This window comes from Sodalis glossinidius str. 'morsitans' (assembly GCF_000010085.1).
GTDB lineage: Bacteria > Pseudomonadota > Gammaproteobacteria > Enterobacterales > Enterobacteriaceae > Sodalis > Sodalis glossinidius.
In genome coordinates this window covers 230,687-288,357 of the sequence record NC_007712.1, presented here as the reverse complement: position 1 = coordinate 288,357, position 57,671 = coordinate 230,687, and the positions used below count along the sequence as shown (strand labels likewise).

The window sequence follows — 57,671 nt, the reverse complement described above, 5'->3', positions numbered from 1 at the left end:
CGCTGAGCTGGCCGTTGACGTCCGGCGCAATGGCCACCACATCGGCGGTGAATTTGGCGTCCCGCGTCCAGGGCGATTCGGTATAAAAGGACCAGGCACGGAAAATAGCGATAGCGGCAATCAGCACCAGAGTGACAGGAAATCAAATAAAAAACACAGCAATACAGCGCGGTATTGAATAAGGCCGGGTGCCAGACAAAATCATAGATTCCGCTGGGCAACAAAAACCTGCGCAGCGCAAAAAACAACGCCAGCGAGAGAATCATCTCGAATAATACCGGTGGAAAGGACAGGCCGAAAATCACCATGACCGGAAGCAAACTCATACGTTTTCCTTTGACTGTAACCGTGCAGGTTCCTAAGTGCCCTGCGCCGCCCTGGCATAATTTTCACGGCAAAAGACCGTCATCCCCCGGTCGCGCTCAGGATGAGTATAGAACCCCGTCGGGGGAAATGAAGACGCTTTCCGGAAGAGGCGGCGGTAAGCCGATCGTGTCCAGTCCGTTTAAATTGTTACTATTTATTAAAAGCTAATAAACTAATGGATAATTACAGGCTGATAGGCGCAATACACTGAACCAACGCTGCTATATTATCCTGTACATTCCAGCGGTTTCAACATAACGTGATATAAATCCCTTTTAAGCCAGAGTGAATAATGGAGAGACTAAAACGCATGCTAATCTTCGCCCGGTGGTGGAGGCCAATTCGTTTACCAGCGCCGCCCGCCGACTGCAAATGAGCATCTCATCCGTCAGTCAGACCGTGGCGAAACTGGAAAATGAATTGCAGGTTAAGCTGCTCAACCACAGTACCCGCAGCATCGGTCTTACCGAAGCCGGCAAGATTTACTATCAGGGTTGTCGGCGGATGTTGCAGGAATTCAAAGAGGTGTACGAGCAATTGTTCGCCTTTAACAATACTCCTATCGGTACTTTGCGCATCGGTAGCTCGTCGATGCTGGCCCATAATGTCCTGGCCTCGATAACCGCCACAATGCTGAAGGAGTATCCCGGCCTGTCGGTCAATCTGGTGACCGGCATTCCGGCGCCGGACCTTATCGCCGACGGCCTGGATCTGGTGGTCCGGGTGGACACGCTGCAGGATTCCGGACTGTTTTCGCGCCGGGTGGGAATTATGCCGATGGTGGTGTGCGCCGCCAAAAGCTATCTGGCACAGTGGTGCACGCCGGAAAAACCCGGCGATATAGCCAATTTCTCTTGGCTGGAGTATGACGTGCGTCCCGACAGCGAGTTTGAGCTTATGACGCCGGAAGGGAGTACGCTGCATCTGTCACCGGCCGATCGCTTTGTCACCAACGACTCCCAGACTCTGATTCGCTGGCTTATCGCCGGCGCAGGCATTTGTTATGTGCCAATCATGTGGGTTTTGGACGAGATAAGACGCGGCAATGTCGAGATATTATTCAGCCGTTATCACTCCGATCCACGGCCTGTCTACGCAGTCTATACGACGCGTGATAAGTTGCCGCTCAAAGTACAAGTGTGCATTAACTATTTGACCGACTATTTCAACAGGGTGACGGAAATGTACCAGACCTTCCGTCAGGACAGCGGAGGGTAAAACCCGGCAAGCACGGTGGCGTGAGACGCTTGAGAGGCCTGCCGCGCAAGCTAAGTATCTTGCGGCGCTAGCGCAGCAGCTCAGGCGGTACCACCCACGGTGATTTTATCCAGCTTCAGCGTCGGCTGGCCCACACCCACCGGCAGGCTTTGGCCCTCTTTACCGCAAAGCCGACCCCCTTGTCCAGCGCCAGATCGTTACCCACCATCGAGATTTGCTGCATCGCCTCAATGCCGGACCCGATAAGCGTCGCCCCCTTCACCGGCGTGGTAACGCGTCCATTCTCAATCAAATAGGCTTCCGAGGTAGAGAAAACGAACTTGCCGGAGGTAATATCGACCTGTCCACCGCCAAAGTTGGGCGCGTAAATGCCCCGCTCCACGCTGGCGATAATCTCCTCCGGCGTCGATTGACCTGCCAGCATGTAAGTATTGGTCATACGCGGCATCGGCAAGTGCACATAAGACTCGCGCCGGCCGTTGCCGGGTAGGCGCAACCCCCATCAGCCGGGCATTGAGTTTGTCCTGCATATACCCTTTCAGCCGGCCGTTTTCGATCAGGACATTATATTGTCCCGGCACGCCTTCATCATCGATCTCCAGCGAGCCGCGCAGGCCGGCGAGCGTGCCATCGTCAACCACCGTGCAGAGTTCAGAAACCACCAGCTTGCCCATCTGGCCACTGGACACCGAGCTGCCGCGGCGGTTAAAATCGCCATCCAGGCCATGTCCCACCGCTTCCCGCGCCCAGCTGTCGGCCCGCACCTCACCGTCAACGTCTTCGAGGAAGAAATCGTAGCCAAAACGGCTGCCGCTGGCGCCGCGTTCGCGTTTACCGTCCTGCTCCACCTGCACGCTGATGGACAGACGTACCAACGGGCGCACATCCGCTACCAGCGTGCCGTCCGTCGCGGCGACCAGGATCTGCTCATAAACCCCCGACAGACTGGCCGTGACCTCCTGGACGCGCGCATCGGCAGCGCGCGCCGCCTTATCAACCGGATGCAGCAGCGCGATTTTCTCCTCGCGCGGCAGGCTGCTGAGCGGATCCAGTGGCGGGTACAGGGGGCGGTAGACCACCGCGCCCAAGGTTTGCACTCGGCCGTTGCCCGCTTCGCTGACGATACTGCGCGCGGCCATCACGCTTTGATTCAATGCCGCGAGAGTGATTTGGTCGGCATAGGCGAAACCGGTTTTTTCGCCTCTTATCGCCCGCACGCCCACGCCCTGGTCGATGTTATACGACCCTTCTTTGATAATGCCGTCTTCAATGACCCAGGCTTCGTGATAACTTGACTGGAAATAAAGATCGGCATAGTCCAGACGCCGTGCGCTCATCTGCTCCAGCAATGAGAAAAGATGCTCATGCTGCAGACGATTAGCAGAAAGTAAATGATCACTGACTAACGTCAGGCTCATAGGTTCTCGCTCTCAAATAAATGAATTTGACCCGCCACGGCTCGAATACAAGCTTGCGTCATTTTTATAGACTGCGGCAATTCCCTGTCGGCGTCAAATAACCGGCTTTTATTTCGACTTGGCCTCCGACGCCCGCGGCTGACGTAAAACTTCCTGTATTCTCGGCTCTTCCAGGCTGCCGCTAATGTGGTAGCGAATAAGCGATAGCTTACTCCATAAGGGCGCCAGCACCTTGCTGGCGGCAAAGACCGCGGCCCCCACCACTGGGTTAATCACGAATGCCGTCGCCACCCCAACCGTTGCCGAAATTTCAGGCGCGATCACGGCTTCCATGTCGATGCGCTGGCGATTCAAATCAACATCGCCGGTCATGGCGATATCCGCTTCCAGGCCGTCAATCAGCAGGTCGTTGGTATGTAAGGTACCTTCTTTTAACCAGGCGGTACCTTTGATCGAGTCAAAATAAAATCCCTTGCCGAAAGTGTCGCTAAAATCAAACTGCAATTTACGTAGCAGTGCATCAAAGCTGATCAACCGCAGGAGGCGCCCGGCGCTGCCGCTGCTGATGTTGTCGATTTTGCCTTTGCCCAATTGGCTGTGCAGCACCCCGTTCAGACTGGCGATATCGGGCTGCCAGGGCGCCTCGCGCCAGTGTAAATCATAATTGAGGTGAAAGGGCGCCTCGCGCAGCGGCAAATCCATGCCGATGTAATCGGCCGCGGCGCCGATATCTTTCCCCGCCAGCGTGCCTTTCAGCGAGGTCCGGTTCTCGCGGCGGTTGTGCAGCCAGCTACCCTCGGCGGTCAGCCGCGCGTTGCCAGTATCGATAACTCCGCCGGTGAGCATCAGTGTGTCCTGCTGCGGTTGGATAGTGGCGCTGATCTGCCCCAGATTCTGCCCTTTAATCCAGCACTGGCGGCAGGTGAAAGACAGCGCGGGCCAGCCGGCGAAGGTATCGCTGTCGCTTAAAAGCTGTTTCGTGGGGGATGCGCCATCATCCCCGCCGGCGGTAGCAAATGTCGGGTTGTAGTAGAGATAGGCCAGATCAGCGCGCCAGGGCGCGTTCGCGGCCATGGTCAGCGTGCCCTTAATCTCTTTTCCCTTCACAGCCACCTTACTGCCGCCGGCAACATTACTGCGGGTCAGCGCCAGTTGATGCCAGACCTGGCCGCCCAGGGTCAGGACCGGGGTATGCAGCGTCAGCGAATCGGGATAACGAAAACGCGCAGCCGATAGCGGATCCCCCGGTGGGGTCGGCGATTTGAGCAGCGCCAGCCATTTTTCACCGTCGAGCGCCGGCAGCGACAGCGTCAGTCTGCGGTCCGCCGGCAACGGTGGTATCTTGCCGCCGTCCGCCCAGGCGCCGCGCGCCAGCGTGACCTGGCGCCCCAGCAGCCATTGGCTATTGAAACTGTTGCCGCCGCCGGCGTGACCGCTTAACAGGAAGGAACGCAGGTCGCCGGTAGCATTTACCGCAAGCATAAACGGCCGGCCTCCGGGTTTATCCAGCGGAGGAGGCAAGTGACTGCTTACATTTTTCAGATCGCTCTTCACTGCGACCTGATAGCGTGTGTCCCCTTTCAGCGGTAAAGCGACGGCGATATCGCTCTGCCAGGCGGCGCGGCCGTTGACCGATGTCTTCAGCGCGTCCGGCAACCCGGGCAGTTGGTTAAGCGCCCAGTCCCCATTCAGGCCGACGTTCACATCAAAGCCGGTGGGCTTCTCCCTGGTTGTGAAATTCACCGAGACCGGTTGGCCGAACCACTGCGCATCAAGCGGCGCACTGTCCAAATCCCCGTTACTGTAATGGAAATTACCGTTTAGCCGCTGTAGCGTCGTGCCGAGCGGTTTGATAAACAGTGAATTATTCTGTAGCGCTACATTGCCGGCAGCGGTCACCAGCTGACCGTCAAGGGGAATATCCAAATGCAGATTGCCGTGCACTTCTCCTCCAACCTGCAACTCATTAAGCGTTTTACCGAGAGACGCTTTGAGGGGTGTTTGCAGGAAATAGTCGCGGATAGCATCGCCGGTGCCGCTGAGGCCGACGTCGATCAAGAGCTTTTCTTTGGAATAATCGGGAATACTGGCGGCGATATTGCTGCCCTTAGCCTCGCCGAGCGCGGTTTGCGGCGCATGCATAAACAGGCCGTCGTTGACAAAATCCAGGTCGATATCCAGCTGCGTCAGCGGCGGCCAACCGGGTTCAAACTCATATTCCGCCTGCTTGAGCGGCACCCACACCTCGAACTGCCCGTCGTTATGTTTGAACGGAAACCGGCTGGGGCTGCCGGCAAACACCAAGGTGGCATTATCGACCTGACCGCCCTTAAGCGCGCCGGTCATATAGTCCACCAAACGGGTCCCCATCAGCGGCTCCGGAAAATAACGCCAGGCGTCGGCGGCATTGTCCAGGCGCAGACCGGCAAGGATATCCAGCCAGGGCTCGCCTTTTACCGGCTTATGGAAATAGAAATCGCCGTTGGCCCATAGCGATCGCGCCTGCGCATCGATATTACGGCCCCACAGCACCAGCCCTTCCTGCGGGTTATGACGCCAGTCAAAGGTTGCACGGGCGCGGGACAACGCCAGCGGCGCGCGGAACATGCTCGGATAGGGGAGCGTGCTGTTGTCCAGCGCGAGCTGCAACCGGCCGGTGGCCAGCGAGCCTTCTGCCGAGCCAGAGACATGCTCCGCCCCCGGCAGCAACTCCCAGGTCTGCCAACTGAGGCTGCGCCAGCGCGCCTGAAAACGCGTGGAGCCGGGGTCGTTAAGCGGAATGTCCAGCGCCAGCGCGGACAGTTCGCCGCGCGGTTGCAAATCATGCCAACGGGCGCGTAGCGTCGGCGTCACCGCCGAAATAAGCGGCAGCAGCGGGCTGAATAGCTCCAAATCAAGCCTGCTGGCGCGCAGGCGGATCTCGCCTTCCCGATCGGGGAAAAAGAGATGCCGTTTCGCCGGCAACCAGAGTAAGGACAGCGCCGCGGGCGCCCAGGATTGGCCGTCGGTGGCAATATTCAGCGTCGGAACTTCCATCTGCCAGGCGTTCTGCCGCTTGCTGAGATGGAGCGCCATCCGATCGACGTCGAGCCGATGCGTCTGGTCGCCGTCCTGCCAGAGCGCCGCGCCACGGCTGAGCAGCACGTCCGCACCGGCGATCTCCCCCTTTTCGAGGGTTAGCCAGGCCGCTAGACTGAAATCGGCGCTTTGCAGGCCGGTATTGCTCTGCAGCAGTTGGCTGAACCACGGCTTGAGATCGACATCACGGGCCTGCAGATACACCTTGCCGTTATCGAGCAGCCCCTGCTGATCGTGCAGATCCATGCGCACGTCGATAGCCCCCTGCTGCACCTCGGTACTCGATAGGCTGATCTTGCCTTCTACACGGTGACGGTTGAGGGTATTAAGCCAGGTGAGCTGCGGTACGGAAAGCCGGGTCCGCTCTCCCGAAGGGGTCAAAAAGGTGATCTGGCTTCCGCGCAGGATAAAATGATCGAACTGACGCAGGAAAAGATTGGAAAAGCGATCGGAACTGATAGGGCTACCGCGGTGATCCCGTCCCATCAACGTGGTATTAAGATCCAATTGCAGGCGGTAAAAGGTGACATCGCGGAACTGCCAGCGCCAGTGCAACAAAGATTGCCACACGTCCAGCGCCAGCGTGACGCGCTGCACGTGCAGCCGCTCGTCGGCGGTAGCGGCATCAATGCCGCCAATGTCCAGTGTGGGTCCAAAGGATTGCCAGCTACTCTTTAACTGTCGCAACTGAATATCGGCATCGAAAGCGCGATTCAATACGGAAACAATTTGTGGACGGAAGCGATCCAGGTGAGGCAACGCCAGACGCAGCGCGCTAACCGTCAACGCCACCAGGACGATCAGGGTGACGCCAATTGCCATCAGTATCCCCGGTAGTCGCTTCACGCCTGTTTCCTTGCTTGCTGTTGCGCAGCCGTCACGTCCGACGTGACGGCTTTTACTGGTTACGGATCTGCATGAGGGCAACGGCTTACATCATCACCACATCAAACTGCTCCTGGCTGTAGAGCGGCTCGATTTGCACCTTCACCTGCTTGCCGACGAAAATTTCCACCTCCGCCAACGCGTGAGATTCATCGCTTTTGAGTGCCTCACCCACCGCAGCCGAGGCATAGACCAGAAAACGATCGGAGTCATAGGCATGGTGGACGCGCACGATTTCGCGCATGATTTCATAGCACACCGATTCGATGGTTTTCACCGTTCCGCGGCCGTGACAGGTAGGACACTCGCTACACAGCACACGTTCAATACTTTCACGTGTGCGTTTACGTGTCATCTCCACCAGTCCCAATTGCGAGAAACCGTTGATACCGGTTTTCACCCGATCTTTACTCAGCGCCTGCTCAAGGGAATGCAGCACCCGCCGACGGTGCTCCTCATTGCTCATATCGATAAAATCAATAATGATGATCCCGCCGAGATTACGCAGCCGCAGCTGGCGCGCAATGGCCTGCGTCGCTTCGATATTGGTATTGAAGATCGTTTCATCAAGATTGCGGTGGCCGACGAAGGCGCCCGTATTGATATCGATAGTGGTCATCGCCTCGGTTTGATCGATGATCAGATAGCCGCCGGATTTCAACTCCACCTTACGTTCCAGCAAGCGCTGGATTTCATTTTCCACATCGTAGAGATCGAAAATCGGTTGTTTGCCGCTGTAATATTCCAGCTTGGCGGTCATCTCGGGAATATATTCGGCGGTAAATTCCAGCAGTAATTCGTGCGTCAGTCGTGAATCGACGCGGATTCGGTCCAGCGCCGCACCGGCGAAGTCCCGCAGAATACGCTGGGCGAGGGCTAACTCCCCGTACAGCCTATAACGGGTCTGATTGCGGCGCTTGCGCTCCATGACCTTGGTCCAGAGCCGTTTGAGAAAGGCGGCATCCTGAGACAGCTCTTCACTGCCGATACCTTCAGCCGCGGTACGGATGATAAATCCGCCCTGCTCGTCGCAATACTGAGCCACTATTTGTTTCAATCGCTCGCGTTCCGCCTCGCTATCAATACGCTGCGATACACCCACATGGGCGGCGCCGGGCATAAAGACCAGATAACGCGATGGCAGCGTGATATCGGTGGTCAGTCGCGCCCCTTTCGTTCCGAGGGGATCCTTCACCACCTTAACCATAATATCCTGCCCCTGGCGCACCAGCTCGGCGATATCCCGTACCTGAAAATTCTTTTGTTCTTCGCCGGCCACGCATTCGGTATGGGGCATAATATCCGAAGCGTGCAGAAAGGCGGCTTTATCCAGGCCGATATCGACAAACGCCGCCTGCATACCCGGCAGCACGCGGCTGACCCGCCCTTTATAAATATTACCGACAATACCGCGCCGCGCTTCCCGCTCGATATGGATTTCCTGCAGGATGCCGCCATCGATATAGGCAACCCGAGTTTCGGAGGGCGTGATATTGACCAGTAATTCAGCTGTCATAGATTCCTCTTGCTCATATCTGAGCGTTGAATTCACCGAGCAGTTCCCAGGTTTCCACCAGCGGCAAGCCCACCACGGCATGATAACTGCCGCGTATCGACCGCACGGCTCATTACCCGCTCGGTATCAGCCAGCGCCACCGCGGTTATCACCTGATGGCGCTGGCCGGAAAGCTGCGCCAGCATTTGCCGGGTATGTCCACAGTCCTGAGGCTTTTCCAACACCTGTTGCTTGAGCACCACTATGGTGTCGGCGCCCAACACTGGCCGGGATTCCGGCGCGCAGGCCACGCCGGCATACGCTTTCTCGCACGCCAGCCACTGCACGTAGTCTAGCGCGCTTTCGCCGGACCTGCGCCGCTCTTCCACCGGGCGGCAATCACCGCAAAAGGGACATCCAGCAGCGCCAGTAATTCCCTGCGCCGGGGCGAGGCAGACGCCAGATATATCGCAGTCATTGCGGTTTCCTTCTATCGCTACTGCACGGCAAATTGACGGCGTATTTTGCGCATCAGCAGAAACAGCCAGGGCCACAATACGCCATCCACCACGCTGCTCCAGAATATTTCCGGGCGGAATGAAATATTAATCACTAAAAATTCCGCCCAGAATACGATCACCTGGGTTGTTAATGACAGCAGTATCACAATCAGCGCCTGTTGCCAAAAGGCCATGTTGCGAAATAACTGAAATTTGAATACTACCAGATAGGCGAGAATACTGAGCGCCAGGGCGCGCACGCCCAGCGTTGAGCCGAGGATCAGATCCATTATCAGCCCGAGGATAAACCCGGTGCCTACATTAACCCGATGCGGCAACGCCATCACCCAGTAAATGAGCAGCAGGTTGAGCCAGGAGGGACGAAAAAGATACAGCTGGGGCGGCCAGGGCATGATTTGCAGAACAATCGCGATAAGGAATGAGAGCCAAATGATCCAGCCGCCGTGGCGGTGATACCGGTTCATTGCCGCTCTCCCGCGCCGCTGAACAACGGCCGCCGCGGCGGCGGACCCATGGCATCAGGCGGCGGCAGCACCTGCGGCATCATCTGCATCAGGCGCTCATTGGCCACCCTGTGGACCTCATCGGGCGGCAGCGGCACTTCGCCGCGCGGGTCGGCGCCCCATAGCAATAGCAGATAGCGCAAACGCTGCAAACCAGCGGTGGGTCGAGCCTGAATGACAGTGTAGGCACGCTGGGTATCGACTTTTACCGAAGACACAACCGCCACCGGATACCCTTCCGGGAAGCGGCCGTCCAAACCGGAGGTCACCAGCACATCGCCGACGCGGATATCGGTATTGCCCGGCAAATGCTCCAGCTGTAAATCCTCGGTGCAACCGTTGCCGGCAACGATCACTCGGATATCGTTGCGAAGTACCTGAATCGGCAGCGCATGGGAAGAGTCGCAAATCAGCAGCACGCGGCTGGTCAGCTTGCTGGTGGCAATCACCTGGCCCACCACGCCTTTGTCGCTGATGACCGGCTGACCTACATAAACGCTATTATCCAGCCCCTTGTCGATCACTACCTGGTCGCTATAGGGATCGGTACTGGTGGAGATCACCTGGGTGACCATTTTCTGTTCATCCTGGCGCAGCGGCGAGCCCAGCAGCTCGCGCAGCCGGGCGTTTTCCTGCTTATACTGGCCCAGCAGCAGCAGCTCGCTGTTCTTTAACAGCAACTCCTGGCGTAGCGCCCGGTTTTCCAGCGCCAGCTGGGCGCGGGTCGCCAGCGTCTGCGACACATTATCCAGCATCTGACGCGGGCCATTCGCCAGGAAGTAGAAGGGACTGACGGCCGTATCCATATAGGTACGGATTTTCACGAACGTCCCCAGCCGGCTGTCGGCGATAATGGCGGCAATAGCCACCATGACCGCCAGAAAAAGTCGCAGTTGCAGAGAAGGGCCTCTGCTGAAAATCGGCTTCATAAACTATGCGTTTTCCTCAACAAAAAAGGAGGGCGCCGTCCGGGACTGCCCATTGCCGCATTCACCCGGACGGTTCCCCCCTTTTCGAGGCAGGTTATTCTTCGCTGAACAAATCACCGCCGTGCATATCGATCATCTCCAGTGCCTTGCCCCCGCCGCGGGCGACGCAGGTGAGCGGATCTTCCGCTACCACAACCGGGATTCCGGTTTCTTCCATCAGCAGGCGATCGAGATTACGCAGCAAAGCACCACCGCCGGTAAGCACCATACCGCGCTCGGATATATCGGAGGCCAGCTCTGGCGGGCACTGCTCCAACGCCACCATCACCGCGCTCACGATACCGGTTAACGGCTCCTGCAGCGCTTCCAGAATCTCATTCGAGTTCAGGGTGAAACCGCGCGGCACGCCCTCGGCCAGATTGCGGCCGCGCACTTCAATCTCGCGCACCTCGTCATCCGGATAGGCGGAACCGATACCGTGTTTGATCCGCTCCGCTGTGGCCTCGCCGATCAGCGAGCCGTAATTGCGGCGCACATAGTTAATAATAGCTTCATCGAAGCGATCGCCGCCAATGCGCACGGAAGAAGAGTACACCACGCCATTAAGCGAAATAACCGCGACCTCGGTGGTGCCGCCGCCGATATCCACCACCATCGATCCCGTCGCTTCAGAGACCGGCAGGCCGGCGCCGATGGCGGCAGCCATGGGTTCTTCAATCAAAAACACTTCGCGCGCGCCCGCGCCCTGCGCGGATTCGCGAATCGCTCGGCGCTCTACCTGGGTCGCCCCCACCGGAACGCAGACCAGCACGCGCGGGCTGGGCCGCATGAAGCTGTTGCTGTGGACCTGTTTGATAAAGTGCTGCAGCATTTTCTCGGTGACGAAGAAATCGGCGATAACTCCATCCTTCATCGGCCGGATGGCCGCGATGTTGCCGGGCGTACGCCCCAGCATCTGCTTCGCTTCATGGCCGACGGCCGCAACGCTTTTCGGTGAGCCGGCGCGGTCCTGACGAATGGCAACGACGGAAGGTTCGTTCAAGACAATGCCCTGTCCTTTTACATAAATGAGGGTATTGGCGGTACCCAGGTCGATGGACAAGTCATTGGAAAACATGCCACGAAATTTTTTAAACATAACTGAAGGATAATCCTGCAAGCTGGAGCGAAAAATTAAATCCGCCTACTTTACCAACCACGAGAAGCAGCGACAAGGCGTAAAAACGCGCGACTTCTATGAAAAATACGTCCCCGTTAACATTCACACTTACCGAAGAAATTTCCTCTGCAGATTATTAGCCAGGCGAAGTGCGAGATTATCACTTTTTCTGACGTTCAATATGACGAATATAAGGGTCAGAATCTGGTAAATTCCTTTATTCGTGCATTGTGAGCGCCCACTAACGTGTGAGGCTGTTGAGGCGTATTGTACGTTAATTTTGCACGGACCTTTATACTAATCTCGGATCAAATCGTGAATATTTTTTTAGCAACTCTCCTAACGGCGCGATCGGTGCGAAAAAATCCCCCTCGCCCCCCGCCACGGCATTATCCAGCAAGGTTTGCCACTCGCGCACGCTGCGCACGCCGGTCGCAAAAACCCGCGTCCGGGTGCCCAGGCAAGCTTCCGGCAAACTTTGCACGAACAGCTGATTCTCCTGACGCTGGTCGATATCGCGCACCAAACCGGGATGCAGTTTGATGACCGAAATCGGTACCAGACTGATATAACCGGTACTGACCAGGGTCATCCCCGCCCGGTTGACCGTTAGCAGGCAACCGAGTCCGGCCAACAGGCGCAGCGCCGGACGTAACGGCTCCAAGTGTTGACAGAGATCAGCCTCAACAAGTTCAAACATAATTTGGCTACGCATCAATTTACCGCACTGCATAAGGGTATCGCGCAACCAGCGGCGGAAATCGCGCTGTAAGAGTGAGTCTACACTTACCGCGATAGATAACACTACACCGGGCAATTGGGACAACAGCGCGATCAGGCGTAATAGTTGCTGGCGTTCATAACGCTGCACCAGGCCAAGTTGACGCATTACCGGCAGGAATTCAGCGGCCGTCAAGGTATCTCCGCCATCATGGATACGATTGATAACCACGTAATGATCGAGCGCGCCGTCACGGCCGAAAGCGGGACGGATGAGCAATTGCGGGCCACCGCCGGCCAGCGTGTTCTCCAGCAGGGTGCGCCATTTGACATTACCCCGCGCCTGCTGCGGCACGCGGTTATCGTAGACCGACCAGCCGTTGCCCCCCTGCAGTCCTGCCTCACGGGCGGCATGTTCGGCGCTCTCCATCACCTCCACCGCCGTCTGGCCGGGGCGGTAGGCGCTTACGCCGATATGCAGCAGATCATCGCGACAGGTGGCGGGTATATCCGGTAGGATGGCCAGCGCGCCCAGCAGTTGTTGGGTCAGCGATTCCGCCTCTTTTAACGAGCGATGCGGTAGCAGAACCGCCAGATCGTCGCGGAAATAGTGCGCCAGCAACGCGTCCGGATAGCGTTTGAGTGATACCGACACTAGATTGATCAGGGCGCCGTCAATCGCCGCGGCATGGGTCGGCCCCAGCCGCTCCACCAGCCGCTCCGGGTCCGGTCGCATAATCAACAGCACCACGCCGTGGGCGCCGACATCCTGATTATCCTCAAGCTGCAGCGCCAGTTGGCTCTCGAACGACAGCCGGTTGGTCAAACCGGTACGCGCGTCCTGGGCGGCGAAAGCACGGATTAAGATATCGACCCGACTACGCTGCTCGCGCGCCTGCGCCAAATCGCGCAGCAGCCGATCAATCGCACTGCCGGTCAGAGTGGGCATTTCATCCGGCTGTTCACCTACGTTGTCCCGCTCGCCGTAGATAATGCGTCTGGCGCGTGTTTCCAGCGACTCTTGCGGCTGTATTTGCCGTCGCAGCCAGCGCAGAGCGAGGAACAAAAACACGATGATTAACCCCAGCGCCACGCTGACCGGCGCGGTTGCGCGCAGGGAATGTACATCGCTGGCCAGCGTGTCGGTGTAGGAGATAACCAACCGGTAATCAGGATGGCGCGGCAAGGGCAATTCCCGCTGCCGCTGGGTGTCGGATAACGGGTCGCCGCGCCCGTTGCCTGGCGGCAGCGCCAGGCGGTAAACCGTTTCCCCTTGGCGTTGCAGCGTCAGTTGGGTGATACCGGCGCTATCCATCGCCAGTGGCAGCCAGGGCGTCATGGAAGACAGCGGCTCGGTCAACATCAGGCGATCAAAACTGTCGGCCATTGCCGTCAACTGCCTGTCCAGGCGTTGCTGGTGTAACCTGAAATAACTCAATGCGCTGCCCGCCAGCATCAGCAGCGTCACCAGTGCACAAAACATGGCCGTCATGGCCGAGAGTCGGACGTTGAGTCGCATCCCTGAACTCCATAACAAAAGAAGGTTACCGGTATTCGTTCACGGGCTGCATTAAAAATAGCCGTTTCCGTCAGCGAATAAAAACGCAATTTATACGTCATACTGAAACCGGCACTAAAATTTTTCCGCTGGAGTCCGCCATGAAACCTTTGCCCCCTTACGCGAGGCCGACGTCACCGCCGAGGACGTGTTTTTCCAGCGCCACAAGGTATTGAAAGCGCTAGGCATTACCGCGGCTACCCTCAGCCTGTCTCCCTCGGCGCGTGCCGATCTGCTGTCATTTTTCAGTCGGGATAAGGCGGTAGAGCCGCCGCTGGGCAAGCCGCTGGACTTTACCCAACCGGCGGCGTGGCACCTGAAAACGCCGCTGACCCCAGTAGACAAGGTCACCGGTTACAATAATTTTTACGAATTCGGACTGGATAAGGCGGACCCCACCGCACACGCCGGCGGGTTAAAAACCGAGGGGTGGCAGATCCGCATCGACGGCGAGGGCGAGGGCGAGGGCGAGGGCGAGGGCGAGGGCGAGGGCGAGGGCGAGGGCGAAACCGATGACGCTGGACATGGCCGATATTTTCAAGCGGTTCGCGCTGGAAGAACGTATTTACCTCCCGCCCGAAACAGGCCATTAAAAGATATCTTCGCAGATACCGCCAGTAATTTGCTGCGAAAATCCGCGATATCATTATAATGCCTGACCCCGATGGCAAATCAGCACCGAAATGTCAGCAAAAAGATGACAAATCGTTTACCGTTGGTTATTTTCTACGTGGTAACGTAAATTGAAGGGAGATCGCCGCACAATGGCCGATAAGTTCCACATTTTGCTTCTCAATGGGCCGAACCTGAATTTGCTCGGCACCCGCGAACCGGACAAGTATGGTCATACCACGCTTGCCGACATTACCGCGGACCTGAGCGCGCTGGCCGGCAGCTTGGGGGCAGAATTCAGCCATTTTCAATCCAATGCGGAGCATGCGCTGATCGACCGTATCCATCAGGCCCGGGGCAATACCGATTTTATCGTTATCAACCCCGCGGCGTTTACCCATACCAGCGTCGCCCTGCGCGATGCGCTGTTAGCGGTAAACATCCCGTTCATTGAGATTCACCTCTCCAATGTCCATGCGCGGGAACCTTTCCGTCATCACTCCTATCTGTCCGATATTGCGATTGGCGTTATATGCGGCCTCGGCGCCGATGGGTATCACTTTGCTTTACAGACGGCGGTCAAACGCCTGTCCACATCCAATTAATTAGAGTATGGAACCCCACTCATGGATATTCGTAAGATCAAGAAACTGATTGAACTGGTTGAAGAATCCGGCATTTCCGAGCTGGAAATTTCTGAAGGTGAAGAATCGGTTCGTATCAGTCGTGCTACGGCTCAACCGGCCTATCCGATGATGCAACAGGCTTATATCCCTGCGGTGCAGCAACAGTCCGCGGCCCCGGCCGCCGTGCCCGCGACCATGAGCGGTCACATGGTGCGCTCGCCGATGGTGGGGACGTTCTACAGCACCCCTAGCCCGGATGCGAAACCTTTCGTCGAGGTCGGTCAGAAGGTCAACGTTGGCGACACCCTTTGTATCGTTGAAGCGATGAAAATGATGAACCAGATTGAATCGGACAAAGCCGGCGTGGTGAAAGCTATCCTGCTGGACAACGGTCAACCGGTTGAATTCGACGAGCCGCTGGTCGTCATCGAATAACGAGGCGCCAAATGCTAGATAAAATCGTCATCGCAAACCGCGGTGAAATTGCATTGCGTATTCTGCGCGCGTGCAAAGAACTGGGTATCAAAACCGTGGCGGTACACTCCACCGCCGACCGTGACCTGAAACATGTGCTGCTGGCCGATGAGACTATCTGCATCGGCCCACCGCCTTCGGTAAAAAGTTACCTCAATATCCCTGCAATTATCTCTGCGGCAGAAATTACCGGCTCGGTGGCTATCCACCCGGGTTACGGTTTTCTGTCCGAGAACGCCGATTTCGCCGAGCAGGTGGAACGTTCTGGCTTTATCTTTATCGGCCCGCACGCGGAAACCATTAGGCTGATGGGTGATAAAGTTTCCGCCATCAACGCGATGAAAAAAGCCGACGTCCCCTGCGTCCCCGGTTCTGACGGACCGGTCGGGGAGGATATGGATAAAAACCGCGCCATCGCTAACCGCATCGGCTATCCGGTAATCATCAAGGCTTCCGGCGGCGGCGGCGGGCGCGGGATGCGCGTGGTGCGCAGCAACAAAGAGCTGGAAGCCTCAATCCGTATGACCCGCGCCGAAGCGAAGGCCGCGTTCAATAACGATATGGTCTACATGGAGAAGTACCTGGAGAATCCGCGCCATATCGAGATCCAGGTGCTGGCGGACGGTCAGGGCAATGCGCTTTATCTCGCTGAACGCGACTGCTCCATGCAGCGCCGTCACCAGAAAGTGGTAGAAGAAGCGCCGGCCCCGACCATCACCGAGGAACTGCGCCATTTTATCGGCGAGCGCTGCGCCAAAGCCTGCGTGGAAATCGGCTATCGCGGCGCCGGTACTTTTGAATTCCTCTACGAGAACGGTGAATTTTTCTTTATCGAGATGAATACCCGTATTCAGGTAGAACATCCGGTTACCGAGATGATCACCGGGGTGGATCTTATCAAGGAGCAGTTGCGCATCGCCGCTGGACAGCCTCTCTCGTTGAAGCAGGACGAGGTGAAAGTATCCGGTCACGCGGTGGAGTGCCGTATCAATGCAGAGGATCCCACAAGCTTCCTGCCGAGTCCGGGCAAAATCACCCGCTTCCACGCGCCGGGCGGCTTGGGCGTACGTTGGGAATCGCATATTTATGCCGGTTACTCAGTACCGCCTTATTACGACTCGATGATAGGCAAGCTTATCTGCTTTGGTGAAACTCGGGACGTGGCTATCGCCCGCATGAAAAATGCGCTGGCGGAGCTGATTATCGACGGCATCAAAACCAATATCGATCTTCAGTTGAAGATTATGAACGACGAGCATTTCCAGCAGGGTGGAACCAACATCCATTATCTGGAGAAGAAGCTCGGGCTGCAGGAAACCTAAGCGCCAGGGCAATAGCCCTTACGCTTGCGCACGATACGTCAAGGCCGGTTAAACACCGGCCTTTTGCTATAACGGCGATGAACGCCCGGCAAAGCGTCCACGTGCCGTAAACGCGTGCGTTTTGCGGCAAGCGTTAACTTTTTTACGGCGAAGATCATTATGGATAAACGATTCCTTCAGGCTCATCGTGAAGCGCGATGGGCCTTCGGCCTGACCCTGGCCTATCTGGCAGCCTGGATTTTGGCGGCTTACCTGCCGGATAATGGCCCAGGTATCACTGGCCTGCCTCACTGGTTCGAGATGGCCTGTCTGTGGGTGCCGTTGCTGTTTATCGGCCTGTGCTGACTGATGGTGCGGATAATCTATCGCGATATTTCGCTGGAGGACAGCGATGCGCAGTGACGTGATAGTGCCGCTTGTAGCCTACCTTACCTGGCGCTGGTGTTCCTGCTCTCGTTGTATGCCTTCCGTCAGCGCGCACAGGGCAATTTTCTACAGGAATACTTTCTCGGCAACCGTTCAATGGGCGGTTTTGTTCTGGCGATGACCATTACCGCCACCTATATCAGCGCCAACTCTTTCATCGGCGGGCCGGGCGCCGCCTATAAATACGGTCTCGGCTGGGTGCTGTTATCGATTATTCAATTGCCGGCGGTGTGGTTATCTCTGGGCGTCTTGGGCAAAAAATTCGCCATTCTTGCCAGGAGTTATAACAAGGTCACCCTTAACGATATGCTGTTGGCCCGTTTTGGTAGCCGCTGCTGGTATGGCTTGCCAGCATCAGTCTGCTGGTGGCGTTTATCGGCGCCATGACGGTACAATTTGTCGGCGGCGCCCGCCTGCTGGAAACCGCTGCCGGCATCCCCTACGATACCGGCCTGCTGATTTTCGGCATCAGCATCGCGCTCTATACCGCCTTCGGCGGCTTTCGCGCCAGCGTGCTCAATGACGCCTTTCAAGGGCTGGTCATGCTCTTGGGCACCACCATCCTGCTGGTGGCGGTAGTGCACGCCGCCTGAAGCGCATATCGAGATTGGTCACCTTGGTATTGGGCCTGCTGCTGTTGCTGGCCGCCTGGCGTCCACCGGAAATGATTAACTGGCTAAACTTGCTGGCGTTCGGCGGAATGGAAGCGGTATTCCTCTGGCCGCTGGTACTGGGGCTTTATTGGGAATGGGCCAACGCCGCCAGCGCCATAAGCAGCATGATAATCGGCGGGGGAAGCTATGCCGCGTTGGCCGGTTTCCATCTGCAACTGGGCGGCTTTCACCCGATCGTATTGGCGCTGGCACTGAGCCTGCTGGCGGCGTTTCTGGCGGGCAACCGCTTCGAGCGCCCCGCCGCTGCCGCCGTTTAACCGTAATAATGAGAACCGCTATGCCTTGGATACAACTCAAAATCACCACCACCGGCCAACAGGCGGATACCCTAAGCGACGCGCTGACGGAAAGCGGGGCGGTGTCGGTGACCTTTCAAGATACCCACGATGTCCCCGTATATGAGCCTCTACCGGGCGAGACGCGCCTGTGGGGCGATACCGATGTCATCGGCCTGTATGACGCCGCAACTGATATAGCGACGGTTTTGGACGTACTAAAGACCCATCCGCTGCTTGGCGCCGATTTCACTTACAAAATCGAGCAGCTAGAGGATAAAGACTGGGAGCGGGAATGGATGGACAATTTTCATCCCATGCGCTTCGGCGAACGGCTGTGGATTTGCCCCAGCTGGCGCCCGGTGCCGGACCCACAGGCGGTGAATGTGATGCTCGATCCTGGCCTGGCTTTCGGTACCGGCACGCACCCGACCACCGCGCTATGCCTGCAATGGCTGGACGGTCTCGATCTGCGCGGCAAGACGGTTATCGATTTCGGCTGTGGTTCCGGCATTCTGGCCATCGCCGCCTTGAAGTTGGGCGCTGCGCACGCTGTCGGTATTGATATCGACCCGCAGGCGATTCTGGCCAGCCGCGACAACGCTCAGCGTAACGGTGTAGCGGAACTTTTGACGCTGTATCTGCCGCAACAGCAGCCGCAAGACCTGCATGCCAACGTGGTGGTGGCGAACATCCTTGCCGGGCCTCTACGCGAGCTGGCACCGCTTATCATTGATTTGCCGCTGCCGGGCGGCTATCTGGGTCTGTCGGGCATCCTGGCCAGCCAGGCCGAAAGCGTGGCACAGGCCTATGCCGCAGCCTTCTCCCTCGATCCGGTGGCCGAAAAAGAGGAGTGGTGCCGGATTACCGGCACGCGACGCTGAAAACGAATCGCACTGCTGCGGGGAGCGCGCACAACGTTAAAGACGTAATGCACCACGGCGCGAATAGTGCACGCGGCGACGGGACCCGCTTCATCTTCCGGCCCACCCTCATCGGCGGGCTGAGGAAAAAATGATAATCATACAAAATGGACTATTTTTGTTAACTTAATGTATTTATTGAGAAAAGATTAATCATTGCGGAAAAAAGACTGAAATCATTGATCGCCGGCACATAATTGTTCAAAGTTTGGCCTTTCATCTGATGAAAAAAATGCGTAATATACGCGCCCTTGCGGACACAGTATGGTCTCTCTTTTTGTCCATGCGTATTGGACACCTCCAGCTCGCTAATTGCCTGATTGCGGCTCCGATGGCCGGTGGACAGATCGCCCGTTCAGAGCCTTATGTCACGCAATGGGGGCGGGAATGACGGTTTCGGAGATGCTCTCCTCTAACCCTGAGTTGTGGCGGACCGATAAGTCGCGTTTGCGCATGGTACATAGTGATAAACCCGGTATCCAGGCGGTGAAAATCGCCGGTTGCGATCCTGCTGATATGGCCGCCGCCGCCGTCATCAACGTGGCGAACGGCGCGCAGCTGATTGATATCAACATGGGTTGCCCAGCCAAGAAAGTGAACCGTAAACTGGCGGGCTCGGCATTACTGCAATATCCGGATCTCATCAAGCAGATCCTGATCGCGGTAATGGGCGCCGGATCACCGAAATTGTGTACAAATTGCCCAATTGGCCGAAGATTGTGGTATACAGGCCATCACGATTCATGGCCGCACCCGCGCCTGCCTGTTCAACGGCAACGCGGAGTACGACAGTATTCGGGCAGTTAAGCAGTGTGTTTCCATTCCGGTTATCGCCAATGGAGACATTACTGACCCGCAGAAAGCCAGAGCGGTGCTGGATTACACAGGGGCGGACGCCCTGATGATAGGCCGCGCCGCTCAAGGAAGACCCTGGATCTTCCGGGAAATCCAGCATTATCTGGATACGGGGGAACTGCTGCTGCCGCTGCCGTTAGGCGAGGTGAAGCATTTGTTGATGGAGCATGTTAGGAAATTGCACGACTTTTATGGTCCAGGCAAGGGATTCTGCATCGCTCGTAAGCACGTGGCCTGGTCTTTACAGGCGCATGCCCCTGACAACCAGTTTAGGCGCACATTCAACGCCATAGAGGATGCCAGCGAACAGCTGGAGGCGTTGGAGGCATACTTTGCAAATCTTGCGTAATAGAAAAAAGAGCAGACAGAACTATGTTCGAACAACGCGTAAATTCTGACGTACTGACCGTTTCCACCGTTAACTCTCAGGATCAGGTAACGCAAAAACCCCTGCGTGACTCGGTAAAGCAAGCACTGAAGAACTATTTTGCTCAACTGAACGGTCAGGACGTCAACGACCTCTATGAGCTGGTACTGGCTGAAGTAGAACAGCCTTTGTTGGACATGGTCATGCAATACACCCGCGGCAATCAGACCCGCGCGGCGCAGATGATGGGCATCAACCGCGGCACCCTGCGTAAGAAATTGAAAAAATACGGCATGAACTGATAGTTTCAATATAAAAAATTGTTTTAAAGGCGTTTTATCCTCTGGTGAAGCGCCTTTTTTTATTGATGTTTATACAATGGTTGATACCTGTCCTGTTTAACGATACTGCAAGCATGAGAACAACTCGCGGCTTTTGATGGTTGTGCTGTTTTTGCTGTACCCCTGTATCAAATTGGACTCAGGCAAGCACTGACGCGGGCTGTAACGGGTACAGATAGGAGCGTACAGCTACTATCTGAAAGGTGATACAGCGCTACATCTTGCCGGCTCTCATTCGTCATCTGCCGTGCCAGAGGTCTTGACTTGAAATTCTGGTTTCCATCCCTGGCTGAATTCGTCACCCCCTTCACGCGGCAGCATCTCTTCCCGTTCACGGGCTTCATACGGGCACATCACACCCGACTTGAACCCTTTCTCATAGGCTGCGAAACGGTCGGTAGGCGTGGCGCGGAGGAGGTCAGCAGGTGGTTTTTTTCGATTTCTGTAAAGGTTACGGAAAAATTACCTGGAAAATCTGTGACGGCAACGTGCAATTTACCGACTCATGGAACGAGCGGATAACGGCATGATTGAGATTACACCGGATATGCCGATGGCGACAGCAGGCCCCAGACTTTATAAAATTGTCGTCAATAAGCAAAACAGACAGCGGCCAAATTTTCACGCGCTCCCTTTGCACATGAATATCTGGTTTCCTGTCTATGAAATCACGACAAAACTCAGGTCGCACACTTTCTGGCACAATCCTGCTGTGAAACGGCTTATTTTCTTTCCTTGACGGAGATCCCAAAACACGGCGGCCAAGAATATGAGCCAGGCACAAATGCCGGTCATAATGTCGGGAATAAATATCCTGGCGATGGTCCTAAGTTCATTGGCAGGGGGATATTACACCTGACAGGACGCGAAAATTACGATAAACACAGAAAAGAATTCATCAAGATTTGATAAATCATTCAGAGTCAGTAGCAACCAATCTTTCGTTGGCGGTGAGAACATCCTGTATCTTTTGGCAGAATCGTAAACTAAACTCCATGCAGAATGTAATAATTTTAATTAAGTTTCCCACCAGATTAACGGTGGGAATGCAAATGGAAAAGACACCCGGTTTAAGGCCCTGGGACGCGCAAAAAAATACTAGGGATGATAAACGCAGCGATGTAAAGCCCTTTCAATAAGGAGAACCAAAATCGATAGTGTGCCCATCTATTGTTTCTGAAATGATATAAATGTGCTCCAGATCATTAGCACAGGATTCCCCTTCCTTTAAGCCGACAGGCCATTTTCCGTGCAAGAATAATGAGTAATACTCCGCTATCGCTTCAAATCCTTGACTCGATTTTATCAGATAATATTGTCTGTAAAAGTCCACATCAATAAGATACTGATTTTCCAGGGCTGTATCCTTAATTTCAGATTCCTTAATTCCATTCATTTTTGCACGGCGTAACATCAGGCGTTTTGCTTCAGCCTTACTGATTTTTTCAGAAGAAAACCGGGTGATTTTCTTTGTAATCCCCCTACCGATCAACTTGTCAAAGTATTGCATGTGCTTCTCATTCACCGGGTGATCAAGCTGGAGGCTGTCAGTAATACCGCCAACAATCCTCCCATCTCTCTTAGCAGAGCAATCCGGCCCGGTATAGGGAGCCTTTAATGCCGCATGAGCAACACCTGAGCCGATGAGGGTTAAAAACAACGGTAGCAGAACGCTTTTCACCATGGGGCATTTTAAAGGTCAGAATGATGATGATAGATACAGATTCAACAGAAGCTAAAAATCATCATGGTTCAAACACTTTTTTAACGTCACGTGTTTTTATTCTTCTGTGCTGCGCTTATGATAAAGGTGAGTCAATGCCCTGTCCCATACTTAAAGCCCCATATGATGCAGATTACAGGCAATGTGGAAGTGTTATTGACCCGCCATTGGAACTCAAACCGTCGGAAATGCACGGGTTTCACCCGTCAGGATGTTGTGACGCAGCTTGTTGTTGGAGACTTTCTTGCCGTATATTGGTTCAACAGGCTGATTGCGCTTTTCATCGGTCAGCGCTTCCAGACGGGAGAGTAGCTTTTAGCGAGTTAACTTTGGCGCACAGTTCGTCGAACTGTTTGGCCTCGTCGGCGGTCAAGTTGCGTTTATCCTTAATGGCTTTATCCAGGATGATGCGCATCTGGATGTTGAGGGCGGTTATTTCTAGGCAGAGTTCAAGCCATTTTTGATGTCGTGGTTTCTCGTTAAAGTCAGTGTTGAAACGGCTTTGTTGAATAAATCAGAACTTGTGACTACGCCCCCCTAGCAGATCGATTGTTATGCGATCCGGATGCTGTTCGGCATTCCTAACAGCGTCATTTTGTTAAGCGCTTTGACCATCGCCATTGCCTCACCTACCTGCGCATCATAGTCACGCAGACTTAGATGATCGCCCATAAGCGTTTTGAACCGGAATATAGCTGTTTCAGCCACTGAGCGTCGATGATAGCCCACTTGCTTTTTCCATACATCGTTACTGCTGCTTAGACGCTGATTCGCAACGGCGTAGTTACGCTCATGGTATCGGTCTGGCCAATATTGCGCCCCACCTCGTGGAGAAATAAGAGGCCTTATTTTCTTCCTCAGCAGAGCATCATGACAGTAGCGGGTATCGTAAGCGCCATCAGCCGACGCTTCCCTGATTTTCCGCTGGGTCTGGTTTATCAGAGCGGGTAGGGCCTGAGTATCCGTCGTACCGCCGAGCGATAAGTCAGCACAGATAATCTCATGCGTTACACTGTCTGCGGCCATATGCAGCTTACGCCACACCCTCCGTCTGTCGGCACCATGCTGTCGGACTTTCCATTCGGTTCCGTCAATGACTAGAGGTGAGATTTCACCACGGGTCGGCGTTTTTATGCTGATCTTAACTGTCTTTGCTCGCTTGCTGATCAGCGAGTAGTCTGGGTATCTTAGCGGCAGTACCATCAATTTAAAAATGGCGTCAACGAAGCCCTGTAAAGCCCTTAACGAAAGGCCAAACCGCGTTTCATCATCAGAACAGTGGTGATAGCCATATCTGCGTAGTGAAGCGGCCGGCCACGCCGTTCAGGCGTTGTTCTTTCCGTCCATCAACAATTGCCGACTCATCCAGCCATATCGTCAGAGCCCCGCGCTGCTTGAGAGCTTTGTTGTAAGTGGACCAGTTGGTTATTTTAAACTTTTGCTTTGCCATGGAGTGCAGATGTTGAAATGACGGTAGTGATCTGAGCAGACGATCACCTAAAAGTTATATTTATTCAACAAAGCCTGTTGAAACGTGAAACCCGCGTTGCCTGGGGAGGCCGTTAAATCTTTTTTTTTGCATTCCACAGACATTATTTTCTGCAGCTTAATTTAACGGCCAGCGGCGGCTTACCTCTGAGTGCCACTGTTAGAGATATACATGAAATCTAGTGAAAACCCTCGTCAGAGATTATCACGAATAAGCATGGATAAAGATCATTTACCATTTCTATGCCAGGAAATTAAATAAACCCCATTATGCATTGATTTAAGTTGAATCTACAATTCCCTGTAGAATGTGTATCGTGTTTTACAACGAAAATAATGACAAGGAGTTACCTATGGCTATTCCTGCTTACCTGTGGCTGAAAGATGACGGCGGCGCAGATATTAAAGGGTTAGTTGACGTGCGGGATCGAGAGGGGAGTATTGAAATTCTCAGCTTTATGCATGGCCTGAGCATACCTACCGACAGCCACACAGGAAAACTGACTGGAACACGCATTCACAGTGAGATGGAATTTGAAAAAGAGTTCGACTCATCAAGCCCCTACCTATACAAAGCAGTATCTTCAGGGCAGACACTCAAAAGTGCTGAAATTAAATGGTATCGCATTAACCATGCTGGACAGGAAGAGGAATATTTTAATATTCTTCTCGAAGGTGTCATAGTTGTTTCTGTTAACCCCCTGATGCACAACATTAAAAGCATAGAGAATATGAATCATTTGGAATCAATCACTTTGCGTTATGCAATAATCACATGGAAATACTGTGACGGAAATATCCAGCATTCAGACTCATGGAAAGAACGCGCCTGATACATAAATAAACATGGCGTTACAACGCGCCATTTTAAACAAGGATAACATAGTAACATAGACGTATGATGTAAGAAAAAAATCCTTTGCGCGTAATGGAGAATATAAATTCAATGCAATGTATTCGGGTGCTGAAGGGTATAAGGATAATCCAGACTTCGAGAGTTATATCAAAAAGGGCTCCTTACCCAGGGGGAAATATCGGATTGGTCACCCTATGGCTAACCATCCTACTGCCGGGCGTTTTGTTCTTCGTTTTACAGCATACCCTGGCAATTGATGTTCAACCATGATGGCTTTCTTATTCATGATGACAACGGTCATGGCACGGCTTCGAATGGTTGTATCGTTGCATCTTTCAACGTCAGAAAAGAAATCGCAGATAGCGACGACAAGGAGTTAATCGTAAAATGAAAGGAAAACATTTAATACCCATCATCCTGCTTATTAGCTCCTGTTCTTTCCATCAGATGAGCACATCTGAGCAGAAGCTGTTTGACAAAGTACAGTCCGCCATTCTCACTCAAGACATGAATAAATTATCGGAGTTAGAGTATGAAAAAATCGCCACTTATATCTCAGAAGGCAAAGTTCACTGAATAGCACTCTATCCTGTTTTCAAAAACAAACCATTCTTTGGCATGACGTCATTCCAGGAATGGTTTAAACATCTTAATGGCTGATGCTCTATCTAAAAATCCGGTGTAAACGTTAAAATTTGTAGACAAACACAATGTTGATGAAATATGTGGCATTCCGTTTATTGAACCAACACATGACGAAATTTACGCCTATTATACAAAAACTTGCGCCGTTCTAATGGCACATGGTTCAGAGAGCCTGTGGGGGGCGAAGTGTTTATCCGTACTGGATAAAACCATGCACGACATTGAGACTTCCCATTCGGATGAGAGTTAATATCCATTCAATAATTCTTATTATCTGAAAATACGTCCGCTTTTTTCTCCCTGTAAATCTGGCATAAGTGATATAGTTGGGAGATTTTTATTATACAATATAGTCTATCACCAAGCTTAAAAAGATAATATTTTCACTATTGGCCGTCAGAAATCAACACGCGCCCCCTGTATTGAGTGTCCAGCTTTGCAGGCAAGTACAGACTACGATTAGAAATCGCCCTGATGCCCGGCGTTGACTGCTCCAGCAATGGCTCAACCGCATGCGGTGCGATGCCCATATTATTCCTATGCGTTGCAAGCGCGCGCCTTAAATCGTGCAATGTCCACGATCCTGCATGACACAGTTATTTATCGTTACTGCGCCCTCATTGGTTCGCGGCCTCACTCTTCTTGATAGCCCCGAGCAGATAGGCAAAATAGTTTTTTATCGTCTTATCTTCTACCAATCGGCACATACCTTTAGGGTTTCTCCAGACACTCTTTTCACCGCCTTTACTGTGTTCCTTCGGGACTGTTAGATCCCAGTCTTCCTATCCCACTCTTTTAAGAGGATAGTCCTGCCGGTTGTATGCGGCAGAAGAACACCATCACAACGCTAAGCAGGTTTGTATAATAGGGCATGAAGGAACCGCCAGCGGTCATAGCAGCCCATAAATCATCCGCCTTTTTATCGTTAAACCCTGTCTTTTTTGGCCTGCTTCTTGCCTACCTCCAGGATAGTTAAATCTTCAAGATCGGTACTAACTTCCTATCGTCGAACGCGGCAGAATTTCAAAGCCTGCTTGCACAGTTAGAACACACAGCCAGCGGCTAAAGGCGTTTGCTTTTTCATCTAGTCACAGCCGTTCCGCCGGTCTTGCAACTGAGCAGCAGGGACAGTCGTTCAATGAGATATATCCCGTGTAACCTTACTGCCTTGCAGTCCCCTACAGGGCATTAGGTCAGCGATGCTTAAGTGGCATTTCCCACTGTCGCTGTCGCACCGTGGCGTTTTTATCTCATTACTGCGTTTGCGGTTGCTGATGCGTGCCAAAAATTACCCGTCAGAGGGGCTTTGTTGAATAAATATAACTTTTAGGTGATCGTCTGCTCAGATCACTACCGTCATTTCAACATCTGCACTCCATGGCAAAGCAAAAGTTTAAAATAACCAACTAGTCGCTGATCAGCAAGCGAACAAAGACAGTTAAGATCAGCATAAAAACGCCGACCCGTGGTGAAATCTCACCTCTAGTCATTGACGGAACCGGCCTGAAGGTCTTTGGCGAAGGCGAATGGAAAGTCCGACAGCATGGTGCCGACAGACGGAGGGTGTGGCGTAAGCTGCATATGGCCGCAGACAGTGTAACGCATGAGATTATCTGTGCTGACTTATCGCTCGGCGGTACGACGGATACTCAGGCCCTACCCGCTCTGATAAACCAGACCCTGCGGAAAATCAGGGAAGCGTCGGCTGATGGCGCTTACGATACCCGCTACTGTCATGATGCTCTGCTGAGGAAGAAAATAAGGCCTCTTATTCCTCCACGAGGTGAGGCGCAATATTGGCCAGACCGATACCATGAGCGTAACTACGCCGTTGCGAATCAGCGTCTAAGCGGCAGTAACGATGTATGGAAAAAGCAAGTGGGCTATCATCGACGCTCAGTGGCTGAAACAGCGATATTCCGGTTCAAAACGCTTATGGGCGATCATCTAAGTCTGCGTGACTATGATGCGCAGGTAGGTGAGGCAATAGCGATGGTCAAAGCGCTTAACAAAATGACGCTGTTAGGAATGCCGAACAGCATCCGGATCGCATAACAATCGATCTGCTAGGGGGGGCATAGTCACAAGTTCTGATTTATTCAACAAAGCCCGTCAGAGGGTGAAAAAACTGCCACAACGACTCGACTCAATGACCCACGCCGGTTTCGGCGCAGCGGGTTGCTGTGCGTTTATAACGCGTTTTTAACTGGTAAATCTGTTCAGCGGTGAACCAGACCTGGGCAATGGTTAAGAGAATCATCTATCTTATTAAGGTATATTAACAGATCACTTTATAAACGCAACAATCGATCAATAGTTTAACAACCAAAATAAACTTATGGCATCAACTCCTTTTTCCCTGATTGACAAGTAACATTCGTGTTGCATTTTTAACAAAAGAAGCCCATGCTAATCTTTTTCATTTAATATTGGTTTAGAAAGAAAGTTTAATAATACCAACCATAAATAGATGCACAGGAAAATGCATTTTCCGAGACGTACAGAGCAGTAATCCCGGAATAGTATGATGACCTGTGACTTTACTCTTACCCTCCGGCTTACCTCTTAATGCAGTCACTCCATCTAAAACGGTGAGGTATTATGTCTATCCTTTTTCGTCGACTTGGCGGCGTTATCCTGCCTGTCATGCTGTTGAGTTATTATCAAATCTGGTGTATGGCGATCAGGCTACGCTCTGCTCTGATGTTTCGTGAATCTGTTCTCCATCCTGAAATTGGACGTTGTTTACCACCAGGGTCAGCAGGTCAAATCCTCTTAGCCGGTTCCAGCTTTTCTGAGCAGACTGGAGCAGCTTAAATACCATTGACAGGGTGGTTTCTCTCGAACCACACTTCTTTGCGCGTCTGCTTCGTAGCCTCACAGTCGCAAAAGCCGATTCAATCGGCTTTGTCGTTCTTATTGATGCCCAGAGCTCTGACGGGAAGTCGTAGAATGCCAGCAGTTCTTCTCGATCTTTCTCCAGCTTCTTCATCGCTGCAGGATACTTCGCTGAAAACCTTGCCAACAAAACATCAAAAGCGTCATTAGCAGCATCGCGGCTTTCTGCTAGCCAGATCTCCCGAAGCTCAGCCTTAACTTTCGGTTGCATGGTTTTGGGGAGTGAAGCTAGCACATTAGACGTTTTGTGCACCCAACAGCGTTGGTGCTGCGTGTCCGGGAATATATTTGCATTGCATTCCAAAAACCAAGGGCACCGTCTCCCGTAGCCAGCTTGGGAGATACGGTTAGGCCACCTGCTTGCAGGCCATTGAGAAGTTCGGCCCAGTTTGCTTCTGATTCTCGATAACCCTCTTCGACCGCAACCAGCTCCTGACGTCCATGCTCAGTGACGCCTGATAATGACCAGTAGGCAAAGGCGATCATCTTGCCTGACATGGCTGTATATGCCATCAGCCCAGAAATAAACGTAGCGCGTATCGCTTAAATCACGCAGGCACCATTGCCTGTGCACTTCAAGCCATTGCTGTTTCAGTCTGCTGATGGTACTCGCGGAGAGGCCATGGGCTTTTTCACCGAGTAGCGCCCCCAGGGCTTCATGAAAATCACCGGTGGATATGCCTCGCAGATACAGCCATGGCAGCAACGCTTCGACGCTTTTTGCTCGCTTCAGATAAGGCGGCAGCAACGCGCTGTTGAACGCTGTGGCAAATAACCGTTACGGACGACGGCATGACGCCCATCGTCAAGACGGCGGCCATCAGTTGTCTGGCACCATGACGGATGAGTTCATGCAAGGGATCACTGGTAATATCTGGTTCTGCGGAGACCTGTAGGGTAGACTTTTTCATGGCGTATCATCTCTCTGTTGTTGAAATCATCCACGAAATCAATCAGCAGCATACGCCACCCTCTCCGAAACCTCATACACCAGAAATGAGCATAACTCCATGCTGTTAGCCGCGCCCTTATTTTCAGCCAGGGCCGCATTAATCCTGGATGGCACGCGGTTGATATTCCCTGCCAGTGAGCAGTCTGCCTCTATCATGGTAGAGAACCCTACCGACAATGATTTCTTAATGCAAAGCTGGTTGGAAAACAGCAGCGGACAAGCTCAGGAAAAACTGTTGGTTGAGCCGCCGGTTGCGCAAATTAAAGCGCATCATAAAGTCACGCTGCGAGTAAATATAGTGGATCCGCAGATCCGGCAGGGAAACAGCGAAAAACTCTTTTGGCTCAACGTGAAAGAAATTCCCAAAGTAGACGCTAACGAGGAGAGTTCCGATTTATTGCTGGCCATGCAAACACGCATCAAAGTTTTCTTCCGCCCACAGGGTGTTAGTGCGGAAAGAGGCGATGGCAGACGGACAACGTTCTTTGAATATCGATATGGTCGCGCCTTTTTCCAGCTCGGCAATCACCCAAAAAAATCCTAGCGCCTCCAAGGTACGAAACGTGGTTTATGACACCCTGATGGATTTTGGCGATAACAGTGACAAGATTTCATCGGCAGTGCGATGAAATCATTAAAAAGAAGGTAAATTACGATGAAAAAATTAACTGCTCTGACAGTTGCGATGATGATGGCAGGCGGCATGTCCTCCGCATTAGCGAGTACCCACCCGTACCGATGCGAGCGATGCCGGCGCAATGCACACCGCCACCACCGTTCATTTTAGCGGGCTAGTGCAACCGGCGACCTGCTCGTTTAAAGGTAAATCAATGAAAGTCCAGCTTCCGACAGTCAACGTGAGCGACTTTACAGGCTTGTCCGAAGGCGTTACCCCCAGTACTTCCAGCTGCATGTAAACTGCCTGCAGCAAATAGAAGCTAGTCAGCTCAAAATGACCGTAAACAGTAAAGACGCCGATGAGGCACACAATGTGCTGCGTAATTCCTTTGGCACGGCAAAAGGGATAGGTCTGCAAATTAACCGTAATAACAGTCCCGTCGCGTTAGGAAAATATATGCCGCTTAATCTTGCCGGCCAGCCGTTCAATCAAGGCGATAATACGCTCGAATTTACCGCTAACTATGTCCGTGAGGACATGTCTGAAGACGTCAAGGCAGGCCGTCTGGCCACCGATGCCGTTTTTGAAATTGCCTACAAATAATCTGCTTGCGGGTAGCGCCCCCAATAGGGGGCGCATTCAACCATAGGGATGGTGGCATGTGACCGGTTGAACATTGGCGGCTCTTCCTTATGAAAAAATTCTTCTCTTGATTTCTCTTATAAGCTGTATGGATGGACACATGCAGAAGAAAAATATGCGACCGACCTTATCGAAAATGTCGGTGGAGTCGCAATTAAGGATGTATCGGTGTTTGATAACGGCAATGATGTTTTACCGGGCACCTATTCACTCACCGTCGTCATTAATGACCATCAAATCGATGGCCAGCGTATTATCTTTAAGAAAACGAGCAATGATAAATTTGAGGCGGTATTCTCCTGCGATACTCTGAAAAATTGGGGCATCGCGATTGAGTAATGCCAGGCTGGCGAAGTACCGTTAACGGCTTATATTAGTCAGGCGCAAGCTGACGTCGATCTCGGCGATAACACATTGACCGTAACCGTACCGCAAAAATATCAGCTGGAAAGCGGCACAAATGATGTCGCCAACGAACAGGAGTGGCAAAACGGCATTAATGCGGCGTTCAGCAGCTATAACATCAATACCGACAGCGCTCGTCAGAATGGCGCCGGGCGACGTAATACCCTCTATGGCAATTTCACCAACGGCATCAATATGAGGGGTTTCCGCGTGAGAAATAATGGTTTCCTCAGCGTCACAGACGGCAACAAAACCCGCTACGTGAGCAGCAAGAATTATCTCGAACATCATATCGATACGCTGCGCAGTACCCTGATCCTGGGAGACTTCTTTACCACCGGAAAAGTTTTTGCCGCGCAAAATCTGCGCGGTGCGGCTTTGGCCACCAATAATGCCATGCTGTCCAACCGGGAGCTGGTATATACGCCGGTGATAACCGGCGTGGCGCGCAGCAACGCGACTATCGTTATCAAACAAAACGACTTCATCATCGCTACACGTAAAGTGCCGCCCGGGCCTTTTGCGCTAAAGGATATCCCTGACTCATCCAGCGCCGGCGATATGGATATCACGATTATAGAAGCCAACGGCGACAGCCGCCATTTCAGCCAATCCTATAATGCGGTAGATGTGCTGGTACCCGCACATATCCTGCATTATAGCCTGTATGCGGGCCGCAACCGCAGCCTGATGGATGCCCCGCCATTGGCGGAGGCCGACGGGCTGTACGGCCTGTCCAATACCGTAACGCTCATCAGCGGCGTGCAATACGCAAACGATTATCATAACCTTGCCGCCGGCATGGTGGCGAATGTGCCCCGACTGGGCGGTCTTTATGGTGTGGTCAATAGCAGCGCCAGCGAAACCGCAGCGCACGGCCACCAGCAGGGCAGCCTGTTGACTACCGGGCTCAGCCATAGTTTTACCGCTACGGGTAGCTATCTGTATCTCACGGCGGAGCATCGCTTCGCCAAGGGGTACCAGAAATATGAGGATGCCTTATCCAATCAGGCCTATGAACACTATCGGACGCGCTATGCCCTACAGCTCAGCCAGCCGGTGGAAGAGGTCAGCCTGACGGTTAATATGGCAGAGTCTTTTGGTTTTCAGGGCGACAAAAGCCACTCGCTGGGGGGCAGCCTCAGCTTCACTCTGAGCCGCCTGACGGTCATCACCCAGCCTGACCCATCAATCCGGTAGCCAGAAAGAGAACCTTCTGTCCTTGAACATGTCGCTACCGTTGGGCAACGAGGCGCGTCATTATCTGAATTATAACCAGACGCGCACTCAGGGGGGCCACAGCGACGATCGTCCTTGTATCTTGAAATTTAATTAGCATGGTGACGAATAGATTTGGCAAGGTGTATGTAGTCTGATTCATCCCAGGGTTTATAGCCCGTAGAGAAGCTAATGACGCCTATACTGAGCCACTCATCTGAAACCCGAACAGTTGTCCGTACTCCATAACGTATTTGCAAGGATGGGTAATAATGAGTCTGCCAAATCCACTTTTTGTGGGAATTGATGTTTCTAAAGCGACACTGGACATTGCTGCCAGCAGTGATATTGCTCAGTTTACGGTCAGTAATGACTCTGACGGACGGTTTTGATGCTATTACTGATGAACTGAGAAAGTATCCGGTGGTGTTGGTTCTGATAGAGGCCACTGGTGGACTTGAAGCTGCCGTGGCCTGCTCGTTTCAGACTGAAGGCTTTGACGTCGCGGTGGTCAATCCCAGACAGGCTCGTGACTTTGCCCGCACTATGGGCTATCTGGCAAAAACGGACCATATTAATGCACGGGTGCTTGCACAAATGGCGGAGGTCACTAATCGACATCCAGGGCGGGAACGCTTTATCCGTGCCATGCTGGATGCGGAGCGTCAGGTTCTTGCTGCGATGGTAGTGCGCCGACGCCAGCTAACAGCGATGTTGATTGCTGAGCGTAACCGTCTTTATCCCGTTCATCCACAGAGCAGGAAAAGTATCAATATCATCATCAAAGAGCTGGCTGCCAGACTGAGCAGTATTAAAGGGGTTGGTACGATGACGGTTGCAGCGTTGCTGGCGGAGGTTTCCGACCTGGGTAGCCTCTCGAGACGAGCCATCAGCGCGCTTGTAGGCGTTGCTCCCATAAACCGGGACTCGGGTACCATGCGGGGCCGGCGAACCATCTTTGGCGGAAGGGGCGGAGTCCGAACAGCGCTTTATATCGCCGCACTTGTCGCAACCCGCTTTAATCCGGTGATAAAAGCATTTTATACGCGGCTGCTTGCAGCGGGAAAAGCCAAAAAAGTCGCTCTGGTTGCCTGTATGCATAAACTTCTGACTATCCTGAACGCGATGCTCAGAAAGAACGAAGAGTGGGATGAATCGTACCATCACGTTTCTCTATAATTTTATCGTTCAAGACAGTTGCTTCTCTCAGCGGTAGCTTTCTGGAAGACGATAATCTGAGCTATGATATTGGCGCATCGACCTCGGCCGGCTATCGTCAAAACGACAGCTCCTTACGCTATAACGCCGGCAAAGGCACGATAAGTTCCTCCTGGAGCCAGGATCGGGACAGCAATGCTCTCTCGCTGGGGCTCGAAGGATCGGTCATTGCCCATCACCATGGCATCACCCTTGGCCAGCCACTGACGCAAAGTACCGCTCTGGTGCATACCGACCACGTCTTCGGTTTGCCCATCGCCAACAACACCGCAATAGCCACCGATCATTTTGCAACGCCATCGTCATCGGTTTGTCGCCCTATCGTTATAACGAAACATCCCTTAACACCGACAAGCTCAAAAAACAGGTGGAAGTGGAGCAATATCTATCAAAACGCGCCGCGGCAGAGGGCGCCATTATCGAAGTGGACTTTGCCGCACACAAGCGTGCCGTGCACTATGCCCACATCCGTACTCCTGAAGGCGCAGCGTTACCGTTCGGCGCCGTGGTGTACGATGCCGGCGACCGCAACGTCGGTATTGTCTCTGCCGGCGGTCTTACCGCGCTTAATATGCAAGATAGCCGTTGGCCATTTCATGTACGCAGCGAAGGAATGACCTGCCAAACGGATTTGCAGGGCGCCAAGCCACAAAGCCAGATTGGGGAGTTAACATGCCAATAATGATCCGGGTGATCCCATTTCTCATCGTCCTCTTCGCGGCGCCATTGCAGGCAGCGGGCGTGCTGACGCAGTCGCTGCCGGCCATCACGTTGAATCTTCCGGTGGATGAGCAGGAGGACGCGCTGCTTAAAACCGTGGCACTGCCCGCCAGCACTGCCGGGAAGTTAACAGCGACGCGGCTTTCTCTCATGGCGGCGGGCACACCGTGGGATGCCGGCAGAGGCATTTATCAGACCCCCGTTGCAGGTTTGGGCTTGAGCCTTTGCAACCGGGCCGGCGATCGCTGCCTGACACAGAACACGCCCTGGATCCCTGGCGACGCTCCTTCTGCGCCTGTATAAAATCGGTAAGTTGCAAGGCAGACACTATAGCCTGCCGGCGCTGACGCTGTTGGCGGCCTCCCAACCGGTGCTGAGGATCACGCCGCCGAAGGTGACCTTGACCACGTCATTGTGCCGTATCACCGCTAAACGCATCGAGGTGAAATTCCCCCAGGTCGTCATGACGCCGACGCACAATCCGCGCCGCTGCCCGCGGTGAATTTCACCCTTCCCGTGACCTGCCCTCACGCTGAGGATTGAGGATTATCGCAACGTGTTAATTCAATTCCGCTATGCCGGACGCTTAATCGATGACAAGATGCTCCAGACCCAGCTCAGTGATATCGGCATTCAGGTGGAGAATGATGATGATCAACCCATCACCTTTAATAGCAATAACCCTCTCCCCTCGGCTTCCTTTGTTTTATCGGGCCCGACTGGTCCGCACGGCGGGACCGGCGCAATATGGCAAATTTAACGTGAATGCGACCGCGTTAATGACCTTTCGCTAAACCTGCTAAGACCGGGCGGCGCCTGCTACCCAGCTAACGACTAACCGCCTAACGACTACGGCTACAGCTACAGCTACAGCTACAGCTACAGCTACAGCGAAATGAGCAGCGACGAGACCACGAAAACCACAAGGGCGACAACCGGCGCCAGGCTACACGCGTGAGGGCATATCCAGGGTATAGTCCGCCAGAGCGGCCCGAGTTTGACGGCGGTATTGCAGCGCGGCAGGTCAGTGCCAGTACCGGCAGCAAAAGCTCCAGAAACTCTTCCTGCGACGTTTATAGCGCCACCAGCCACAGCGGCGCGTGCCAGCCCAGCATCTCTTTGAATTCTCCCAACGAGCGGTCGAGAATATTAATGATAAAAATCAAGGCCACAAAGGTGGTGATGGCATAGCTTTTATGCGCCATGATATCGCGCAGCAGCGGCCGGGAATAGCGTATCAGCAAATACAGGCAGGCAATGGCAATCGGCGCCAATGATAACAGCGCATAAAGCTTATCCAGCTCCGGAAGCGGTCCGGTCCAAAAACGCAATTTGAGCATGCTCACGTGATCGATGTATTTATGTAAATCGGCCTCGCGCGCCACCATCGCCAGTAGCGCAATCCAGACCGCAAGCCGAGTGGATCAGCGAACGCCTCTCAACGGCAACACCAGCAGAGAAATAACATGGATTCCTGGTAAAAAGAGCAGCAATTATTACCGCTCAAGATCCTGAACTTTTGACATTGGATGCCTATTACATCATTCAGCATGTTAATTCGCGCTGCCCGGGGCAACAGCGGGCAGCGCCTGGAGCCGTTCAGTGCTTCATTACGTATAAATCCTTGGTGTAGAAATAGCCGAGCGCAGATTCATGAAAGCCGCCAATCCACGGTTTCACCAGTTTGCTCGAGACATAATAATAGACAGGGATAGCGGGTAACTGCTACGCCAGTATGTCTTCCGCCTGCTGATAGAATTGCCCCGCTTCCGCCGGCGTGGCCGCGGATGCCGCATGAATCGCCCGGTCATAATCGGCATTAACGAATTTGGTGGTATTTTCACTTCTGTTGCTTAAAAAATTATTCAAAAAGGTGGACGGCTCATCATAGTCGGCGATCCAGGCATAACGTACCAAGTTAAAATTGCCGGTATGCATGGTATCCAGCATGGTTTTCCATTCCTGATTTTGCAGCGTGGCTACCACGCCCAGATTTTTTTTCCACATTGAACTGGCGGCAATGGCTATGCGCTGGTGAGATTCCGAGGTGTTATACAGCAGAGAAAACGCCAAAGGATGCTGCGCATCGAAGCCCGCCTCCTTCAGTAGAGCTTTCGCTTTGTCATTGCGTTTTCCCTGACTCTAGCCCGCGTAGTCCGGTATTTTCAAATTATAACCGCCGGCGGCATAGTGGCTGAGCGTCCAGGCGGGCGTCTGACCTTGCCCCAATACCTTTTCGGCGATTACGCTTTTATCCAGCCCTAAATTAAGCGCCAGCCACACCCGCGGATCGTTGAATGACGCTTTCTAAATATTGAATTCGTAGTAATACACCGCCAGCTTCGGCGCGCATGAACTTCCGGGCCTAGCTCCTTTTTCAGCGATTTAAACAGCGTTTCGGGGACGGTGTAGATCACATCTATTTCCCCGGCGCGGTAGCGGTTCACATCGGCGGTACCGGAGGCCACCGGTAGGTAAGTTACCTTGTTGACAACCGTATGTGCATCGTCCCAATAGCGACTATTTCTGACGGCAACAACCTTTTCATTGACTACCCATTGTTCGAGTTTATAGTCGCCACTACTGACAATATTGGCCGGCTGGGTCCATTTATCGCCAAATTGCTCGACGTCTTTCTTATTAATGGGCACCAGGGCGGGATGGGCCAGCATTTGCAGGAAATAGGAGATAGGCTGATCCAACGACACTTCCACCGTCTGATCGTCCAGGGCTTTAATACCCAATTCATCCGGTTTTTTCTTACCGTCGATAATAGCCTGCGCATTGAGCACATGCATATTGCTCAAATAGCTTTCATAGGGTGAAGCCGTAGCCGGGCTGACCAGACGGCGCCAGCTGTAGACCACATCCTGCGCGGTGATCGGATCACCGTTCGACCAACTGAGTCCCAGTCGTAAATGGAAGACCCAGCGGGTATTGTTATCATTTTCCCAGCGTTCGGCGAGACGCGGGCGGATTTTTCCGTCATTATCGACGCTGACCAATCCTTCAAAAATATCGCTGATAATATTAAATTCAACGTCGCTTTCCACTTTGTGCGGATCAAGGGACGCCGGTTCGCTGCCGTTATTACGTACCACCTCTTGCTTGGCCGCCAGCGGCGTACCTGCCGGAACCGTTGCCGCCTGTGTCAGCAAAGGGGACACAGACAGGGCGCTTAACATAAGCGCCAGTAGCGGTTTCTTGCCCACTTTAAAAGGAAATAACACCATCCTGCCATTCTCCCGTTATTGTAATGAACGTTCACCCTCACATTACTTATCGCGTTAATTAACTATGCGCAAACACTTTTCGTCGTTGTCCCCTGTAGAGGGAAAGGGCCTTGGCGACCTATCAGGTCGGCGGATGCCGATATGACGGCTAATGCTGGCGATGAGGTTGCAGTTACAGTTGAGACTGAGGCTTGGGCTGAGGTGGCGGCTGGTGCTAAGTTGAAGGCTGGGGCTGGCACAGTTAAGCCTTAAATATAGGGCTTCGGCTAAAACTGCCGCTATCATGACGACGCAACCGGGTGCAGCAGACGGCGGACAGGCAAAGTGCGGCTGGAAGGATAACCTATAAAATTCTGTACCGCGTTTAGCCCTACCAAGGCCAATAAAAAAGCCCTGGCCGAGGCCAGGGCTTTTTCTGCGTCTTAAAGGCATGTCTTTCAGCATTTGCCGAGACGGTGGGCTTCACCCCCGCCAACAGCCCTTGGCGCGTGTCTTACAGGGCAACCACGTTAGCAGCAGACGGGCCTTTCTGACCCTGCTCAATGGTGAACTCTACGCGCTGACCTTCGTCCAGGGTTTTAAAATCGTTGCTCTGGATGGCGGAAAAATGTACAAACACATCTTTGCTGCCGTCAGCCGGAGTGATGAAACCAAAACCTTTACCCGCGTCAAACCATTTTACTAAACCAGTTACTTTATTAGACATTTGTACTTCCTTCATTAAGTTGAAAACCGCCTTTGGCGATAGCGGGTCTGCTTGCCAGCATGTACTTATGGGCACGTATTTAAGAAGGAAATTCGTCGAAGAAGTGATAGTGGATTATCGCTTTTTGCTGAACAACTTTACTAAAATGGCTTACATAAATAGGTCTGTACCACAAACCGATGGGCTATTAACGCATACTCCCGTCACAGGCGCAAGCGTTATTATGAAGAAAAAGGTTATAACCCGAGGGAATAACCCGCCACTACGGCGCGCCTTAGGCGCCGACGGCCGTTTGCGCAGGTTCGCTTGCCGGTGTGCAGTCATAATGTCGACGGGTTAACGTTATTCCACATAGCGGAACTCGATGCATCCAAATAGTGCGCCTCATGCCATTCAATCCGGCCATTGCCCCTCGATAGTGCAGAGCCCCCCTTTCCGCCTTCGATAGAGTGTTAATGAAGTGTAACTTTACCCTTCAATCAACTCTCTGCCGATTTGGCATCACCTTTGCTATGAGGTTACAGGCGCCATGCCTTTTTAAGGAAGGATGTGTCCGCACACATCAAAAATCGACTGCTTTATTCTGCCTCACAGAACGAATTATGAAAAAAATGATGATTTCCATATTGGTTGCCGCCACCACACTCTTTGCAGTAGCGAATCAGGCTCACGCAGGGGCCACCTTGGACGCGGTCAAAAAAGAAAGGTTTTATTCAGTGCGGTATCAGCGATGGCTTACCGGGGTTCTCGTACGCTGATGCCAGCGGGAAATTTACCGGACTGGATGTGGATGTTTGCCGTGCCGTTGCCGCGACCGTGTTTGGCAATGCAAGTAAAGTGAAGTACACCCCGCTGACCGCCAAAGAGCGCTACAGTCGGGTGAAGTCGATATTCTGTCGCGCAATACGACCTGGACCTCCTCTCGTGACGGCAACATGGGCTTTGTTTTCGCCGGTGTAAACTATTACGACGGCATTGGCTTCCTGACCCATAACAAAGCCGGCCTGAAGAGCGCCAAAGACCTGGACGGCGCTACCGTCTGCCTGCAATCCGGTACCGACACCGAATTGAACGTGGCCGACTTTTTCCGCGCCAATAAAATGCAATATACTCCGGTCACCTTCGATCGCGCCGATGAAAGCGCCAAGGCGCTGGAGTCCGGCCGCTGCGATACGCTGGCAACCGACCAGTCCGGTCTGTACGCGCTGCGGATCAAGTTAAGCAAACCCGATGACTGGGTGGTGTTGCCGGAAGTAATCTCCAAAGAGCCGCTGGGACCGGTAGTGCACCGCGGCGGCGGCGATTGGTTCACTATCGTGAAATGGTCGCTGTACGCCATGCTTAACGCTGAGGAAATGGAAATTACCTCGCAAAACGTTGTCAAGCAGGTCGGCAACTACGGCGAATCATTTGAACGCAACGTGGGCCAGGGCAGCGATCTGAAAATCAAGCGTGGTTTGAACGCCTTATGGAATCACGGCGGCATCCGGATCGCATAACAATCGATCTGCTAGGGGGGCGTAGTCACAAGTTCTGATTTATTCAACAAAGCCCCCTATATATCGAAATTTTCCGCAACATCCCGCCGCTGCTGCAAATCTTCTTTTGGTACTTCGCCGTCCTGCGCAACCTGCCAGGCCTCCGTCAGGCGGTGAACGCTTTCGATCTCGCCTTTCTCAGTAACCGCGGATTGTATTTGCCCGCCCCCGACGCCGGACCGGGCGCATGGGCGACGGTTCTCGCTCTGCTGGTCGCCGTGGCTGCCTCAGTAGCGCTGGTTCGCCGGTCCCGCGATAGCCTGGGATGTGCCGCAGCTGCGCGGCTTCAACTTTCGCGGCGGTATGGCGCTGATTCCGGAACTGGCGGCGCTGACGGTTTATACCTCGGCGTTTATTGCCGAGGTGATCCACTCCGGCATTCAATCGGTACCGTACGGCCAGCACGAGGCGGCGCGCTCGCTCGGACTGCCGAACCCGATGACGTTAAACAAAGTGATTCTGCCACAGGCAATGCGGGTGATCGTCTCTCCCCTGACCAGCCAATATCTCAATATCGTTAAGAACTCATAGCTGGTGGCCGCCATTGGCTATCCCGATATGGTGTCGTTGTTCGCCGGTTCCGTACTCAACCAGACCGGCCAGGCCATTGAAACCATTGCCATCACCATGGCGGTCTATCTGGTCATCAGCCTGGCCATTTCGCTGCTGATGAATATTTATAATAAGCGCAAAGCGCTGATGGAACGTTGAGAGGTGCCGATGACTATGACTTTATCTCCCCCAAGACCCCATCGCGCCGGCCGCGCGCAGTCAACTGGTCCTGGCGACGCTTTTGATCGAGTGGGCGTTTATCAAAGCCAATTGGGTGGGGACCTCGCGCCTGGATTGCACCCGCGACGGCGCCTGCTGGGTGTTTATCCACGCGCACTTTGGCCAGTTCATGTACGGGCTGTACCCCCTGGATCAACGTTAGCGTATCAACGTCACTCTGGCAGTGTGCCTAATCTTGCTGCTGCCGATGTTTTGGCACCACATGCCGCACCGCGGCCGCTATATCCTCTGTTGGGCGATCGCGTTTCCCGTGTTCATCTGGATCATGCTGTACGGCGGTTTCTTCGGCCTCAGCCGCGTGGAAACCCGCCTTTGGGGTGGCCTGACCCTGACCTTGATCATCGCCGCCGTAGGCATCGCCGGCGCGGTGTCCCGCTGATTACCGTGCTCTTCATGTCTTCGGTGATGCTGCTGCTTTTCCTGTCTGAAGACACCCAAATTGATAAACTCTTGCGCGCGCTGGTAGGCGTTATCATGTTCCAATCGGCCTATGTGGCGGAGGTGGTGCGCGGCGTGCTGCAAGCATTACCTAAAGGCCAAACCGAGGCGGCGGAATCCCTGGCGCTCGGTTATTGGAAAACCCAGGGCCTTATCATCCTGCCGCAGGCGCTGAAAATGGTCATACCCGGGTTGGTTAACACCATTATCGCGCTGTTCAAAGACACGAGCCTTGTGGTCATCATCGGCTTATTCGATTTGTTTAGCAGCGTGCAGCAGGCGACGGTAGATCCCTCCTAGCTGGGCATGTCCACCGAAGGTTATGTCTTTGCCACGCTCGTTTATTGGCTTTTCTGTTTCAGCATGTCCCGCTATAGCCAGCATCTGGAAAAGCGTTTCCATACCGGACACCAGCATTGAGGTTTTTTATGAACATGATGAAAATTAACGCCGCCCCGGCGGACAACCTGATGATCACAATGGAAAATGTCAATAAATGGTATGGACAGTTCCATGTATTAAAAGATATCAATCTACAGGTGAAAGCCGGCGAACGCATCGTTTTATGCGGACCATCCGGATCGGGTAAATCCACCACGATCCGCTGTATTAACCATCTTGAAGAACATCAACAGGGCAACATTGTGGTCGATGCACCCTGCTCAATGACGATCTGCGCAATATTGAGCGCGTCCGCACCGAAGTCGGCATGGTGTTCCAGCACTTCAATCTGTTTCCGCATCTGACTGTCATGCAAAACTGCATTTTAGCCCCAACGTGGGTACGCAAGATGCCAAAAAAAGAGGCCGAGGCGCTGGCGATGCACTATCTAGAACGGGTGCGTATTGCCGAGCATGCGCAAAAGTTTCCCGGCCAATTATCGAGCGGCCAACAGCAACGTGTGGCCATCGCCCGTTCCCTGTGCATGCCTCCGCGCTGGATCCCGAAATGGTCAAAGAAGTGCTGGATACCATGATCGGCCTGGCGGGAGACGGGATGACCATGTTGTGTGTAACCCATGAAATGGGTTTCGCCCGTACCGTGGCCGATCGAGTAATCTTCATGGATCGCGGCGAAATTGTTGAACAGGCACCGCCGGAGACGTTTTTCGCCCAGCCGAAATCGGCGCAAACCTGCGCTTTTCTTTCTCAGGTCATTCACTGATTTTTCCCAGAGGATGCTCGCCCGCCTCTTTCTTTCAATGCACACGGCAAATGACAGGATCACGCTTATGCCTGCCGGCAGCGCGTCGATAATATCCTCAGCGCTCGGCCCCCTCTGTTTTTTTGACAATACGCTAGGAAAATATCCCGGCGCGTTTGTTTCAGTGCAACGCGGGTAAACCGCTACACACCCTAGCGACAGACATCCTGCCGCCAGTAACTATCTTGCGACCGCTTCGCTACTTTTACTCTTGCTGCGATTTACAGGCTTTTGGCCGCTATACTCTCGCTACCCTCTACGCTGCCTGACGGCGTGCAATGGCTCTGATACCGCTCAGGCGACGTGCATGCATGCAATATCAAGAATGGACCTGATATGCGCCAGCGACTGCGGGATTACAATAGGTATCAACCAAAATGAAAATAGCAATGATAGCGGCTATTCACCTAAGATAACGTTATCTCCCGCGGCAAACTTTGTTGCCGGGAAAGGAAATAATAGTGACAATTAAGCAGAAAGATTTAACTGCATCGGAATACTTCATACTCCGCTGTCACTATTCATATCCGCACTTATGATGTAACTTTATAATAACACGCATTATCATAAATCATTATAGTGTGAAGGGATGTTCCTGAAGGCGAATTTATATTGCACCTAATTAATGATCACTCTATTTCCCTGCAATTAAATATATAAGGAACTTTCCATTATCGTTACTTACAATCTCCATAAAGCGAGACTTCAACCCATTCTGCCTGATATGGTACAAAGCACTCCTCATGATACATCGACCGCTTCAATGTCATCCAATATACAAGAGGCGGTCCACCCTGTGCCCTCTTTCGTCTCATTGGAATATTTTCAGAAAAATATTTCCCCTATTTCGTTAAACAATATTGATGCGATGAGTATAGGCGGCATCACATATTCTCTTATGGGGGAGGGAGCTGAAAATTTTTTTCCACTGGCCCCAGTATGCATCCCAGTGCAGGCTTTCCCGGTGAGCAGATTCATGATGTCATTCGCACACTGAATGACTTGTTACATCAGAAACGGTCCACCCCGGACAGTGCCGTGCTACTACCAGCTACAGTCGACCAGGACACACCCTCGCCAAGTTTGCCCTCAGAAGTAATTGATGAGGAATTTGCTTTCATAACCGCCTCCGCTGAGGAAGATAACATCCCAGGCCCGGCAGAATATCGGACGCTTCTTGTCATGGAAGACCGCCATCCTCCCACCTATTCTTCCGCAGCGGGTCAACGAGAAGCTTATCAGGACGAATTTGAGTCGCTATTTGCGCGGGCCTCTTCTGAAAGAAGTGAACCGCCACGGTGCTAGCCCCTTATGGCAGCGGCCGTTAGCCTGGGTATGTGGGTTGTTTGGGTTTCACGGCGTAGGGCAAACCAATTGCCTCTCCTGTGCCACAACGGTAGCAGACACGCTGAAAAAAGGCCAACTGCATTGCGCTGACCCCACCCTGCGCGGGGCAGCCCTAGTCAATTTTTAACCCTCAACAATGCCGAGGGTGGGATGTTTGATTCCATTGCAGCGATGTTGGACAGCGCTAATGCTCAACCGCAGTGCAATGCGGTGCTTTGCGTAAAGCGTCCGTGCAGCTTTTGGCGCAGATTATTCTCTCCCACCGATGGTCACGCCTGTAATGTAGTAAAAGTCGACCAGATGCTCTTTCTCGTTGATGCGCAGAAGAGACGTTGCCGGACACTTTCACCTACGGACGATCGCGCCATCCAGCTCCGGCAAATAGCGCATTTTCTTGGACCTATCGCCTCTGGTGCGGGTTGCCTGCAATGGTTTGATGTCGGATTCTAAACGTTTCCCGGCGCCTTATCCGAGTCCTACGACGCGGTGTTCGGTTGGTCTGCATGCTGTACCAACACATCCACTCGCCTATGAGCATAGGACTTTTGGTAAAGTCGCGTCACGATTTCCGCCAGCAACGGCTGTGGCATTAAACCGCCAATAATTACCGCCTCAGGATCGAATACGCATTCAAGTATATTGATCGCTGGGCGCGCCGCCGGCAGCATTGAGGTTACCCAGCGGTCAAAATCCGCCGCCGACGCCTTGAGTAGATCTTCCGGCAACGCGGTTAGCGGATCCAGACCACAGGCTTCCCAGGCCGTCTGCAGTGACAGATAACGCTCCAGACAACCGCGATTGCCGCAGTAGCATTGCCGCCCGGTCGTACCACCATATGCCCTACTTCACCGGCATTTTGAGCGTGACCGCCATAAACTTGACCGTCGGTGAATATTCCTGCTCCGAGACCCGTGCCCAAGTAGAGATAAACGAACGAGTCCAGCCGCTTCGCCACGCCGTGAAAACGCTCGCCGATAGCGGCCACCGTGGCGTCGTTCTCCAGCGTCACCGGCCAGCCAGTTGCGGCGGAAAGCCGCCCGACAACATCCACATGCTCCCAACCATGTAGCGTGGTGGGACCTTCGGATGAAAGCCCTTCAACGCCAAACAGGCCGGGCATCATGATCCCGATACCCAGCATTTTGCGACAATCAATCGCTGCCTGTTGCTTCATGTCGAGCAGTTGTTGGGTAATAATCGCAATTGTGGCGCCTGGCTGTGGCTTTTGCATCAAAGTGAAGAGCCTTGCGCGCACCGCGCCAGAAAAATCGACCAATATTATCAATAAATTTTGATGATCAAGATGAATGCCGATTGAATAGGCGCTATCGGGATTTAACGTTACCGGAATCGCCGGCTGCCCGCGGGCGCCATCGCGCCGGGGCCGATGCGCGGAAAGAATACCCACCTGTCGCAAATCGCCGACGATATTGGAAACTGTTTGCGGCGTCAGCGCCGTTAAACGCGCCAGCTCCGCCCGGGTCAATTCACCGTTCAAACGGATAGCCTCAATAATCACCCGTCTATTGTGAGCTTTGGCGTGTTCGAGATTCGTGCCTGAGGTTCTCATAATCCTTTTCCACCCGTCATCCAGGCCGCAGTATGCGAGGAGAAAATAGGTCAATCAAATTGATTTATAATGCGTATAAAGTCTGCTCAATTTGTTTACTATTCTGGAATAAACTAAGCCGATCGGCGGATAAAAAAAATGATTAGGCAGAAATTAAAAATTCAGTTTATTTAATAAAGTAGCCCCATGCTTTCCGTCGACGTGCTCGCAAGCGAGCTTACCAGTAACCGTGTCAATTAAGAAAACGGTTTTATTAACAGGCTGTATGAATAATGACGCTGGCGGGCTTATCAAAGGGGTGAAATAAAGCGGAATATAAGTGATGAGTTAGATACAACAGGCGGTAAAACTCTTGGCAAGAAAAAAGCCCTCTGCACTAGCAGAGGGCTTCTGAATGGATGCCTGGCAGTTCCCTACTCTCGCATGGGGAGACCCCACACTACCATCGGCGCTACGGCATTTCACTTCTGAGTTCGGCATGGGGTCAGGTGGGACCACCACGCTCGTGCCGCCAGGCAAATTCTTTTAACCGAACTCGTACCGTTTTATGACTGGTGCTGATACCCAGAGTCGAACTGGGGACCTCACCCTTACCAAGGGTGCGCTCTACCAACTGAGCCATATCAGCGTGCTTCTTGTCGTCACCCCGGGCTACCCGTTAGGACGTAATGGATGCCTGGCAGTTCCCTACTCTCGCATGGGGAGACCCCACACTACCATCGGCGCTACGGCGTTTCACTTCTGAGTTCGGCATGGGGTCAGGTGGGACCACCGCGCTCGTGCCGCCAGGCAAATTCGTTTTCCGCACCGCTTTCACCATGCAGACTGCTCTTGCTGCCCAACCCTCACTTGCGTGACCATCGGGCGTTATCCGGAACATCGCTGATATCGTCTTTCTGGCGCTCGCGTTCATGTCGCTTGCGCTTTGCCGCTAACGTTCGTTACAGCTCTGGCTTTCGCCCTCTCTCAAACAGCTCAGGTGTTGTAAGGTTAAGTCTCACGGGTCATTAGTATCGGTTAGCTCAACACCTCGCAGCGCTTACACACCCGACCTATCAACGTCATCGTCTTTAACGTCCCTTTAGGAGGCTCAAGGCCTCAGGGAAGACTCATCTCGAGGCAAGTTTCCCGCTTAGATGCTTTCAGCGGTTATCTCTTCCGCACGTAGCTACCGGGCAATGCCATTGGCATGACAACCCGAACACCAGTGGTGCGTCCACTCCGGTCCTCTCGTACTAGGAGCAGCCCCTCTCAATCTTCCAGCGCCCACGGCAGATAGGGACCGAACTGTCTCACGACGTTCTAAACCCAGCTCGCGTACCACTTTAAATGGCGAACAGCCATACCCTTGGGACCTACTTCAGCCCCAGGATGTGATGAGCCGACATCGAGGTGCCAAACACCGCCGTCGATATGAACTCTTGGGCGGTATCAGCCTGTTATCCCCGGAGTACCTTTTATCCGTTGAGCGATGGCCCTTCCATGCAGAACCACCGGATCACTAAGACCTGCTTTCGCACCTGCTCGAGCCGTCACTCTCGCAGTCAAGCTAGCTTATGCCTTTGCACTAACCTCACGATGTCCGACCGTGATTAGCTAACCTTCGTGCTCCTCCGTTACGCTTTGGGAGGAGACCGCCCCAGTCAAACTACCCACCAGACACTGTCCTCGGCCCGGATGACGGGCCTGAGTGAGAACATCAAACATTAAAGGGTGGTATTTCAAGGTTGGCTCCATGCAGACTGGCGTCCACACTTCAAAGCCTCCCACCTATCCTACACATCAAGGCTCAATGTTCAGTGTCAAGCTATAGTAAAGGTTCACGGGGTCTTTCCGTCTTGCCGCGGGTACACCGCATCTTCACGGCGAGTTCAATTTCACTGAGTCTCGGGTGGAGACAGCCTGACCATCATTACGCCATTCGTGCAGGTCGGAACTTACCCGACAAGGAATTTCGCTACCTTAGGACCGTTATAGTTACGGCCGCCGTTTACCGGGGCTTCGATCAAGAGCTTCTCCTTACGGATAACCCCATCAATTAACCTTCCGGCACCGGGCAGGCGTCACACCGTATACGTCCACTTTCGTGTTTGCACAGTGCTGTGTTTTTAATAAACAGTTGCAGCCAGCTGGTATCTGCGACTGGCTTCAGCTCGGGGCGCAAGGCCCTCCACCTACATGCCAGCGTGCCTTCTCCCGAAGTTACGGCACCATTTTGCCTAGTTCCTTCACCCGAGTTCTCTCAAGCGCCTGGGTATCCTCTACCTGACCACCTGTGTCGGTTTGGGGTACGATTCGATGTGACCTGGAGCTTAGAGGCTTTTCCTGGAAGCGTAGCATCAATTCCTTCACTACCGTGGTAGCTCGTCATCACGCCTCAGTGTTATGAAAGAGCGGATTTGCCTGCTCTTTCCACCTGCACGCTTGAACCGGGACAACCGTCGCCCGGCAAACCTAGCTTTCTCCGTCCCCCCTTCGCAGTCACACCTAGTACAGGAATATTAACCTGTTTCCCATCGACTACGCCTTTCGGCCTCGCCTTAGGGGTCGACTCACCCTGCTCCGATTAACGTTGAACAGGAACCCTTGGTCTTCCGGCGAGCGGGCTTTTCACCCACTTTATCGTTACTTATGTCAGCATTCGCACTTCTGATACCTCCAGCAGCCCTCACAGGCCACCTTCACAGGCTTACAGAACGCTCCCCTACCCAACGGACGTATCCTTAAAACGCCTTGCCCTTGTCCGGCTGTTGCCGACTTAACGGGAATGTGGCTTGCACGCGCCCGCTCATCGTCGCGTGGAGCGTTTTAAGTGATACGTCCGCTGCCGCAGCTTCGGTGCATGGTTTAGCCCCGTTACATCTTCCGCGCAGGCCGACTCGACCAGTGAGCTATTACGCTTTCTTTAAATGATGGCTGCTTCTAAGCCAACATCCTGGCTGTCTGGGCCTTCCCACATCGTTTCCCACTTAACCATGACTTTGGGACCTTAGCTGGCGGTCTGGGTTGTTTCCCTCTTCACGACGGACGTTAGCACCCGCCGTGTGTCTCCCGTGATAACATTCTACGGTATTCGCAGTTTGCATCGGGTTGGTAATCCGGGATGGACCCCTAGCCGAAACAGTGCTCTACCCCCGTAGATGACTTCACGAGGCGCTACCTAAATAGCTTTCGGGGAGAACCAGCTATCTCCCGGTTTGATTGGCCTTTCACCCCCAGCCACAAGTCATCCGCTAATTTTTCAACATTAGTCGGTTCGGTCCTCCAGTTAGTGTTACCCAACCTTCAACCTGCCCATGGCTAGATCACCGGGTTTCGGGTCTATACCCTGCAACTAGACGCCCAGTTAAGACTCGGTTTCCCTACGGCTCCCCTATACGGTTAACCTTGCTACAGAATATAAGTCGCTGACCCATTATACAAAAGGTACGCAGTCACACCCCGAAGGATGCTTCCACTGCTTGTACGTACACGGTTTCAGGTTCTATTTCACTCCCCTCGCCGGGGTTCTTTTCGCCTTTCCCTCACGGTACTGGTTCACTATCGGTCAGTCAGGAGTATTTAGCCTTGGAGGATGGTCCCCCCATCTTCAGACAGGATATCACGTGTCCCGCCCTACTCATCGAGCTCACAACAAGCGCACCTTCGGATACGGGGCTATCACCCTCTGTCGCCGGACTTTCCAGACCGTTCTCCTGATGCGCAAGCTGATGATGGCTCTGGGCTGTTCCCCGTTCGCTCGCCGCTACTGGGGGAATCTCGGTTGATTTCTTTTCCTCAAGGTACTGAGATGTTTCAGTTCCCCTGGTTCGCTTCGTCAAGCTATGGATTCACCTGACAATGATGCAACGAGTTGCACCGGGTTTCCCCATTCGGACATCGCCGGCTGATAACGCTTCATATCAGCTCACCGGCGCTTTTCGCAGATTAGCACGTCCTTCATCGCCTCTGACTGCCTAGGCATCCACCGTGTACGCTTAGTCACTTAACCTCACAACCCTGAGCTGTCTGCGCGCTACAGTGATAACGCTTGCGCGTTACCTCAGGTTTGCTTACTTCGTTTGAGAGACTCGCATACTGAGTTTGCACTTCAGCATGTGTTTCAAATTTTCAGCTTGTTCCGGATTGTTAAAGAGCGGTATTTCGCAGCGCGCTTGATAAACGCGCTCTGAAATAACACTACAGCAAAAAAAACCTTCTCATACCCACAAATGACCAAACCCGACTCCACAGCGAAATGGTGGAGCTAAGCGGGATCGAACCGCTGACCTCCTGCGTGCAAAGCAGGCGCTCTCCCAGCTGAGCTATAGCCCCAAGTCGTTTACCTTGCATATGCCGTCGCTCACCCGCGACGATACCGTTTACCTGCCGGTAAACCCGATACCGCACCGCGACGTTACAGTACGACAGCCAGTCTCGCCTTCTTCGCCCCCCTGACGCACAGCCTCTCATGCCGCCTGTCGGCAACATGCTGCCCTCCTCATCACGGGAACCCACGGAAATAAGCAGAACTGGTAGGCCTGAGTGGACTTGAACCACCGACCTCACCCTTATCAGGGGTGCGCTCTAACCACCTGAGCTACAAGCCTATAGCAGGTTTTTCTTGCTCGTGACAATTATCAGACAATCTGTGTGGACACGTCACTCAACGTATCGCTTAGGTAAGGAGGTGATCCAACCGCAGGTTCCCCTACGGTTACCTTGTTACGACTTCACCCCAGTCATGAATCACAAAGTGGTAAGCGCCCTCCCGAAGGTTAAGCTACCTACTTCTTTTGCAACCCACTCCCATGGTGTGACGGGCGGTGTGTACAAGGCCCAGGAACGTATTCACCGTGGCATTCTGATCCACGATTACTAGCGATTCCGACTTCATGGAGTCGAGTTGCAGACTCCAATCCGGACTACGACGCACTTTGTGAGGTCCGCTGACTCTCGCGAGATCGCTTCTCTTTGTATGCGCCATTGTAGCACGTGTGTAGCCCTACTCGTAAGGGCCATGATGACTTGACGTCATCCCCACCTTCCTCCGGTTTATCACCGGCAGTCTCCTTTGAGTTCCCGACCAAATCGCTGGCAACAAAGGATAAGGGTTGCGCTCGTTGCGGGACTTAACCCAACATTTCACAACACGAGCTGACGACAGCCATGCAGCACCTGTCTCAGAGCTCCCGAAGGCACCAAGGCATCTCTGCCAAGTTCTCTGGATGTCAAGAGTAGGTAAGGTTCTTCGCGTTGCATCGAATTAAACCACATGCTCCACCGCTTGTGCGGGCCCCCGTCAATTCATTTGAGTTTTAACCTTGCGGCCGTACTCCCCAGGCGGTCGATTTAACGCGTTAGCTCCGAAAGCCACAGCTCAAGGCCACAACCTTCAAATCGACATCGTTTACAGCGTGGACTACCAGGGTATCTAATCCTGTTTGCTCCCCACGCTTTCGTACCTGAGCGTCAGTCTTCGTCCAGGGGGCCGCCTTCGCCACCGGTATTCCTCCAGATCTCTACGCATTTCACCGCTACACCTGGAATTCTACCCCCCTCTACGAGACTCTAGCCTGCCAGTTTCAAATGCAGTTCCCAGGTTAAGCCCGGGGATTTCACATCTGACTTAACAGACCGCCTGCGTACGCTTTACGCCCAGTAATTCCGATTAACGCTTGCACCCTCCGTATTACCGCGGCTGCTGGCACGGAGTTAGCCGGTGCTTCTTCTGCAGGTAACGTCAATCGATAGCGCTGTTAACGCTAACGCCTTCTTCCCCGCTGAAAGTGCTTTACAACCCGAAGGCCTTCTTCACACACGCGGCATGGCTGCATCAGGGTTTCCCCCATTGTGCAATATTCCCCACTGCTGCCTCCCGTAGGAGTCTGGACCGTGTCTCAGTTCCAGTGTGGCTGGTCATCCTCTCAGACCAGCTAGGGATCGTCGCCTAGGTGAGCCATTACCCCACCTACTAGCTAATCCCATCTGGGTTCATCCGATGGTGTGAGGCCCGAAGGTCCCCCACTTTAGTCTTGCGACGTTATGCGGTATTAGCTACCGTTTCCAGTAGTTATCCCCCTCCATCGGGCAGATCCCCAGACATTACTCACCCGTCCGCCGCTCGCCGGCAAAGAAGCAAGCTTCTTTCCGCTGCCGCTCGACTTGCATGTGTTAGGCCTGCCGCCAGCGTTCAATCTGAGCCATGATCAAACTCTTCAATTAAAAGCTTGATGCTCAAAGAATCAAAACTGGTATTCATATGAATATTTGTTGTTCACTCTTCAAGACTTGATATTTCGGTATGTCGATATCGTCTTGTGAGTGCCCACACAGATTGTCTGATAAATTGTTAAAGAGCAGTGCCGGCTGTTTTCTCGACCCGCACGGGTGGCGCATATTACGCCTTCCTCATTCAGTGTCAAGCAGTTTCGCCTGTTTCTGAACCCTTCCGTTCACCGTGATGATGTTCACATGACCGGTCGATGGAGGCGCATTATAGGGGGTTCCGGCTCCGTGGCAACCGCTATTTTCATCAATTTCGCCTGCTTGCTGCTTTCCACAGCAAATACCGGCTTATACCTGCTTTTACACAAATTTATCCACAACCCAGGGCGCAGAGACAAAATTTGGCGAGCATCGCGCAATCGTTTTCGCTACAATTCAGGCAACTTTTTCCCGTCCGGGTCGAGTGACCGCGCGGGCGAAATGCCATTTCGGCATTGCCAATCAATACAAGTAACATCATTGCTATTCATATCAAGGGTCATTTGCCATGCAACCACCACGTCCTGTCCGTCGCGCGCTGCTCAGCGTTTCCGATAAAACCGGTATTTTGGCGTTCGCCCGGTCGCTGTCCGAGCGAGGCGTTGAGCTGCTTTCCACCGGCGGCACCGCCCGCCTGCTGGCCGAAGCGGGTCTACCGGTCACCGAAGTGTCCGACTATACGGGCTTTCCCGAAATGATGGACGGGCGGGTTAAAACGCTGCATCCCAAAGTGCATGGCGGGATCCTGGGCCGGCGCGATATCGATGACGCCATTATGCGCGAGCATGACATTGCCCCAATCGACATGGTGGTCGTCAACCTGTACCCCTTTGCAGCCACAGTGGCGCGCGCGGAGTGTACCCGTGAAGAGGCGGTGGAAAATATCGATATCGGTGGCCCGACAATGGTGCGCTCCGCCGCCAAGAACCATAAAGATGTCGCCATTGTGGTCAATAGCGCCAACTATCCCGCGGTTGTGGCGGAAATGGATCAGCACAGCGGCTCGCTCACCCTGGAGACCCGTTTCGACCTCGCTATCAAGGCGTTTGAACACACCGCTGCCTATGACAGTATGATTGCCAACTATTTCGGCAGCCAGGTGCCGGCCTATCACGGCGATGCAAAGCAACCTTCCGGCCGCTTCCCGCGCACCCTCAATCTTAACTTTATCAAGAAACAGGATATGCGCTACGGCGAGAACAGCCACCAGATGGCGGCGTTTTATACCGATCCCGAGACGCCGGAAGCGTCGGTGGCCACCGCGCAGCAGCTACAGGGGAAGGCGCTTTCCTATAATAATATCGCCGATACCGATGCGGCGCTCGAATGCGTAAAAACCTTTACCGAGGCGGCTTGCGTTATTGTCAAGCATGCCAACCCGTGCGGCGTGGCTACCAGCGATACCCTGTTGGCGGCCTATAATCGCGCCTACCAGACCGATCCGACGTCTGCGTTTGGCGGGATTATTGCTTTCAACCGGCCGCTGGACGCCGATACTGCCAAAGCGATTGTGAGTCGCCAATTTGTTGAGGTTATCATCGCACCTGCGGTCGACGACGACGCTCTGGGCGTGCTGGCCGGCAAGCAGAACGTGCGGGTACTGGCCTGCGGCAATTTGCAGCAGCCGTCGCCGGGATTGGATTTCAAACGGGTTAACGGCGGCCTGCTGGTGCAGGAGCGCGACGTCGGCATGGTGGACCTGCAGGATTTGAGTGTGGTCACCGAGCGCCAGCCGACAGAAGAGGAAATGCGCGATGCGCTTTTCTGCTGGAAAGTGGCCAAGTTCGTGAAATCCAACGCCATCGTTTATGCCCGCTACCAGCGCACCATCGGTATCGGCGCCGGGCAAATGAGCCGCGTTTATTCGGCAAAAATCGCCGGCATCAAGGCGGCGGACGAAGGTCTGGACGTCAAGGGATCGGCGATGGCCTCAGACGCTTTCTTCCCCTTCCGCGACGGTATTGATGCCGCGGCGGCGGTGGGCGTGCGTTGCGTCATTCAGCCAGGCGGATCGATTCACGATAATGAAATCATCGCCGCCGCCAATGAGCATGGCATTGCCATGATCTTCACCCATATGCGTCATTTCCGCCATTAAGCCCAGGAGTTAGCTCGCCATGAATATTTTAATTATCGGCAACGGTGGACGTGAACACTCCTTGGCCTGGAAAGCTGCTCAGTCGACGCTTGCCGACAACGTCTATGTCGCGCCCGGCAATGCCGGCACCGCGCTGGAGCCGGCGCTGCAAAATGTGGATATCGCCGCCACCGATATTCCGGCGCTGGTAGCCTTCGCCCGGGAGCAACACATCGGGCTGACCATTGTCGGTCCTGAAGCGCCGCTGGTGCAGGGCGTGGTGGATGCCTTCCGCGCCGCCGATCTGAAGATTTTTGGCCCGACGCAGGCCGCCGCGCAGTTGGAAGGCTCCAAAGCTTTCAGCAAAGACTTTCTCGCCCGCCACGGTATACCGACCGCACGCTATGAAAACTTTACCGAGGTTGCGCCGGCGCTGGACTATGTGCGTCAGCAAGGGGCGCCTATCGTCATCAAAGCGGACGGCCTGGCCGCCGGTAAAGGCGTAATCGTCGCCATGACGCAGGTGGAAGCGGAATCCGCCGTAAACGATATGTTGGCAGGTAACGCTTTTGGCGATGCCGGGCATCGTATTGTCATCGAGGAATTTCTCGATGGCGAAGAGGCCAGCTTTATTGTCATGGTGGACGGTGAGCATGTGTTGCCAATGGCCACCAGCCAAGATCATAAACGCGTCGGCGATGGGGATACCGGTCCGAACACCGGCGGCATGGGCGCCTATTCGCCGGCGCCGGTAGTTACCGACGAGGTGCACCGCCGGGTGATGGAGCAGGTCATTTGGCCAACGGTAAAGGGGATGGCGGCTGAAGGCAATGTCTACACCGGCTTCCTGTATGCCGGTTTGATGATAAGCCCTGATGGTCAGCCGAAAGTTATTGAGTTCAACTGCCGCTTTGGCGATCCGGAAACCCAACCTATTATGCTGCGCATGCGCTCTGATCTGGTCGCCCACTGCCTGGCGGCCACCGAAGGCCGTTTGAACGAGGAAAGGTCCGAATGGGATGAACGGCCGGCGCTGGGTGTGGTATTGGCGGCGGGAGGCTATCCCGGCGACTACCTCACTGGGGATGAAATCAGCGGTCTACCGGCAACCGAGGCGGAAGGAGAAAAAATCTTTCACGCCGGTACCCGCCTGCATCAGGGCAAGGTACTGACCCAGGGAGGTCGCGTGCTATGCATCACCGCGCTGGGAGCCACTGTTGCCGATGCGCAGGCGAAGGCCTACCGCGCGGCCCAGGCCGTCCAATGGCGGGAAAGCTTCTGCCGCCGCGATATCGGCTACCGCGCTATAGCCCGCGACGTCTGATACCGCTGCCAGCGGCAGAAATCCTCGTTGGCGACTAGCAATAATTGGGTACCTTCCGGTGCTTCAAGCCAAGCAATTCCCAATGCGCCCGACGTATGACGGGTACGGGCGGCCAGCCTGCCGCGCGCGCATCGAAATTCGGCGCCACCGTCCCACCCTGGCAAAGCGTGATAATGCCATTTTGCCAAACCCCCTGCTTTAACCGGACGCGGCCGGCGCGCAGCGCCTGGCTGACATTCAACAGGCGACGGGCCTCGAACTGATACAGCGCCGTCTCGTCATCGCTGAGAGACTCCCCACCGCTGCCCGCGCTCACGCTGCATGAAACTAAGATTGCCACGCGCATCGAAGCGAAGCTGTACCGTTTCAGGCTGCTCTCCGCTCTGCTGACGGCGAATCTGATGCACCTCGCCCTGCTGATATTCATAGCGGGTCACGGTGGTATCGCCGCCGCGGTAGGGACTGTGGACACTTTCAAGCGTCACGCGTCCGCTGGCGGGGTCGTCTTTACGCCACAGACGCATGGCGCCGCGATCGGCGATATAGCCGGTGACGGTAAACGCGGGGGGAGATTGATGGTAGCTACATACCGTCAGCATCAGAGCCATAAGCCCAATACGACCACACAGCCGTAAAGACAAAAGGGGCGTAATTGCCCCTCTGCTTATTGTTTTCACCTGCACACTGCTTTTATTTGACTGCGTCTTTCAATGCTTTACCAGAAACAAAGACAGGCACGTTGGCAGCTGCGATTTTGATTTCTTTGCCAGTCTGCGGATTGCGGCCAGTGCGTTCGCTACGATGATTAATTTTGAAAGTGCCGAAACCAACCAATTGTACTGCATCACCCTCTTTAAGAGACTCGGTAATTGCTGCCAAAGTGGATTCTAGCGCCGACTTCGCTTGTGCCTTAGAAAGATCAGCTTTATCAGCAATTACATCAATCAGTTGAGTCTTGTTCATATGTTATCCTTACAGTGTGTTTACCGCTTGCTAAGCATCGAGTGCGACGGATATGCCGATTGACAGCCCCCCCTGCATACACGCACCGATAGCCACTTTTTTCACTCCCCCAAATGTAGACCAGACAGGGTGCTAATGTGAAGCCTCATGGACCCGCAAAACAGGTGTTAAATCACGTTTTTCTGCCTTATTGCTGCAAATTTATCCCAATATTGCTAATTCCGGCCTCGCGCAGATCGGCACGCAGTCCTTTAATTAATTCAATATCACGATCTTCGCAATCCGCCAATAAACGATAAATTTCCCATTGCACATCCCATTCCTGCCCAATAGCCGGCAGCGCATTAAGCGCTTCTTCGGTCATTTCCCGTTGCGCCTGGGTCATTTCAACCATCGCCACACTGCGAATTGACGTCTCGCTTACGGTGATAACATGCGACAACGTTTCTCCGCTCAAACGGGAATGCAAAACTTCACTAAGTGCAACACAGGCATCTATCGCGGGATAAACGCCGTAAAAGTCATAATCATCGGCGGCAGGAATCGCTTCCTCCAGCTTTTCCAGCTGTAAATCAAAATTGACCTTAGCATCTTTTACTACCAACGTCTCCCAGACGAGAGCTAGAATGCGCCGAAAGATGGCCGCGTCGCCGAAACCGGTTTGCTGACAAAACAGCTGGTAATTAGGATACATACGCTCACAGAGGGACGCCATAAACGTGATATGTTGCCAGCTTGCCAGCTTTTCCAGGCGTAAATGTATCGGATTACGTAACATTGGGTGTCCCATTACTCTTTAACTTACGCGCAGTTTACCTGAAATTTTCCCGGGACCCTATTGCGGCGGGAAAAAGTCCGCTTCCTCCCGCTCCTGCTGCCAGCGCTTGAAAGCCGTGCGGTTCGACGCCACCGCATCGGCCCAGCGCGTTGGCTCAGGGAGGCGGTAACCGCGCATGCAAAGTTGCACCCAGTGCAGGGCGGATGCCAGTCCCACCCGATGGCCGGTGGAAATAAACAGCGGATTGCAGCGTAATTTACTGCGCCACACCCACGCCAGTTGCTCCCCCTTGTCCATCAGCGGCGCCAGCGCCCCCTGCGCTTCCGCCAGCGGCGCGAATTTGCCGCATAAGCGGCGCTTGGCTACGCCGATGGTGGGAGTATCGACCAACAGGCCGAAATGACTCGCCACGCCAAGACGCCGCGGATGCGAGATGCCATGGCCGTCCACCAGCAGCAGATCCGGACGGTGGCCAAGTTTATCCCATGCCGCCAACAGCGCCGGGTATTCGCGAAACGACAAAAAGCCGGGAATATACGGCATCGTGGTAGTGACCCGCGCCACCTGAAACTCGACGAGCTCCAGCGACGGAAAGCGCAGCAGGGCAATGGCAGCGCGAGTCACCTCACCTCCCTGTTCAAAGCCGACATCCGCGCCGGCGATAAGTCCGGGCTGGCTAAAGGCAAAATCGTCGTGCCGGATGACTTTCCCCTCCGTAGCTATCTGTTCGGCGCGCAGTACAGCGATATCCATAACTGAATGTCCTAACGGTGATAGGACTGCGACAGCCGGTGTACCGCTGCCACGAAATGGCCCGCATGCGCCGGCGGCACATCCTGATGAATACCGTGCCCGAGATTGAAAACATGCCCTTCGCCCGGGCCGAAAGCGTCCAGAATAGTCGCTACCTCCCGCTCGATTCGCGCCGGTGAGCCATAGAGAACCGAAGGATCCATATTGCCCTGTAGAGCTACTTTGTCGCCTACCCGGCGGCGAGCGTCCGCGATATCGGTGCTCCAGTCGAGGCCAAGCGCATCGCAGCCGGTGGCGGCCATCGCCTCCAGCCACTGACCGCCACCTTTGGTGAATAATGTCACCGGCACCCGACGGCCATCCTGTTCACGCAGCAGGCCGTCAACGATTTTATGCATATAGTGCATGGAAAACTCGCGATAGTCTGCGCCGGTCAGCGCTCCGCCCCACGTGTCGAACAGCATGACCGCCTGGGCGCCGGCGCGGATTTGCCCGTTGAGATACAGCACGACGCTGTCCGCCAGTTTATCCAATAGCAGATGTAATGTTTCCGGCTCGGCGTACAGCATCTGTT

At 53.7% G+C, this 57,671-nt stretch carries 35 protein-coding genes, 3 tRNA genes, 4 rRNA genes and 24 pseudogenes (2 of these 66 running past the window's edge); 33 read left to right on the top strand and 33 right to left on the bottom strand.

Going from position 1 to position 57,671, the window contains the following annotated elements; all coding sequences use genetic code 11:
- Both aaeA and aaeX read right to left on the bottom strand, forming a co-directional pair.
- Nucleotides 1-130: pseudogene (aaeA, locus tag SGP1_RS32375) on the bottom strand (p-hydroxybenzoic acid efflux pump subunit AaeA) (it extends 747 nt beyond the left edge of the window).
- A gap of 7 nt (nucleotides 131-137) precedes the next feature.
- Nucleotides 138-326 (bottom strand): annotated as a pseudogene (gene aaeX / locus SGP1_RS32370) (p-hydroxybenzoic acid efflux pump operon protein AaeX); the annotation flags it as partial.
- A 332-nt stretch (nucleotides 327-658) separates the two neighbouring features.
- Here aaeX and aaeR point away from each other — a divergent pair.
- Nucleotides 659-1,584: pseudogene (gene aaeR / locus SGP1_RS01445) on the top strand (HTH-type transcriptional activator AaeR).
- Nucleotides 1,585-1,664: 80 nt separating this feature from the next.
- Here aaeR and SGP1_RS01440 read toward each other — a convergent pair.
- The 8 genes and pseudogenes from SGP1_RS01440 to csrD form a co-directional block, all read right to left on the bottom strand.
- Nucleotides 1,665-3,002: pseudogene (locus SGP1_RS01440) on the bottom strand (metallopeptidase TldD-related protein).
- 108 nt (nucleotides 3,003-3,110) lie between these two features.
- A complete protein-coding gene (yhdP, locus tag SGP1_RS01435) occupies nucleotides 3,111-6,926 on the bottom strand; it encodes an AsmA2 domain-containing protein YhdP (protein ID WP_011410024.1) in 3,816 nt (1,271 codons plus the stop codon).
- Between the two features lie 85 nt (nucleotides 6,927-7,011).
- Entirely contained in the window at nucleotides 7,012-8,481 is a 1,470-nt protein-coding gene (rng, locus tag SGP1_RS01430) for a ribonuclease G (RefSeq protein WP_011410023.1), read from the bottom strand.
- 13 nt (nucleotides 8,482-8,494) lie between these two features.
- Nucleotides 8,495-8,938: pseudogene (locus SGP1_RS01425) on the bottom strand (Maf family protein).
- An 18-nt stretch (nucleotides 8,939-8,956) separates the two neighbouring features.
- Complete coding sequence (gene mreD, locus SGP1_RS01420) at nucleotides 8,957-9,445, bottom strand: rod shape-determining protein MreD (protein WP_011410022.1); 489 nt, start codon at nucleotides 9,443-9,445, stop codon at nucleotides 8,957-8,959.
- Nucleotides 9,442-10,413: a rod shape-determining protein MreC gene (gene mreC, locus SGP1_RS01415; protein ID WP_011410021.1), complete on the bottom strand. Its 972-nt coding sequence runs from the start codon at nucleotides 10,411-10,413 to the stop codon at nucleotides 9,442-9,444. Before mreC ends, mreD begins: the two co-directional genes overlap by 4 nt.
- Before the next feature lie 94 nt (nucleotides 10,414-10,507).
- The gene (mreB, locus tag SGP1_RS01410) at nucleotides 10,508-11,551 is read right to left on the bottom strand and encodes a rod shape-determining protein MreB (RefSeq protein ID WP_011410020.1); all 1,044 of its coding nucleotides are present in this window, start codon (nucleotides 11,549-11,551) and stop codon (nucleotides 10,508-10,510) included.
- Between the two features lie 313 nt (nucleotides 11,552-11,864).
- Nucleotides 11,865-13,811: an RNase E specificity factor CsrD gene (csrD, locus tag SGP1_RS01405; protein ID WP_011410019.1), complete on the bottom strand. Its 1,947-nt coding sequence runs from the start codon at nucleotides 13,809-13,811 to the stop codon at nucleotides 11,865-11,867.
- A 187-nt stretch (nucleotides 13,812-13,998) separates the two neighbouring features.
- Here csrD and SGP1_RS01400 point away from each other — a divergent pair.
- From SGP1_RS01400 to fis, 9 genes and pseudogenes are all read left to right on the top strand, one after another.
- Nucleotides 13,999-14,419, top strand: a pseudogene (locus SGP1_RS01400) (hypothetical protein); the annotation flags it as partial.
- A gap of 195 nt (nucleotides 14,420-14,614) precedes the next feature.
- Nucleotides 14,615-15,067 carry a type II 3-dehydroquinate dehydratase gene (gene aroQ, locus SGP1_RS28935; protein WP_011410018.1) on the top strand — a complete coding sequence of 151 codons (453 nt, stop codon included), beginning with the start codon at nucleotides 14,615-14,617 and terminating at the stop codon, nucleotides 15,065-15,067.
- Between the two features lie 21 nt (nucleotides 15,068-15,088).
- Entirely contained in the window at nucleotides 15,089-15,523 is a 435-nt protein-coding gene (gene accB, locus SGP1_RS28930) for an acetyl-CoA carboxylase biotin carboxyl carrier protein (RefSeq protein WP_011410017.1), read from the top strand.
- 11 nt (nucleotides 15,524-15,534) lie between these two features.
- Nucleotides 15,535-16,884: an acetyl-CoA carboxylase biotin carboxylase subunit gene (accC, locus tag SGP1_RS01385; protein ID WP_011410016.1), complete on the top strand. Its 1,350-nt coding sequence runs from the start codon at nucleotides 15,535-15,537 to the stop codon at nucleotides 16,882-16,884.
- Between the two features lie 159 nt (nucleotides 16,885-17,043).
- Entirely contained in the window at nucleotides 17,044-17,229 is a 186-nt protein-coding gene (locus SGP1_RS01380; protein WP_050747917.1) for a YhdT family protein, read from the top strand.
- Between the two features lie 46 nt (nucleotides 17,230-17,275).
- Nucleotides 17,276-18,241, top strand: a pseudogene (locus SGP1_RS01375) (sodium:solute symporter family transporter).
- A gap of 20 nt (nucleotides 18,242-18,261) precedes the next feature.
- The gene (gene prmA / locus SGP1_RS01370; protein WP_011410015.1) at nucleotides 18,262-19,143 is read left to right on the top strand and encodes a 50S ribosomal protein L11 methyltransferase; all 882 of its coding nucleotides are present in this window, start codon (nucleotides 18,262-18,264) and stop codon (nucleotides 19,141-19,143) included.
- Nucleotides 19,144-19,465: 322 nt separating this feature from the next.
- Nucleotides 19,466-20,386, top strand: a pseudogene (gene dusB / locus SGP1_RS01365) (tRNA dihydrouridine synthase DusB).
- A 23-nt stretch (nucleotides 20,387-20,409) separates the two neighbouring features.
- Nucleotides 20,410-20,706 (top strand): DNA-binding transcriptional regulator Fis, encoded by a 297-nt coding sequence (gene fis / locus SGP1_RS01360; protein ID WP_011410014.1) that lies wholly within the window; start codon nucleotides 20,410-20,412, stop codon nucleotides 20,704-20,706.
- 270 nt (nucleotides 20,707-20,976) lie between these two features.
- Here fis and SGP1_RS32365 read toward each other — a convergent pair.
- Nucleotides 20,977-21,168, bottom strand: a pseudogene (locus SGP1_RS32365) (phage portal protein); the annotation flags it as partial.
- Between the two features lie 103 nt (nucleotides 21,169-21,271).
- On the opposite strand from SGP1_RS32365, the gene SGP1_RS28920 reads away from it, so the two are divergent.
- Nucleotides 21,272-21,484, top strand: coding sequence for a hypothetical protein (locus SGP1_RS28920; RefSeq protein WP_148203330.1), 213 nt, complete (start codon nucleotides 21,272-21,274; stop codon nucleotides 21,482-21,484).
- A gap of 393 nt (nucleotides 21,485-21,877) precedes the next feature.
- Here SGP1_RS28920 and SGP1_RS01350 read toward each other — a convergent pair whose 3' ends face one another.
- From SGP1_RS01350 to SGP1_RS01340, 3 genes and pseudogenes are all read right to left on the bottom strand, one after another.
- A complete protein-coding gene (locus tag SGP1_RS01350) occupies nucleotides 21,878-22,429 on the bottom strand; it encodes a hypothetical protein (protein WP_011410013.1) in 552 nt (183 codons plus the stop codon).
- Nucleotides 22,430-22,748: 319 nt separating this feature from the next.
- Nucleotides 22,749-22,883 carry a hypothetical protein gene (locus SGP1_RS34855; RefSeq protein WP_279379427.1) on the bottom strand — a complete coding sequence of 45 codons (135 nt, stop codon included), beginning with the start codon at nucleotides 22,881-22,883 and terminating at the stop codon, nucleotides 22,749-22,751.
- Nucleotides 22,884-23,020: 137 nt separating this feature from the next.
- A pseudogene (locus SGP1_RS01340) lies at nucleotides 23,021-23,918 on the bottom strand (IS5 family transposase).
- A gap of 391 nt (nucleotides 23,919-24,309) precedes the next feature.
- Between SGP1_RS01340 and SGP1_RS01335 the strand changes: the two are divergent.
- Together SGP1_RS01335 and SGP1_RS30500 are read left to right on the top strand one after the other, a co-directional pair.
- Nucleotides 24,310-24,789 carry an Hcp family type VI secretion system effector gene (locus tag SGP1_RS01335; RefSeq protein ID WP_011410012.1) on the top strand — a complete coding sequence of 160 codons (480 nt, stop codon included), beginning with the start codon at nucleotides 24,310-24,312 and terminating at the stop codon, nucleotides 24,787-24,789.
- Between the two features lie 410 nt (nucleotides 24,790-25,199).
- Complete coding sequence (locus tag SGP1_RS30500; protein ID WP_041866520.1) at nucleotides 25,200-25,388, top strand: hypothetical protein; 189 nt, start codon at nucleotides 25,200-25,202, stop codon at nucleotides 25,386-25,388.
- Between the two features lie 497 nt (nucleotides 25,389-25,885).
- On the opposite strand, the pseudogene SGP1_RS36000 reads toward SGP1_RS30500, so the two are convergent.
- Both SGP1_RS36000 and SGP1_RS35995 read right to left on the bottom strand, forming a co-directional pair.
- A pseudogene (locus SGP1_RS36000) lies at nucleotides 25,886-26,122 on the bottom strand (integrase); the annotation flags it as partial.
- 56 nt (nucleotides 26,123-26,178) lie between these two features.
- Nucleotides 26,179-26,541: pseudogene (locus tag SGP1_RS35995) on the bottom strand (integrase); the annotation flags it as partial.
- A 326-nt stretch (nucleotides 26,542-26,867) separates the two neighbouring features.
- On the opposite strand from SGP1_RS35995, the pseudogene SGP1_RS01325 reads away from it, so the two are divergent.
- A pseudogene (locus tag SGP1_RS01325) lies at nucleotides 26,868-27,512 on the top strand (IS5 family transposase); the annotation flags it as partial.
- 628 nt (nucleotides 27,513-28,140) lie between these two features.
- On the opposite strand, the pseudogene SGP1_RS01320 reads toward SGP1_RS01325, so the two are convergent.
- Nucleotides 28,141-29,266 (bottom strand): annotated as a pseudogene (locus SGP1_RS01320) (IS256 family transposase).
- A gap of 99 nt (nucleotides 29,267-29,365) precedes the next feature.
- Here SGP1_RS01320 and SGP1_RS01315 point away from each other — a divergent pair.
- From SGP1_RS01315 to SGP1_RS01275, 11 genes and pseudogenes are all read left to right on the top strand, one after another.
- Nucleotides 29,366-29,851, top strand: coding sequence for a fimbrial biogenesis chaperone (locus SGP1_RS01315; protein ID WP_041866518.1), 486 nt, complete (start codon nucleotides 29,366-29,368; stop codon nucleotides 29,849-29,851).
- Nucleotides 29,772-29,936 (top strand): hypothetical protein, encoded by a 165-nt coding sequence (locus SGP1_RS35990; RefSeq protein WP_148203329.1) that lies wholly within the window; start codon nucleotides 29,772-29,774, stop codon nucleotides 29,934-29,936. Before SGP1_RS01315 ends, SGP1_RS35990 begins: the two co-directional genes overlap by 80 nt.
- A gap of 323 nt (nucleotides 29,937-30,259) precedes the next feature.
- The gene (locus SGP1_RS01310) at nucleotides 30,260-30,529 is read left to right on the top strand and encodes a fimbrial protein (protein ID WP_041866517.1); all 270 of its coding nucleotides are present in this window, start codon (nucleotides 30,260-30,262) and stop codon (nucleotides 30,527-30,529) included.
- 207 nt (nucleotides 30,530-30,736) lie between these two features.
- Nucleotides 30,737-31,036, top strand: a pseudogene (locus tag SGP1_RS32360) (FimD/PapC N-terminal domain-containing protein); the annotation flags it as partial.
- Nucleotides 31,037-31,168: 132 nt separating this feature from the next.
- Nucleotides 31,169-32,173 carry a fimbria/pilus outer membrane usher protein gene (locus SGP1_RS01305; protein WP_243466242.1) on the top strand — a complete coding sequence of 335 codons (1,005 nt, stop codon included), beginning with the start codon at nucleotides 31,169-31,171 and terminating at the stop codon, nucleotides 32,171-32,173.
- A 290-nt stretch (nucleotides 32,174-32,463) separates the two neighbouring features.
- Nucleotides 32,464-33,370: pseudogene (locus SGP1_RS01300) on the top strand (IS110 family transposase).
- A pseudogene (locus tag SGP1_RS35985) lies at nucleotides 33,346-33,639 on the top strand (fimbria/pilus outer membrane usher protein); the annotation flags it as partial. The pseudogenes SGP1_RS01300 and SGP1_RS35985, both read left to right, overlap by 25 nt.
- An 80-nt stretch (nucleotides 33,640-33,719) precedes the next feature.
- Nucleotides 33,720-34,091: a FimD/PapC C-terminal domain-containing protein gene (locus SGP1_RS01290; RefSeq protein WP_041866514.1), complete on the top strand. Its 372-nt coding sequence runs from the start codon at nucleotides 33,720-33,722 to the stop codon at nucleotides 34,089-34,091.
- Nucleotides 34,082-34,432 carry a hypothetical protein gene (locus tag SGP1_RS01285; RefSeq protein WP_148203328.1) on the top strand — a complete coding sequence of 117 codons (351 nt, stop codon included), beginning with the start codon at nucleotides 34,082-34,084 and terminating at the stop codon, nucleotides 34,430-34,432. The genes SGP1_RS01290 and SGP1_RS01285 overlap by 10 nt, the downstream gene beginning before the upstream one ends.
- Nucleotides 34,433-34,442: 10 nt before the next feature.
- Nucleotides 34,443-34,631: a hypothetical protein gene (locus tag SGP1_RS01280; RefSeq protein ID WP_041866512.1), complete on the top strand. Its 189-nt coding sequence runs from the start codon at nucleotides 34,443-34,445 to the stop codon at nucleotides 34,629-34,631.
- A 54-nt stretch (nucleotides 34,632-34,685) separates the two neighbouring features.
- Nucleotides 34,686-34,889, top strand: coding sequence for a hypothetical protein (locus tag SGP1_RS01275; protein WP_041866511.1), 204 nt, complete (start codon nucleotides 34,686-34,688; stop codon nucleotides 34,887-34,889).
- Between the two features lie 313 nt (nucleotides 34,890-35,202).
- Here the strand turns inward: SGP1_RS01275 and SGP1_RS01270 are convergent, their stop codons facing one another.
- The 3 genes and pseudogenes from SGP1_RS01270 to cspE all read right to left on the bottom strand — a co-directional run bounded on the left by SGP1_RS01270 (nucleotide 35,203) and on the right by cspE (nucleotide 38,068).
- Nucleotides 35,203-35,517 (bottom strand): hypothetical protein, encoded by a 315-nt coding sequence (locus tag SGP1_RS01270; RefSeq protein ID WP_041866510.1) that lies wholly within the window; start codon nucleotides 35,515-35,517, stop codon nucleotides 35,203-35,205.
- Nucleotides 35,518-35,728: 211 nt separating this feature from the next.
- Nucleotides 35,729-37,362 (bottom strand): annotated as a pseudogene (locus SGP1_RS01265) (ABC transporter substrate-binding protein).
- A gap of 493 nt (nucleotides 37,363-37,855) precedes the next feature.
- Nucleotides 37,856-38,068 carry a transcription antiterminator/RNA stability regulator CspE gene (cspE, locus tag SGP1_RS01260; RefSeq protein ID WP_011410009.1) on the bottom strand — a complete coding sequence of 71 codons (213 nt, stop codon included), beginning with the start codon at nucleotides 38,066-38,068 and terminating at the stop codon, nucleotides 37,856-37,858.
- A gap of 32 nt (nucleotides 38,069-38,100) precedes the next feature.
- Between cspE and SGP1_RS35980 the strand changes: the two genes are divergently transcribed.
- The 6 genes and pseudogenes from SGP1_RS35980 to SGP1_RS35975 all read left to right on the top strand — a co-directional run bounded on the left by SGP1_RS35980 (nucleotide 38,101) and on the right by SGP1_RS35975 (nucleotide 43,836).
- Nucleotides 38,101-38,151, top strand: a complete 51-nt coding sequence (locus tag SGP1_RS35980; protein ID WP_158302473.1) for a PGF-CTERM sorting domain-containing protein — start codon at nucleotides 38,101-38,103, stop codon at nucleotides 38,149-38,151.
- A gap of 519 nt (nucleotides 38,152-38,670) precedes the next feature.
- Nucleotides 38,671-39,567: pseudogene (locus tag SGP1_RS01255) on the top strand (amino acid ABC transporter substrate-binding protein).
- Between the two features lie 50 nt (nucleotides 39,568-39,617).
- Nucleotides 39,618-40,317 (top strand): annotated as a pseudogene (locus SGP1_RS01250) (ABC transporter permease subunit); the annotation flags it as partial.
- Between the two features lie 82 nt (nucleotides 40,318-40,399).
- A pseudogene (locus tag SGP1_RS01245) lies at nucleotides 40,400-41,256 on the top strand (amino acid ABC transporter permease); the annotation flags it as partial.
- Nucleotides 41,257-41,273: 17 nt separating this feature from the next.
- A pseudogene (locus tag SGP1_RS01240) lies at nucleotides 41,274-42,000 on the top strand (amino acid ABC transporter ATP-binding protein).
- A gap of 1,536 nt (nucleotides 42,001-43,536) precedes the next feature.
- Nucleotides 43,537-43,836: a toxin glutamine deamidase domain-containing protein gene (locus tag SGP1_RS35975; protein ID WP_148203327.1), complete on the top strand. Its 300-nt coding sequence runs from the start codon at nucleotides 43,537-43,539 to the stop codon at nucleotides 43,834-43,836.
- 101 nt (nucleotides 43,837-43,937) lie between these two features.
- Here the strand turns inward: SGP1_RS35975 and SGP1_RS01235 are convergent.
- The 8 genes and pseudogenes from SGP1_RS01235 to SGP1_RS01200 all read right to left on the bottom strand — a co-directional run.
- A pseudogene (locus SGP1_RS01235) lies at nucleotides 43,938-44,956 on the bottom strand (ROK family transcriptional regulator); the annotation flags it as partial.
- A gap of 400 nt (nucleotides 44,957-45,356) precedes the next feature.
- Nucleotides 45,357-45,472 (bottom strand): 5S ribosomal RNA (gene rrf, locus SGP1_RS01230).
- 36 nt (nucleotides 45,473-45,508) lie between these two features.
- A tRNA-Thr gene (locus tag SGP1_RS01225) sits at nucleotides 45,509-45,584 on the bottom strand.
- A gap of 46 nt (nucleotides 45,585-45,630) precedes the next feature.
- A 5S ribosomal RNA gene (gene rrf / locus SGP1_RS01220) occupies nucleotides 45,631-45,746 on the bottom strand.
- A 196-nt stretch (nucleotides 45,747-45,942) separates the two neighbouring features.
- Nucleotides 45,943-48,947 (bottom strand): 23S ribosomal RNA (locus tag SGP1_RS01215).
- A 247-nt stretch (nucleotides 48,948-49,194) separates the two neighbouring features.
- A tRNA-Ala gene (locus tag SGP1_RS01210) sits at nucleotides 49,195-49,270 on the bottom strand.
- Nucleotides 49,271-49,468: 198 nt separating this feature from the next.
- Nucleotides 49,469-49,545, bottom strand: a tRNA-Ile gene (locus SGP1_RS01205).
- A 73-nt stretch (nucleotides 49,546-49,618) separates the two neighbouring features.
- Nucleotides 49,619-51,160, bottom strand: a 16S ribosomal RNA gene (locus SGP1_RS01200).
- The 16S, 23S and 5S rRNA genes sit together here with 3 tRNA genes alongside, the layout of an rRNA operon.
- 550 nt (nucleotides 51,161-51,710) lie before the next feature.
- On the opposite strand from SGP1_RS01200, the gene purH reads away from it, so the two are divergent.
- Both purH and purD read left to right on the top strand, forming a co-directional pair.
- Nucleotides 51,711-53,300 carry a bifunctional phosphoribosylaminoimidazolecarboxamide formyltransferase/IMP cyclohydrolase gene (gene purH, locus SGP1_RS01195; protein ID WP_011410007.1) on the top strand — a complete coding sequence of 530 codons (1,590 nt, stop codon included), beginning with the start codon at nucleotides 51,711-51,713 and terminating at the stop codon, nucleotides 53,298-53,300.
- Between the two features lie 19 nt (nucleotides 53,301-53,319).
- Nucleotides 53,320-54,603 carry a phosphoribosylamine--glycine ligase gene (purD, locus tag SGP1_RS01190; protein WP_011410006.1) on the top strand — a complete coding sequence of 428 codons (1,284 nt, stop codon included), beginning with the start codon at nucleotides 53,320-53,322 and terminating at the stop codon, nucleotides 54,601-54,603.
- Here the strand turns inward: purD and SGP1_RS35970 are convergent.
- From SGP1_RS35970 to hemE, 5 genes and pseudogenes are all read right to left on the bottom strand, one after another.
- Nucleotides 54,576-55,211 (bottom strand): annotated as a pseudogene (locus SGP1_RS35970) (DUF1481 domain-containing protein). The gene purD and the pseudogene SGP1_RS35970 overlap by 28 nt on opposite strands.
- An 82-nt stretch (nucleotides 55,212-55,293) precedes the next feature.
- Entirely contained in the window at nucleotides 55,294-55,566 is a 273-nt protein-coding gene (gene hupA / locus SGP1_RS01180; protein ID WP_011410005.1) for a nucleoid-associated protein HU-alpha, read from the bottom strand.
- A 187-nt stretch (nucleotides 55,567-55,753) separates the two neighbouring features.
- Nucleotides 55,754-56,344 carry a YjaG family protein gene (locus SGP1_RS01175; protein ID WP_011410004.1) on the bottom strand — a complete coding sequence of 197 codons (591 nt, stop codon included), beginning with the start codon at nucleotides 56,342-56,344 and terminating at the stop codon, nucleotides 55,754-55,756.
- A 57-nt stretch (nucleotides 56,345-56,401) separates the two neighbouring features.
- Nucleotides 56,402-57,097: a deoxyribonuclease V gene (nfi, locus tag SGP1_RS01170; protein WP_011410003.1), complete on the bottom strand. Its 696-nt coding sequence runs from the start codon at nucleotides 57,095-57,097 to the stop codon at nucleotides 56,402-56,404.
- Between the two features lie 11 nt (nucleotides 57,098-57,108).
- Nucleotides 57,109-57,671 carry the 3' portion of a uroporphyrinogen decarboxylase gene (gene hemE, locus SGP1_RS01165; RefSeq protein WP_011410002.1) on the bottom strand. Its footprint extends 502 nt past the window's final position, so the window shows 563 of its 1,065 coding nt (coding positions 503-1,065); its start codon lies off the right edge, out of view; it ends in the stop codon at nucleotides 57,109-57,111.

Bases quoted from the DNA above. Each gene is read 5' to 3' on its own strand.
- fis (WP_011410014.1), top strand. From the start codon at position 20,410: ATGTTCGAACAACGCGTAAATTCTGACGTACTGACCGTTTCCACCGTT.
- mreB (WP_011410020.1), bottom strand. From the start codon at position 11,551: ATGTTTAAAAAATTTCGTGGCATGTTTTCCAATGACTTGTCCATCGAC.
- mreD (WP_011410022.1), bottom strand. From the start codon at position 9,445: ATGAACCGGTATCACCGCCACGGCGGCTGGATCATTTGGCTCTCATTC.
- accC (WP_011410016.1), top strand. From the start codon at position 15,535: ATGCTAGATAAAATCGTCATCGCAAACCGCGGTGAAATTGCATTGCGT.
- csrD (WP_011410019.1), bottom strand. From the start codon at position 13,811: ATGCGACTCAACGTCCGACTCTCGGCCATGACGGCCATGTTTTGTGCA.
- rng (WP_011410023.1), bottom strand. From the start codon at position 8,481: ATGACAGCTGAATTACTGGTCAATATCACGCCCTCCGAAACTCGGGTT.
- SGP1_RS35990 (WP_148203329.1), top strand. From the start codon at position 29,772: ATGGCAGACGGACAACGTTCTTTGAATATCGATATGGTCGCGCCTTTT.
- SGP1_RS34855 (WP_279379427.1), bottom strand. From the start codon at position 22,883: ATGCGCATCATCCTGGATAAAGCCATTAAGGATAAACGCAACTTGACC.
- aroQ (WP_011410018.1), top strand. From the start codon at position 14,615: ATGGCCGATAAGTTCCACATTTTGCTTCTCAATGGGCCGAACCTGAAT.
- SGP1_RS35975 (WP_148203327.1), top strand. From the start codon at position 43,537: ATGTTTGATTCCATTGCAGCGATGTTGGACAGCGCTAATGCTCAACCG.
- SGP1_RS30500 (WP_041866520.1), top strand. From the start codon at position 25,200: ATGAAAGGAAAACATTTAATACCCATCATCCTGCTTATTAGCTCCTGT.
- SGP1_RS01315 (WP_041866518.1), top strand. From the start codon at position 29,366: ATGCTGTTAGCCGCGCCCTTATTTTCAGCCAGGGCCGCATTAATCCTG.
- accB (WP_011410017.1), top strand. From the start codon at position 15,089: ATGGATATTCGTAAGATCAAGAAACTGATTGAACTGGTTGAAGAATCC.
- cspE (WP_011410009.1), bottom strand. From the start codon at position 38,068: ATGTCTAATAAAGTAACTGGTTTAGTAAAATGGTTTGACGCGGGTAAA.
- SGP1_RS01285 (WP_148203328.1), top strand. From the start codon at position 34,082: ATGCCAATAATGATCCGGGTGATCCCATTTCTCATCGTCCTCTTCGCG.
- mreC (WP_011410021.1), bottom strand. From the start codon at position 10,413: ATGAAGCCGATTTTCAGCAGAGGCCCTTCTCTGCAACTGCGACTTTTT.
- SGP1_RS01175 (WP_011410004.1), bottom strand. From the start codon at position 56,344: ATGTTACGTAATCCGATACATTTACGCCTGGAAAAGCTGGCAAGCTGG.
- nfi (WP_011410003.1), bottom strand. From the start codon at position 57,097: ATGGATATCGCTGTACTGCGCGCCGAACAGATAGCTACGGAGGGGAAA.
- SGP1_RS01350 (WP_011410013.1), bottom strand. From the start codon at position 22,429: ATGGTGAAAAGCGTTCTGCTACCGTTGTTTTTAACCCTCATCGGCTCA.
- hupA (WP_011410005.1), bottom strand. From the start codon at position 55,566: ATGAACAAGACTCAACTGATTGATGTAATTGCTGATAAAGCTGATCTT.
- SGP1_RS01305 (WP_243466242.1), top strand. From the start codon at position 31,169: ATGAGGGGTTTCCGCGTGAGAAATAATGGTTTCCTCAGCGTCACAGAC.
- SGP1_RS28920 (WP_148203330.1), top strand. From the start codon at position 21,272: ATGATTGAGATTACACCGGATATGCCGATGGCGACAGCAGGCCCCAGA.
- prmA (WP_011410015.1), top strand. From the start codon at position 18,262: ATGCCTTGGATACAACTCAAAATCACCACCACCGGCCAACAGGCGGAT.
- purD (WP_011410006.1), top strand. From the start codon at position 53,320: ATGAATATTTTAATTATCGGCAACGGTGGACGTGAACACTCCTTGGCC.
- purH (WP_011410007.1), top strand. From the start codon at position 51,711: ATGCAACCACCACGTCCTGTCCGTCGCGCGCTGCTCAGCGTTTCCGAT.
- SGP1_RS01380 (WP_050747917.1), top strand. From the start codon at position 17,044: ATGGATAAACGATTCCTTCAGGCTCATCGTGAAGCGCGATGGGCCTTC.
- SGP1_RS01335 (WP_011410012.1), top strand. From the start codon at position 24,310: ATGGCTATTCCTGCTTACCTGTGGCTGAAAGATGACGGCGGCGCAGAT.
- SGP1_RS01270 (WP_041866510.1), bottom strand. From the start codon at position 35,517: ATGGTGGCGCGCGAGGCCGATTTACATAAATACATCGATCACGTGAGC.
- SGP1_RS01310 (WP_041866517.1), top strand. From the start codon at position 30,260: ATGACCGTAAACAGTAAAGACGCCGATGAGGCACACAATGTGCTGCGT.